Raw genomic sequence first — 42,056 nt, 5'->3', positions numbered from 1 at the left:
TACGCCTACCTCGCCGACGTCATCACCCGCATCGTCGCAGGCCATCCGCAAAGCCAGCTCGACGACCTGCTGCCCTGGGCCTATGCCCCCGCGCCACTCAAGGCCGTGGCCTGAGAACAGCGGTTACGGTACTGCGGGGGGGGGTTGTGTTGCAAACTTTCGCGGGCATGGCTTAAGGGCCGAACCATGGGAGAATAGGCTTGATTATGCGGCGAGGATGTCGAACTGCTCGGCCAGCGACGGATCTGGAGTGAAGCCGTATCTTGCCTGTCGTTTGCGCATTATGTGGACCATTTCGATGCCGGACAGGATGATGTTGGCGGTCGCTGGAGATTTGAAGCCGAGCATCGGTCGCACGCGGCGCTTGATGCGCCGATGGTGCTGCTCGATGTGATTGTTCAAATATCGACTTTTCCGGATTGCGAGCGGCTTCAACCAGCGCCGCGAGCGGTCCTGCAATCGGCTTGTCGCATCGCAGGAAACGACCGCCTCGTGGTTGGTCTGGCTGCCGTCGATGACGACGTGATCGGGCCGGCTGTGGCGTTCCAGCGTCTTGCTGAAGAAGCGCTTGGCCGCAGCCAGGTCACGGGGCTCGCTGAACCAGAACCCGACCGTGTCGCCGACGCTGTCGATGGCGCGATAGAGATACATCCACCGCCCGCGGACCTTGATGTAGGTTTCGTCGACATGCCATTTGCCGACGCTACGCTTGCGCCGGTTGCAGCGCTTCAGCAGCAACGGCGCGAAATGAACGACCCAGCGATGGATCGTGGAATGGTCGACGCCGACGCCACGCTCGGCCATCATTTCCTTTAATCGCGTAGGCTCAAGCCGTATGCCAGGTACCAGCGGACGCACAAACAGAATGATCGATTGGTCAAAATGGCGGCCCTTGAACATCCGAAAACCTCCGGCGAAACACCGGAAAGCCATGCCACATCCCTCGTAACGTTTGCAACAGAGCCTTCCATTCTCGCCAAAGGAATACTGCCGGGTCAATATGGGCTCCATCTAAACCAAAGACAGCTTTGTCTGAGGAGGGTGTTGCCAGGACCGCCAGTGACCTTACGGCGACTGACAGCAGGCTTCGGCGCGTGCTTGATGAAGGAATTTCAATCTTGTCGCCCGGTATCAACTTATTCATGTGATCACTAAGTTCGCCTCATCATGAAGACTTGAAATCTTTTGTAGTGCTAGATCTAGTTGCTCACGGGGAGCCCCGCCCAAACAAAGGCGAATTCCGCTTTGATTACTCTCTGGTATCAAAGATTGTGCAGGCTCAGTCACTAGTATACCGCCCTCACGGGCACGCTCAGCAAGAAAAACCGCTTTTTGGAATGGCATTCGCAGGAACATATGAAAACCATTGCCGATATGGACGTCAGCAGTCGGGGCGAAGATCGATGCTGCTAGTTCATTGCGAGCAAACGTCTCGGATTGAGCCATCATTGCGATGTGAGATGCAACGCCGTCGGTCACCCATTTATGCATGACAAAACTGGAGAGGGGGGAAGCAGCCGATCCCTGTGCGTCAATCACGTGTATAAGACTATCTACTTGTGCTGTTGGAGCGATTAAGGCTCCCAGACGCAAACCGGGCGTCAGCAATTTTGCGAGACTATTAACGTAGTAAGTGCGTTCCGGCACAAGATCAAGGAAGCACAGGCGGTCCGGCGCGGCAAAGGCTCCGTAGACGTCATCTTCAATAACGGTAATCTGTTGTCGTCTGCAGATCTCTGCTATATCATGAATGCGCGAGCGCGACATCGTCTTGCCGGTTGGGTTCTGTGCCGTTGGGTTCGCAAATAGAACGGGGTGTATTCCGCGCAGATTGACACTATGGGCGATCCGCTCGATGTCCTCGGGCAAGATGCCTTGCACATCAGTCTTTGCGCCATGGATTTTGATCTTAAGCAAATTTGCAATTCGAATGAGCCCCGGAAAAGGGAGCTCATCAGCAATCAAGAAAATTCGGGATTGAGCTAAAGTCTTCAGCACCGTTGAAATTGCATGCTGACCACCGCTGCACAGTATCATTCGCTCCGGGTCAACCGAGGCGCAGAAATTCTGAAGCCAGCTAGCAAGTGCCATCCGATGCTCCAATAATCCTTGCGACGGCGCATACATGCCAAAAGTCGTTGCATCGATCGATGATGCCAGCGATTGCAGTGTTCCGCTCAGCAGGCGCTCGGAAATCACGTTGGGTGGCACATTCAGACTGAGATCAATGATTCCATCGACGTTCAGACTCTTCGTCGTAGCAAACATTCCTCGCCCGTGAACCGAGCTCGCAAGCCCTTGGCGCTCAAGCAACCCGTACGCTTTCGTGACGGTGCCTAGACCTACGCCCAACCGATAACTGAGGTCTCTATGCGGTGGCAAACGAGATCCAGGCGGAATCTTACCATTGATCATATCCTCCGTAATTGCAGCTGCGAGGCGCTGGTAGATTGGCCCGCCTGCGGGGGAAAGCCGTGGTTCCCATGGGGACTTCAAAAACATTGCGATACTCCAAAAGGATGCCGTAGCGTGTCGTGTTGGAATTTGGCGGAGCAGCCTCCGGTAGGTTAATATTATCGGTAAGCGTCCAGTTGCGGCCGCGCTATACGCGCCGCCTGCGCAAGGCTCTTCTTCCTGCCCAAATACTCACCCGATCGAGCAGCTCTTCTCAAAGCTCAAGCACTGGTTGAGAAAGGCGGCGAGCCGAACCGTCGAAACCGTTTGTGACGCCATCGGGCAGACCCTCAACCGCGTCACACCTACAGAGTGCTCGCACTATTTCGAAAACTCAGGATATGACCAAAACTAATCTCATCCCGCTCTAGACGCCCCGTCAGGTGCGGCCGACGCCGGCATCAACCGTTGGGCAGACCCGCCGAGGGTAATAGGCGCGCCTGACGCAACGCCGCCAGATCAGCCGATCCGGTGCAGAAGCAGGCGACGGCCAACTGGCGGATGACGACCTCGAAATGCGCGACAACCGCCTCGGTGGACAGCGTAGCCGCGAGCAGCACGCCGGCGGCTTGACCGGCGATGTCCGCGCCCAGGCGGATGGCCTTGGCCACGTCGACGCCGTCGCGGATCCCGCCCGACGCGATCAGCTTCACAGTCGGCAGCGCCCGACGTACCGCCTGCAAGCCGGCGGGGGTCGGAATCCCCCAATCGGCGAACGCCATCGCCACTGCACGGTCGGCGGCATCGAGGGCGCGCTCGCCCTCCACCGCGGCCCAACTGGTCCCGCCGGCGCCGGCGACGTCGATCACAGCCACGCCCGCATCGACGAGCGCACAGGCCACCGAGGCGGACAGGCCAGATCCCACTTCCTTGGCCACGATCGGCACACCCAGGCTACGCGCGGCGCGAGAGATCTGCGCCAGGATACCTCGCCAGTCACGGTCGCCCTCCGGCTGTACTGCTTCCTGCAGCGGATTGAGATGGACGATGAGTCCATCTGCTTCCAGCGCATCCACCGCCCGGCGCGCCAGGTCAAGACCGTCAGCCTCGCGTAGTTGCGCGGCGCCGATATTGGCCAGCAAGGGAATGTCTGGGGCCAGGCGGCGCAGCGCGCGCGTCAGCCCCTGGGAGTTGGGGGATTGCAGGCTCACGCGCTGCGAACCGACGCACATGGCGATCCCCAAGACTTGCGCTGCCTCGCTCAGATGCCGGTTTATGGCCTCGGCGCGTGCCATGCCGCCCGTCATGGAGCTGATCAGCAGCGGCGCGCGCATGGTCTTGCCCAGCAGCGAGGTGCGCAGGTCGATCTGCGTCAGGTCCAACTCGGGCAATGCGCAGTGTTCGAACCGGATGTACTCCCAGCCGTCGGCGACCGTGGTCGGCGCCGTTCGCCGATCCAGCACGATGTCCAGATGGTCGTCCTTGCGCCGGCTCAGAGCGGTGTCGCTCATGCCCGGTCATCCGTCCGATCGGGCGAGGGCGTTGCGTCGGGCAGCTCGGACGGCAGCGCGCGCACGCCGCCCCCTCCCGCGCGTTCAGCCCGGCGCACGCCTCCCCCCGCAGCGTCGCTGCGGTAGCGGCTGGTCGAGGTCTGGTAATACTGTGCGCGTATGGCCGCCATGGCCTCGATTAACGGTCCCCATGGCGCGGGAAATCGTTCTTCCGCCATGGCCCGGTGCAGCATGCGCGTATGGCCGGCCAGCTCGTACTCGAGGAACTCCACCGCAGGCATGGCCGGATAGCGCTGCAGCAGCAGGATCGCCGCGTTGTCAGCCTCGTCGGCCGACCTGTCCTTGTCGCGTCCATGCAGATCGTTCTGCAGGCGCCCTATCAAGGAAATGAGCCGCAGGACCTGACGAAACCCGGGATGCGCGCGCAAGGACGCCATATCCAGGCCCCACAGCAAGGACAGGCAACAGAACACGTTCGCATAGGCGATCGAATCGATGCCGTTGTGTAGGTATTCGGCGTAGGACCAGCGTTCCGCCCCTGCCGCCTGCGCGTGTCCGGCACGCAGCGCCGCGCAGTAGGACCGGGTATGTTCGAGGAGCTGAGCATAGTCGCGGCGATCATAGGCGAGCGTGGCCAGCGAATTGCGCAGCACAGTGCAGCCCTCGAATCCGGGGAGCGCGCACGGCACGCCCTGCCCAAGCGCCTGCTCCACAGCGGCGAGCTGCTCCGGCGCGATCAGGCCACGGTCGTTGCAATCGTCAAGCCAGAACAGCAGCGCCAGTTCCCGGTAGAACGCCACGATCAGCGTTTCGTCCTGCGGATCGCGGCCGGTGCGGGCGGTGGTGTCGCGAAGGCTCGGCTGGATGCTTTGCAGGATGTACTGGCCGCCCCTGACCGCTTCGACGGCATGCTCGTCGGCGAACCCGGCCAGGGAATGCCCCCACTCCAGCACCTGCTGTAGCGCGCGTTCGGTGTGGATCATGGCGCTGCCCCTGCTCCCTCGGCCGGAACGCGCGCTCCCCAACGAAGCGCCAGCCACAACCCGGCGAGTTCGGCCACGCGCACGACCCGGGTGGGGCAATACAGTTCCTTGCCGATCCATAGCGGCGTCTGCGGCAATGCGTGCGCGGCATGGCGGGCGAGCATCCACTTGAGCGCACGCTCCACCGCCTGCGCAATGTGTCGGCGCCTTGTCGGCTGTTCGCCCCCGTCCATCACGTGCAACGCGAACAGCGCATAGGCGGTTTCCTCGAACGTGGACGCGCGACCGGCTCCCCAGCCGCCGTCGTCGCGCTGCCCCTGTAGCAGTGCCGCAAGCGCGCGCTCGTCGCGCCACTGAGGCTTGCCTTGTGCAAGCGCAGCGACCGCATGCGCGGTGGGATACAGCCACGAAACGTGCCATTTCTCATTATCCCATAGACCCTGCGCGTTGCGATTGGCCTCGACGTAGGCGCTGGTGCCGGCGGCGGGCTTTCCAAACAGTCGCAACGCGTGCAGGGCATGGATGTTGGTCGATACCGAGGCATTGCGCTCGCCGGGGAAAGTGGCGAACAGCTCGCCGATTTCGAAATGGCGCAACGAATCGACCGCCGGGTCGCGGCCTGCAAGACGCAGGACGCACAACGCAACAGCGGTGTCATCCGCATCGGCCGCGAAGTGCAAGGCCGGGCCCAGACCGCTCATGCCAAGGCGGGCGTCGAGCTGCGCGACGGTCGCGCCTACCGCCTCTGCGAGCGCGGGATGCGCGAACAGCCCAGCTAGATGCAGGGTGTACAGCGACCAGCATGGCTCGAACACATTGATCGGCCAGACGTTGGGAACGACACCTTCGATGCCGCTGCGCGTCGCCCGCGATGCCGCCTGCAAATAGGCGTCGGCGCGCCCGACCTGCTGCGTGCTCCCCTGCGTCACGGCATGCGCACGCCACGCGGCAGTGGCCGCCGGACTGATGCCGATGCTGCCGTGGTCATCCGGCCATGCGGTGGCCGGCGAGGTCCCCCAAGCTTCCCAGGAGTGCAGCAACGGATGGCCGCTCGGCAACGTCGCCACCGCCGCCAGCTTGACCAAGCGCGCTTGCCGCAACGGCAACAGCGCCGGGTGGCGCGGAAAAGTCACGCCGCCCAGCAAGGATGCGGCCTCGCCGCACAACTGTGGCAGGATCAGTTCCGCGCCGACAGGCGCGTCTTCCGGAACCGTGTGCGCGTAGGGATCGGGCTGGCGCTCGAGGAATTGGGTTGCAGCCTGGACTGCGTCGGCAGCGCCGCGAAGACGACTGGCACGCTGCAATGCCAGCAACCCCGCCCACGTGGGCGCATGGCGGAACAGCGGGAAGTCCGCGCTCCCCCATCCGCCATCGGCCTGTTGCTGGCCGATCAGCCACGCGTATGCGTCCTGCCGGCCGGCGAGGTTGCCGCGGAACTGCAGCGCTCGCGCCGTGTCGTAGACGGACGGGCCGACGCTGCCGCCGTCTCTCATCTCGCTCAGCAGGTGGCGCAGTTCGGAAAGGATCTGTTCAGACAGCGCGTTCACGCGGGATGTTCCTTCTGCTGATGATTGACGAGAACCCAGGATGGGGCAGCCACCGGTCCCTGCATAGCTTTGCACGCAGCGCGCCGCGGCCGTGCTGGCCAACGGCCGCGATCGGCGCCGCGGACTCAGATACAGTGCAGGATGCGTCTCTGCCGGCCGATTGCAGCGGCACAGATGCGACTTCATGCGAACGGGCGCCCTCATGCGCGTGGCGCGTGCTTGAACAGATACGCGTTGGCCCGCTGCAGCATCTGGGCCAACCGTTCTCCACGCGGCCCCAATGGGGCGATGGCCTCCCCGGCGTCGCGCAAGAGATCCAAAGCGAACTGGTGCGCTGCCTGCACCCCCATGATCGACGCGCAGGTCGGCTTCTGCGCTGCCGCGTCCTTGCCGGAGGTCTTGCCCAGCGTCGCGGTATCGGCTGTCGCGTCGAGAATGTCGTCAACCACCTGCAACGCTAGGCCGAAGCAGGCGCTGTAGAGATCGAGCGCACGGTACAGCTCAGCGTGAGCGGCATCCTCGTCGATGGCGCATAGCGCGCCCATGCGTACGGACGCGCGCACTAGCGCTCCGCTCTTCATCCGGTGCATCGCCAAGATCCTGTCCAGCTCGACGTGCTTTCCGACCAGCGATATATCCATGGCCTGGCCGCCTGCGGCACCCTCGGCGGACACCGCCTGCGCCAGTTCGCGCACGAGCGCGATACGGCTGTCGCCCGGCGCATCCAGGCTCGCCAGGGTCAGGAAGGCGTGCGCCTGCAGCGCATCGCCGACCAGAATCGCAGTGGCTTCGCCGAACTTGACGTGCACGGTCGGAAGACCGCGGCGAAGCACGTCGTCGTCCATGGCGGGCAGGTCGTCGTGGACCAGGGTACAGGCGTGCATGATCTCGATAGCGGCGCCAACGTCGTCGAGCATATGCGCCGGCGTGTCGGCCAGTGCGCCGGCAGCCAGACAGAGCAAGGCGCGCGTGCGCTTTCCGCCCTGCAAGGTGGCGTAGCGCATCGCCGCCATCAGCTCGGTTTCCCCGTCGTCTTCGGCGCAGAGAAGACGCGCCAGCGCCTGTTCGACTCGCTCTGCGCCGTCCTGCATCCAGATCTCCGGCAGCAGCCTGCCCGATGCGCCCGCCTGCGCGCCCAATTCGCCGAGCACGGACACGCTAGTTCGGTCCTCGTGTGGCGTGGAACCGGTCCGCATAATGTTCATGTCCTTCTACCTGACAGCGAGCGGGAAGCCGTCGCGGTGTTGCCGGCGTCGCACCGTGCGCGCGCGCCGAGTGCAGCAATCCCGCGCGCCGCCGGCGCCGCTGTCTCGCCCACGGGCCATGCGATGCCAGCTCATGAGAATCCGATTCGGATTGTCATGGACGGATGTGCTGTCGGGTAATACCGCCGGCCTTTTTCGACATCGCTCAGCAACCGCGGCCGCACCCCCGCCCTGTGCATGGTCAGCGCCAAGGCGACGTTGAACTGCACCATTTCCAGCCATACCAGGTGATACCCGATGCAGACGTGTGGGCCGGTACCGAATTGCAGCGTGTCCACCGGGCGGATCGGCTCCGTGCGTTGCAGCCACCGCGCCAGGCGGAACTGATCAGGCGCCTCGTGCAGCAGCGCGGAGGTCGAGAAATGCAGCAGGGGAATGCACAGACGGGTGCCCGCGGGAATGCGCCTTTGGCCGATTTGCAATTCCTGCAACGCGCAACGCGGCAGGAGAGTGGTCGCCGGATGCAAGCGCAGCGTCTCGCGGAACAGCGCCTCGGCGACCGGACACTGCGCCAGGTCCGCGTGCCGGGTCGGCACCGCGCCCACGCGTTCTGCCTCCTCGACCAGGGCGTCCCACAGCTCAGGGTGTCGCGCCAACTCGATCACCGTCCAGGCCATCGTCGAAGCGGTGGTCTCGTGACCGCCGAGCAAAAGCAAGCGGATGTTGGCGATCAGGACGTCATCGGAGACATCGTCGCGGCGATCGACGGCGCTCACCATGTCGTTGATTAACCCGGTGCGCGCGGCGTGCGCGCGCGCATCGCGGACGAACTGCCGCAACTGCGCGTCGATCCAGTCGCGGGCGGCGCGGCCGCGCCGCAAGGGCAGCCCGGGCAGGTCGATCCGGGGCGCGACGATCAACTGCAGCAGCTGCTGGTACTTGCGATGCCATCCCGGCAGGTCCTGCGCGGGGATTCCCATGAGCCTGAAGATGAGCTTGAGCATCAGGTCGGCGGTTTCGCGCAGGATGGGTACGACGCCACGGTCGCGCCACGCCCGCATCCGCGCTCGGATGACGGGTGCGAACAGGTCGCCGATGCCTGACTGAGTCAGCCCCTTGGGCAGGAACGCCGCCTTGATCACATCGCGCGCCTGCCGGTGCGCCCCGCCGTCCTGGGCGACCAACGTTCCGGCAAGCAATTCGGGCGCCATCTCTTCCATCAGCGCCGAGGACACGTCCTTGTGCCGAAGCAGTGCGAACGCATCCGGATGCACGCAGGTCATCAGCTGTCCGGCAGGACCGAAATCCAGCCAGAAGTGGCTGCCCAGCTCCCGTTCTGCGCGCCGCAACAGGCGCGGCAGGTCGCAGACTATGGCGGGAAGATGCCCGACCAGGGGGAAAGCGCCGGGCACGACCGGGATGTCGTGCCTCAGCCGGTGGCGGCGGTTCAGCGGGTTGAGCAGCATGTCCATCAGCAGCGCGCCGCTTCGGCGGTGTCGTCGGCAGCCCGCGGGACGCGGCTGTTGCCGCCATCCGCGTACGTTGGCACATGCGCCAGCATGCCGCCGTCGATGCGCACGACCTGGCCCGTGATAAACGCGGCATCGTCGGAGAGCAGGAATGCCACCAGCGCCGCCACGTCCTCAGGGCGGCCGACGCGCGGCAGGAGCTGGTGCCGGCGCAGATGCCATTGCATGCGCTCGTCCAGCTTGGCCTGCAGACGCTCGGTCATAATCAGACCCGGCGCAACCGCGTTGCAGCGGATCTGCGCATGACCGTACTGGGTGGCGAGCGAGGCCGACAGCATGTTCATCGCCGCCTTCGACGCGGCGTAGGACGTCAGCGCGGTGTCACCGCTGAGCCCCTGGCACGACGACATGTTGACGATCGCGCCACCGCCGCGGGCGATCATCCGTGGGATGGCCTGCCGGCAGCAGAGCAGCGTGCCGCGCAGATTGGTCGCCATCGTCTGATCCCAGACCGCCAGATCCAGGTCGACGATCGCGCGGTCGCGCGGGGTCAGATGCATGGCGCTCGCGTTGTTCACCAAAAGGTCGACCCCACCGAAGTGCCGCTCCGCCGTCTCGAACAGCCCTGCCACGGCCTCAGCATCGGCGATGTCCATGGCGAGGGCTAGCGCCTGGCCGGCCTCGGCCCCGATCTGCTCGGTGCAGGCGATGACCGCTGAGGCATCAATGTCGGCCACCACCACTCTGCCGCCCTCGCGCGCGATGGCGAGGGCGCACGCCTTGCCGATGCCGGCGCCGGCGCCGGTCACCACGGCCACCTTGCCTTCAAACCGTCCCATCGTGTGCTCCTGGATTAAGTTGGTCTTCCGTGGATGCCGCTCGGGCTCGGCCGGAGAAGGCGCAGGGTGGGCGCTGGCGCGATCGTCATCGCTAGCGTCGCTTTCGATGACTCGAATGGCGGCAACCGGGCACTGGCTGGCCGCGAGCCGCACGGCGGCTTGCAGCGCCTGAGGGATCGCCGCCACGCACACCTCGGCCACACCGTCCGGTTCGCGCTGGCGAAAGGTGCCCGGCAGCGTCAGCACGCACTGCCCGGTGGTTCCGCACAGATCCTGGTCGACCACGACGCGCATCTCAGTCCCCCGCATGCAGCCGCACCGGCAGCGCGCGGAACGTCCTAAGGAACGCGGAGGGCTCCCGGGTCGGCTGCTCGGCCAATGCCAGCGTGGGGAAGCGCGCCTGGATCCGCGGCAGGCTCTCGGCCAACTGCACGCGGGCCAGTTGCGCACCGAGGCAGAAGTGGATGCCGTGGCCAAAGCTCAGCATGATCTTCCCGTCGGTCGACATGCCAGGACTGGTGCCGTAGAACCGCGCGGGGTCGAAGCGATCGGGATCGGCGAAGGCGTCCGGGTCGCGATTGCCGGCCGCGATCAGCACGCGCACGTCCGCGTTCTTCGGGATCACCACGCCGCGCAATTCGATATCGCGCTGGGCAATACGCGGAATGGAGCTGAACATTGCGGGGGCGTCGCAGCGCAGGACTTCTTCGACGAATGCCTCCACCCCCACGGCGTCGCCCTGCAGCCAGTGCCGCTGTTCCGGATACGCCAGCATCGCCACGATCGCGTGGTCGATAGTCGCGGCGGTGGTGGCGAAGCCGCCCAGCAGCATGCCCCAAAGCATGCTGATCAACTCCGCATCCGACAGCGTGTCGGCATCGTCGTCGTGTGCGCCGACGAGCATCGACACGATGTCGTGGCGGGGATTGGTGCGCTTGCGCTGTATGAGGTCGCCGAAGTAGCCCTGCACCCTGGCGCTGGCCACGTCCGCCGCGGCGAGTTGGGGATCGCTGGCGTGTGGGCTCAGGCCTTCCAGAATGGCGCCGATGCCGGCGGCGAGCCCGAACACCTCGTCCTGGGGTATGCCGAACAGTTCGGCGAAGACCAGCATGGGCAAGGCCAGCGCGAATTCCCGATGCAGGTCAACCGCCTCCCCGCGCTCCAGTGCGGGCGCCATGCTGTCCAGGCGCACTGCGACGATGCGTGCGATGCTCGGCCGCAGGCTGTTGACCTGTCGCATGGTGAAATCGCGCGAGATCAGGCGGCGCAGACGCGTATGCGTCGGTGGGTCGGTCATCGCCAGCGTGGACGCCAGCAGATTGAGCGACAGGCTGGTCGCCGCACGTGGGAAATAGCGCGCCAATTCGCCCGGCGCCGGTCCCCTAAACGCATCGCCCGTGGCCTTGAGCACCCAGTAAATGTCGGCGTGGCGGCTCAGCAGAAAGAGACCCGAGGCCGCGCGATGCACCGGATCGTGCTCGCGCAACCACCGCATGAACGGATACGGGTCGTGGATGCAGGCTGGCGACGCCAGTTCGGCGAAGGCGTCCCGGTATGCTGCCGTGGTTTCTTGCTCGTTCATCTTGTTTACCTGTTGGCTGGCTGATTTGACTGGCGCACCGTACAGATTGCGGAGAAGATCGCGATTACGGGCGGCATCCGAGCATCACCAGAGCACCGGGAGCTCTTCGAACCCGCCAGTGATGATCTCCTTGCGCAACTTCAGTTCTTCGGGCGCCACGGCCAGGCGCAACGAGGGAAAGCGCTGGAAGACCGAACCGAACACCACCTTGAGTTCCAGCCTGGCCAGCGCCACGCCGATGCAGTAGTGGGGCCCGTGGGAGAACGCCAGGTGCGGATTTTTGTCGCGTCCGATATCGAAGATCTCCGGGTCGTCGAAATGGCGCGGGTCGAACGACGTTGCCGGCAGGCCGACCAGCACCTTGCTCTCTGCGGGAATATGCACGCCCGAGATGGTCACGTCGGTCCTCGGATAGCGCATGATGCCGTCCCAGCCCGCGCCGGGCGGGTACATGCGCAGGATTTCCTCCACCGCCTTGTCCACCAGGGATGGATCGCCGGCCAGGCGTTCGCGCTGTTGCGGATGGCGGAACATGGCCAGCAGGCCGAATTCGATCTGCGCGACCGTGCTCTCGTGTCCCGCCACCAGCATGCCCGCCGCTAGCCCGATCGCCTCTTGTTCGGTCGCCTTGCCATGATCGACCGCCACGAGCAGATCCGTCAGCAGGTTGTCGCCCGGATCCTGGCGCTTGCCCCGCATCTTGCCGCGAATGTAGGCGCGCAGTTCTTCCCAGGCCAGGCGCGACGCAGTGCGCGGCCCGCTTTCATGCTGGTGCGTCATCACCTCGTCGGACAGTGCGGCGAAAAAGGTGTGATCTTCATAGCGCACGCCCATCAGAGCGCTGATGACCATGGCCGGAAGCGGAAAGGAGAGGTGGCGCCGCAGGTCGGCGGGCTGGGGCTGGGCCGCCAGCGTCTCGAACAACTGCGCGGCGATCGCTTCAACCTGCTGCGCGAGTAGCTTCACCCTGCGGTTGCTGAAGGCCGGCGCCACGATGGTCCGCAACCGGGCATGCTCGCCCCCCTCGTGCGAGACTAACCACCCCGGCGAACCGAGAATTACCGAATCCGGGGTGAACGCTGCCGGCGGCATTCCCGCGGGTCGGAACGCCGGATCGGACAGCACCGCCTTGGCCTCCTCATAGCCTGTCACCCACCAGCCTTCGTGCCCGGACGGGAAGCGCACGCGGTGAATTGGACCGCTGGCGCATAGCGTCAGCATCTCGGGCGAGGGCTCGATGTGATCCACGCGCCACATCGGCAGCGTCGGCAATGGTTGTTCGGACATCGTGGACCTCACTCTCTAAGTGATGGAAGGGCGGAAGGTGATCGGCAGGCGCTACGGGCAGCGAATAACGTTAAAGCTCATGGAGACGACGTCCTCTGCGGCGATGTTGACGCCACATGCAATTCAGGCGTGCCAGCGCAGCGCCAGCCAGAAACGCGGCCGCTGACCGAACGATTTGCCCCAGGTGCCATCGAATCTGCGCCGGGACCGAAGGGCTTTTCGTCCCGGAAGAGCGGTGCATGGCTGAAACTGGCGAACCCGCTAGACCGTAGTCTTGTGCCGACCCAGCGCTTTTGGGACACAGGGAGAGCGTCGCCCCTGCTATGCGGACCCTATCTCCCCAACCGCAGCCCCGACTTTCCTACCTGGGACTGCCCTTCGCCTGTTGAACATTTCAGCATTGTCATGCCTCTTTCATAAGCAGAAGCTCTATCTGATATCAACATGAGTATGAGATATATTTTGCAATACATTTTGATATTTCGGGCGACAAGCCCTTGACCTCCCAAATACACTATCTATATTCGAGAATATATTCCCGTTTATATTCCCAATCCGGGATTCGACGTGATATATGCCGAGAATCGCGAGGATTTCACGCAAGGCCATAGGAGGAGAGTCTGTGTATGCTCCAGACGAACCCGACGCCCTCAGCTCAGAGTATGGACAAGGAAACAAGTCGGGCCAGATCTACGGACGTCTCAAATCACTTATCGTTTTTCAGAAGCTTCCGCCGCGGACACCTTTGGAGCAAAATCGCATCGCCCAGCGTTTCGGAGTGAGCACGACCCCGGTCCGTGAAGCGCTGATCCTGCTCGCAAATGACGGGATCATCGTCAAGAACGGTACGAGAAGCTACCTGACCCGAGCCTTGAGCATACGGGACGTGCAGAACGACTACCAAGCGGCCTTGGCGATCGCGAAGTTCTGCATCGAATCTGCCGTGGAGCGGTTCACTCCGACAGGGTTACGGTTGCTAGACAAGAAAGCGATTGGGACACGAACGATGGAAGCGCATGCACAAGAGACAGCGTTCACGCTTGAAACGCTATACGAGCGCATCGCGGGCCTGACTGAGAACCAACTCCTCGTGCGCAGGATGCTCGAGTTTACTGATCGGACCAGATTTATACGGCAACTTGACCTTCAAAACAAAGACCGGTTCATGGAAATCACTTCGGGGATGGAAACGCTAGTTCAGTTTCTCGCCCGAGGCGACGTTCGTGACGCGGTGACTAACCTGGAACGGCAGTATCAGCGCAAATGTGACCTCATTCCATCGCTGGTCAAAAAAGGGAACCTTATCGCACTGGACGCCGTTGATGTCTTTACTGTTGAATGAGCGTGGGCTTTCAGCACTCGACGTGCAACAAGGATGGTTTTCATGCCGATATCGTACGAGTGGGGCAAAAGCATCAATGCCGACGCCATTCGAGACGAGCTCGAATTGGCTCGAGCCATCTTCGAGTACGGTGTCCGGCAAAACATTGCCGGTTTCACGCTCTCCGGCCTGGAAATTCCTCGGGTCCTTCAGACCTGGTCAAACGGGGCAACACTGCCCCCCGTCGAAGAGTTTGCTCTTGAAGTGGCAATCTTCCAGGAACATCTCGGCGATCGCCTCGCAGCGCTTTCCCATAATCGAAGGATCTTGGAAGAAATTTGGCGCTGTAACGAGGTAACTCGTGATTTTCGCGAACTCGAGCTGACCATGCCGGGTGCGGCGAGGGACATTCTCGACCAGATGGCAGCGCTCGTGAACGGCCTTTTTGATCAAGATCTGCCGACAGTCCTCGAAGTGTTCGAGCGTTGTCAAAACCGTCGCTTCGAATTCGTCGACGAGATTTCCTCTCAATAGCGAAGCCCACTCCGGGGAACATGGGTGCGAGAGCGAGGGCAACCGCAAGTATATCCACGCGAACCGACACAACTCTTTGCCCCAGCTCGCGCCCGTAGGCCCATTCCCTATCCGATAGAAGAGCGGGCCGCATCGGGTCAAGACGCGTCGGGCCTATCGGTCCAAGGCCGCGACGGGCCCACACGTTAGCTCGAACTAAAAAGAGTGATCGAAAGGTGCAGTTTTGTTGACGTGATTCACCGTTGGTGAAATTCGGAACGCTTCCTGCCGTAGACCGGCCGGAGACTTGCGGGGATCGTGAACGAGGCGTTGGCGGCGCTGGAGCGGGATTTTGCCGCGCTGTATTCGCCAAATGCCAGCTGTGGCGAAACTGAGCCGGGAATCCGGGGATCAACGCCGAGCTTGACATTGGTTGTTTTGAACCGGCGAACGGGAGTGCTACATGAAAATTCGGAGTATCTACGCGTTGGTCGCGCTAGCGGCCGCGGCCGGGTGCCAGACGTTCGAGAAAATGGATGAGGGCCTTGGCTCGCTGGAGGGGAAGCCGTATCGAGCGGCGTTCAAAATCCTCGGGTTTCCAGATGCCGAGACCAAGATAGATGGCAAGCGCGTGTTCACCTGGCGAAGCCGAGACACCGGCTCGTACACGGTGCCAACATTCAATTCGAGTACAGCCCACGTGAACGGGCAGCCCGTCTACGTCGAGTCGGAGGGCACCGCGACCGAGACTTACGATTACCACTGCAAGATTGACGTGATCGTTGGATCTTCGGGCATTATCGAGCTCGCCAAGTACGACGGGAACATTGGAGGCTGCGAGGGGTATGCGCGCCTGTTTCCCCGTAATCCCAAATGATGCGGTGAAACTCTCCTGGATCGTCCTGCTCCCGCTAGGCGGTCACAGCTTTCGACAAATGGCGATCGCGATTGCCTCCCACGGCGAACCCGCCGTGTTGTTCCTGACGTAAACGGTCAGGCAGCATTGATAGAGCACGCCGAGCGTGCCGCCAGAAGTGGTTAAGATGATCATGTCGAAGGCCGCGATGGCGCTATTCGTCATGACGAAGCTGACGATCTCGGCATTTAGCTATCGTAGACAACGCCCACCGGATCGTAGCGACGCGTCTGCTTGGTATAGCTCGCACAGAAGCAACGAAGCCCGTCGCAATATGGGATATGTCGCAATATGGGATATGATGACAGGGCGATAACTCGTCCCCGCATCCGAGCGCCTGCAGCCAACCGCGGTACACGGCAGCATCGACGCCCGGATGGAAATGAGATGCGGTCGGATAGCCAAATCGCTGGGCGTTCCCGCTCAAGTTTGGCAGCTCATTCAGATCGCATATCACGGTCCAGTGGTTGCATCGCCGGACTGGATGTGTCGCTCAGCTAAAGCGTTGATTTCGGTCACCCTCGGCGATGGACAAACTGCCGCAGGATTTTTCTAGCACCGGTTGTTATCCTGCCGGCATTTGGGATCAATAAAAGCGATCACAATGACAGCACAGCAGGACATTCACAGTTCCGGTATTCCCGTCCTTTGCCTGTCCTGCGAGGGACGGCATCGCGGCCCCTGTGGTGCACTCGACCCAGATCATTTGGTCGGGCTCGCCAAGACCGCATCGCGTCACAAGGTCGAGCCTGGGGTCAAACTGGTGGGCGAGGCCGAGACCGTCGACAGCTATTCGAACGTGCTTTCGGGCGTGGTGAAGCTGACCAAAACCCTTTCGGACGGCCGGCAGCAGATCGTGGGCCTCCAGTTCGCACCGGATTTTCTGGGACGGCCCTTCAAGATGGACAGCCCGATTAACGCGGAAGCGGCTACAGTTGTCTCCCTGTGCTCGTTTCCGAAGGCGGCGGTCGTGCGGATGATGAAGGATGCACCGGAATTCGAGCGTCGCCTATTCAAGCAGGCGTTGGTCGAACTCGACGCAGCCCGCGAATGGATGGTAACTGTGGGACGCAAGACGGCGTCAGAAAAGGTGGCGAGCTTTCTCCTTATGATCGCCCGGAGCATCGATCGCACCGTTGATCCTGCGGCCAAGTCGGCGTGCTTCGATCTGCCGCTGACGCGTGGCGACATCGCTGATTTCCTGGCACTGAGATTCGAGACCGTGAGTCGACAGCTGACACGATTGCGTGCAGACGGCATAATCCGTATCGAGAATAATCGCCATGTGACCGTCGACAGCATGAGCGGGCTTGAACGCCGCTGCGGCGGCTGAGGCGCGCTCTTTCAAAAGAAGTAGCGGAGTCTGCGTCCTACTCAGATCCGCGGCCGCACATGCTCTTTCAGACCGCGATGGGCGGGCCATTGAAGAAGCCGCGAGGCCTGACCCCGACAGCTCCGCATCGTCATCGGACCACAATGGCAGCGCTGGTGTTTTGGCCACCTCCTCGGCGAAGCATTGATCCTCGACTTGCTCGACGCGCAACCGACCCCTGTTGCCTATCCCAAGAGACTTGAGGCGATCAACGTTCGGCAAGGTAAAAGTTGATAGGTCTAACTCGTCGCAAAAATCTCGGTTTTCCGATCCGCCGCCTTTCAAATCATCGGAATCTTGAAACCGGGGGCGAGCCGTGACGCCAGAGTCTCTCACCAGCAGACGGCTCGTGCTGTGATTTTCGTTCAATCACCACCTCCCGATTGCATCAGCGCTGCGCGGTAAAACCACGCCAGCCTTGACCTGGATCATGGCGGGCTTGCGGCGGCTCGGTAATGTGCACCGCGGATTGTCGTCCGCGGGAATTCGAGATCGGGGACTTGCGATGAAGTATGGCACGGAGATCGTCCTTTTAAGCCTGTTTGCTTTTGCTGCCTTTGTGGCCGCCGGCTTCGGCGTGGATGGACCTTTTCGCCAGCACATGTGGGTTTTGTTCTTCGCAGTGGCTGGCTTCACCGCGATCTTGCTGCGCAATTCGGATTTCAAGGCCGCAGCGCCGATCGACCCTGACGCCTACATGGATGGTCCGATCCGCTATGGGGCTATAGCGACAGTGTTCTGGGGTGTCGTCGGCATGCTGGTCGGCGTGATCATCGCACTTCAACTTGCTTTCCCCGATCTCAACATCCCACCATGGTTCAACTTCGGCCGCCTGCGCCCCCTGCACACCTCCGGCGTCGTCTTTGCCTTTGGCGGCAACGCGCTGATTTGCACCTCGCTTTATGTCGTCCAGCGTACCTGCCGGGCGCGGCTGTTCGGCGGCAGTTTCGCCTGGTTCGTGTTCTGGGGATATCAGCTTTTCATCGTCATGGCCGCCACCGGCTATCTGCTGGGCATCACCGAGAGCCGCGAATATGCCGAGCCGGAATGGTATGTCGACATCTGGCTGACGATCGTCTGGGTTGCGTATCTCCTGCTCTTCCTGGGCACCATTCTCAAGCGCAAGGAACCGCATATCTACGTTGCCAACTGGTTCTATCTCTCCTTCATCGTGACCATCGCGATGCTGCATGTGGTCAACAACCTGTCGATGCCCGCTTCATTCCTTGGCTCTAAAAGCTATTCCGCCTTCTCGGGCGTCCAGGATGCGCTGACGCAGTGGTGGTACGGGCATAATGCCGTCGGCTTCTTCCTCACCGCCGGCTTCCTTGGCATGATGTATTACTTCGTGCCCAAGCAGGTGAACCGGCCGGTTTATTCCTACCGCCTTTCGATCATCCACTTCTGGGCTCTGATCTTCCTTTACATCTGGGCGGGCCCGCACCACCTCCACTACACCGCCCTGCCAGATTGGGCGCAGACACTGGGCATGGTGTTCTCGATCATGCTGTGGATGCCCTCCTGGGGCGGCATGATCAACGGCCTGATGACGCTCTCTGGCGCCTGGGACAAGATCCGGACGGACCCGATCGTCCGCATGATGGTTGCGGCCATCGCCTTCTACGGCATGTCGACCTTCGAAGGTCCGATGATGTCGATCAAGACCGTCAACTCGCTGTCCCACTATACGGACTGGACGATCGGCCATGTTCATTCGGGTGCGCTCGGCTGGGTCGGCCTGATCACTTTCGGCGCCATCTACTACATGGTGCCCAAGCTCTGGAACCGCGAACGGCTCTATTCGCTGCGGCTCGTCACCTGGCACTTCTGGCTGGCGACGCTCGGCATCGTGGTCTACGCGGCAGTGATGTGGGTCTCGGGCATCATGCAGGGGCTCATGTGGCGCGAGTACGACGAGCAGGGATTCCTCGTCTACTCCTTCGCCGAGACCGTCGCAGCCATGCATCCCTACTATGTCATGCGCGCCGCGGGCGGCGCCATGTACCTCGCCGGCATGCTGGTCATGGCCTGGAACGTCACCATGACCATTCGTGGCTATCAGCGCAAAGAGCAACCTTTGCCGGGTTCCGTCCCCGCCCTCCAGCCTGCCGAATAAGGAGCTAGACATGGGCTTGATGGATAGACACGCGCTGATCGAGAAGAACGCCACGCTGCTTCTCGTCGGATCCCTGCTGGTCGTGACCGTCGGCGGTATCGTCGAGATCGCGCCGCTCTTCTATCTCGACAATACGATCGAGAAGGTCGAGGGCATGCGGCCCTACTCGCCGCTCGAGCTTGCCGGCCGCAACATCTATGTGCGCGAGGGCTGCTATCTCTGCCATAGCCAGATGATCAGGCCGTTCCGGGACGAGGTGGAACGATACGGCCACTACAGCCTGGCGGCCGAGTCGATGTACGATCACCCGTTCCAGTGGGGATCCAAGCGAACCGGGCCGGATCTCGCCCGCGTCGGCGACCGCTACTCCAACAGCTGGCATGTTCAGCACCTCACCGATCCGCGATCCGTCGTGCCCGAGTCGATCATGCCGAGCTACGCGTTCCTGAAGGACACGCCGATCGAGGTGAAGGACTTCTCGACGCATCTGACAGCCAACAGGCGCGTCGGAGTGCCCTACTCCGACGACATGATCGCCAATGCCAATGCGGATTTGACGGCGCAGGCCGATCCCAACGCGGACACGTCAGGCCTGGAGAAGAGATACCCGAAGGCTAAGGTCGGCGACTTCGACGGCGATCCCCAACAAGTCACCGAGATGGATGCCCTGGTGGCCTACCTGCAGATGCTCGGCAACCTGGTCGACTTCAAGAACTACGACGAAGCCGCCGGCTATCGCTGAGGAGAACAACCGATGGACTACAACTTGATGCGGGAGTTTGCCGACAGCTGGGGTCTGCTTGCCATGGCCGTGTTCTTTGTCGGTTGCATCGCCTTCGCGCTCCGTCCGGGTGGCAAGACGCACGGCGACCACGCCGCAAAGATCCCTCTCAAGGACGATTGATAATGAGCAGCGAGCATGTCGACGAAATCTCCGGCGTGACGACGACCGGCCATGAGTGGGACGGCATCAAGGAGCTCAACAATCCCCTGCCGCGCTGGTGGGTGATAACCTTCTATATCACTATCGCCTGGGCACTCGCCTACACGATTGCTTACCCGGCTTGGCCGATGTTGAGTTCCGCCACCAAAGGCGCCCTGGGCTTTTCCAGCCGCAACGACGTCAAGAACGAAATGGCCGCGGCTGAGGCCGCCAAGGCCAAATACGTCACGGCGATAAAGTCCAAAACCGTTTCGGAAATTGCTGCTGACGACACTTTGCGCGAATTCGCCGTCGCGGCCGGCGGCGCGGCATTCAAGGTCAACTGCGTGCAGTGCCACGGCTCCGGCGCGCAAGGGTCGACTGACTTTCCGAACCTCAATGATGACGATTGGCTCTGGGGCGGCAAGACGGAGCAGATCGAGCAGACGATCACGCATGGCATTCGTTTCCCCCCGGACGCCGATACTCGCCAGTCGGAGATGCCTGCCTTTGCAGATGTGCTCAAGCCGGGGCAGGTCGCTCAGGTCAGCGCTTTCGTGGTCAGCCTTTCGGGGCCGGTGCGAGACAAGAGCCTGATCGAGCCCGGCGCCAAAGTTTTCGCGGACAATTGCGCGGCATGCCATGGCGAGAACGCAAAGGGCAACAGGGATATCGGAGCACCCGATCTGACGGATGCGATCTGGCTCCACGGTTCCGGCGAAGCCGCGATTGCTTCTCAGGTCCGAGCCCCGAAAAGCGGGGTGATGCCTGCCTGGGTCGGTCGTCTCGGCGAGACGACGGTCAAGGAACTGGCTGTCTATGTCCATTCGCTTGGCGGCGGAGAATAGGAGCGGGGCCTATTCTCAGCCCTCAGCCGCTCAGGCGACGAGGCCCGGGGATGTCATTCGCCGCCATTGGAGATCGTCGTGCTCAATCAGTCGCAGGTAGAACGGCTCGATGCCGAAGCGGTCAACTCCGCAAAGACGCGACAGCCACTTTACGCCGCGCGCAAGAAAATCTTCCCAAAGCGGGCCTCCGGCCGTTTCCGCCGGTTCAAATGGCTGGTGATGGCGATCACACTCGGCATCTATTATCTGACCCCCTGGCTGCGCTGGTATCGAGGCCCCTTCGCGCCCGACCAGGCCGTCCTGATCGACCTGGCTAACCGCCGTTTCTACTTCTTCTTCATCGAAATCTGGCCGCAGGAGTTCTACTACGTCGCCGGTCTTCTCATGATGGCGGGCGTAGGCCTTTTCCTGATCACGTCGACGGTCGGACGGGCCTGGTGCGGCTATACCTGCCCGCAAACCGTCTGGGTCGACCTGTTCCTTGTCGTGGAAGGCGCGATCGAAGGCGATCGCATTGCCCGCATGGAGCTGGACGCCGCTCCCTGGAGCGTCTGCAAGCTGTTCCTACGCATAACCAAGCACGCTGTCTGGCTCGTCATCGCCGTGGTCACGGGCGGCGCCTGGATTTTCTACTTCGCCGATGCGCCGAAGCTGCTCGGCGAAGTTGTTGCCGGCACAGCGGCGCCCGTCGCCTATGCCACGATCGCTGTGCTCACCGGCACAACCTATGTGTTCGGCGGGCTGGTGCGGGAGCAGGTCTGCACCTACATGTGCCCATGGCCGCGCATCCAGGCCGCCATGCTCGACGAAAATTCGCTGACGGTGACCTATAACGACTGGCGCGGCGAGCCGCGTTCGCGGCACGCCAAGAAGGCTCTCGCTGCCGGTTTGCCGGCCGGCGATTGCGTCGACTGCAACGCTTGCGTTGCCGTCTGCCCGATGGGGATCGATATCCGTTATGGGCAGCAGCTCGAATGCATCACCTGCGCGCTCTGTATCGATGCCTGCGATGGTGTCATGGACAAGCTCGGTCGCGAGCGCGGATTGATCTCCTATGCAACGCTGGCGGATTATAACGCCAATATGGCGGTGGCGACCGCCGGCGGCGTCAGCCCTGTCAGCCCGGCGCTCGTAAGAACGGCGGGCGGCACCTTCGTCGAAGGTCTCACGCATTTCCATCGGGGCAAGATCTTCCGGTTGCGCACCTACATCTATCTCGGTGCATGGTCGGCGATCGGGCTGGTCCTCGTCTATTCGCTGCTGACGCGCGAGCGACTGGAGCTGAATGTCCTGCACGACCGCAATCCACAGTTCGTGACGCTGTCGGACGGCTCGATCCGCAACGGCTACACCGTCAAGCTGCTCAACATGATACCCGAGCCGCGGACGATCAAGGTCATGCTGCAGGGTCTCGAGGGCGGCGAGATGAGCATCGTCGGCGTCGACCAGCCGCCGAGCCGCTCATTCCCCATTGCAGTCGAACCCGACCGGCTAAAGGTGCTCAAGGTCTTCGTTCGCCAACCGACGGATAGGATCAAGGAGCCGGCGCAGAGCTTCGAATTTCGCATTGAGGATCAGGCGAGTTCCGAAGCCGCCGAATACACCGCCAGCTTCAACGCGCCGGAGAAGAGCAAATGAGCACCGATATACAAAAGCCGCGCGAGTTCACCGGCTGGCACATGCTGATCGTCATCGTCAGTTTCTTCGCTGTGGTGATCGGGGTCAACGTCACGATGGCCACGCTCGCCCGAGAGAGCTGGACCGGCCTCGTTGTGGAGAACACCTATGTGGCGAGTCAGCAGTTCAACGAGGAGACTCGCAAAGGAAGGGCGCAGGCGGCATTGGGCTGGACAGGCAAGCTTATCGTCGCCTCGGGAGAAGTCCGCTACAGCCTTGTCGATGCACACGGCAAAGCGCTACCGCTGCGCGGCGTCAGGATATTGTTCCGGCACCCGGCTTACCAAGCAGAAGACGAAGCTCTGACGCTTGCCGCACCTGCGGGTGTTGCTGCGCGCAATGCACAAGAATTCGCTGTGCGGCACACCCCGAGGGACGGCGTGTGGATCGTCGAGATCGATGCCGACGCGGGCCTTGCCACTCCTTTTCGCGATGTCCGCCGCGTCATGATCGAGAACGGAGCCCTGCAATGAGCTGTTGCGCGCCGGGGGCCGAGATGGCTCTGGAGGTCGCGGACGCGGCATCCGCTGTGCCGTCCAGCGACGAAATTAAACTGGCCAGCCGCGCGCTGGACGGTGGCTGTCGCCAGACGGACCTGTCGGTTCCGTCTGTTCACTGCGCGGACTGCATCCAGGCGATCGAGGCGGCCCTGGCGAAGCTTGAAAACATAGATTCTGCCCGCGTCAATCTCTCAACCAAGCGAGTATCCGTTCGCTGGCGCGGGGAACAGGTCCCGCCGTTTTTCGCAGCGCTTTCAAGGCTGGGCTATCAGGCGCATTTGTTCGACCCGGAAATCCAGGAGAAGGACAGAGCCCTGTCGGAGTTGATCCGGGCCGTCGCCGTCGCCGGCTTTGCGGGCGGAAACATCATGCTGCTGTCGGTGTCGGTCTGGTCCGGCGCCGAGGGCGCGACGCGGGACCTGTTTCATTGGCTTTCGGCGCTGATCGCCATCCCGGCCTTGGCCTTCGCCGGCGGCATCTACTTCCGCTCAGCCGCCAACGCCCTGCGTCATGGCCGCATGAACATGGACGTGCCGATCGTGGTGGGTGTGTCGCTCGCTTACGCGATGAGCCTCTACGAAACCATCAACCATGGCGAACACGCCTATTTCGATGCCTCGGTTTCGCTGCTTTTCTTCCTGCTGATCGGCCGCACGCTTGACCATGTCATGCGGGAGCGGGCGCGAACGGCCGTCAATGGCCTCTCGCGGCTCGCGTCGCGGGGTTCGCTGGTCTTGAGAGATGACGGCAAGCGCGAATACATGCCCGTCGCCGAACTCGTGCCCGGGCTGCGCCTGCTCATCGCGGCCGGAGAACGCATCCCGCTGGACGGAGACATAGTGAGCGGAAACTCCGACCTGGATTGCTCGATCGTCTCCGGAGAGAGCGCACCGAAGGCCGTCGGAGCCGGCGCCCATGTACAGGCCGGCACGCTCAACCTCACCGGTCCGCTGACGATGCTGGCGACCGCGGCCGCAAAGGACTCCTTCCTGGCGGAAATGGTCCGGCTGATGGAGACCGTCGAGGGCGGCCGCTCGCGCTACCGTCGCATTGCCGATCGCGTATCGGCGCTCTACGCGCCCGTCGTCCATCTGGCCGCCTTTATGACATTCCTGGGCTGGATGGCCGCGTCCGGCGATTGGCATCGGGCTCTCACCATCGCCATCGCCGTGCTGATCATCACCTGTCCATGCGCGCTCGGCCTGGCTGTGCCGATCGTCCAGGTCGTAGCGGCCAGACGCCTGTTCGAGGCCGGGGTCATGGTCAAGGACGGATCGGCGATGGAGCGACTCGCCGGCATGGACGCGGCGGTATTCGACAAGACCGGAACGCTGACGCTCGGGCGCCCAAAGCTGCTCAACGCATCCTCGATCGATCCGACCATGCTTGCGATCGCGGCAGACATGGCGGCTCATTCCCGCCATCCGTTCTCCAGGGCCATCGCCAGCCATGCGGGGTATTCCGGCCAGCCCGGTGTCGAACCCGTCAGCGAGCATCCGGGCTTCGGTGTGGAAGCGCTAATGGAGGGGAATACGTGGCGCCTCGGAAGGCGAGGATGGGCAGGCTGGAAGGCGCGCACCGGCGGCGAAGGCAAACTCGGTGGCTATGGCGGCACCGTGCTCTCCAAGAATGGAAACATCGTCGCGCGCTTCGCGTTCGAGGATGCGCTTCGGCAAGACGCCAAGGCAACGATCGAGCAGCTGAAGAAGGCCGGGGTGTCGGTCGATATCTTGTCCGGCGACACCGCGAAAGCCTGCGCCGAGGTTGCCAAATCGTTGGGAACCGACAGCTTCGTGCCGGCGCTGCTGCCCTCGGGAAAAGTCGAGTGGATCAAATCGCTGACCCGTGCCGGACACAAGGTGCTGATGGTGGGCGACGGTCTCAACGACACACCGGCATTGCGGGCAGCATACGTTTCGATGGCTCCGGCAACCGCGGCCGATATTGGCCGCCAGGCTGCGGATTTCGTCTTCCTGCGCGAAAGTCTCCTTGCGGTCCCGCTGGCGATCGACGTCTCGCGCAAGGCCGGGCGGCTCATCCGCCAGAACATCGCCATTGCGATCATGTACAACGCCTTTGCCGTTCCCATCGCCGTTCTGGGATTTGTGACGCCGCTCATCGCGGCGATCGCGATGAGCGCCTCGTCGCTCCTAGTGATCGGAAATGCCTTGCGCCTGCAAGGAGTTGCATCGAACGCTCCGGCCAGAATGGCTCCGCACGGATGCTCCGTCATCGGCGGATCGGCACGAATGTCATGACGACGCTCGTCTACCTCATCCCCGTGGCTCTGTTCCTCGGCGCGCTTGGGCTCTCTGGCTTTCTTTGGGCTTTGAGGAGTGGCCAATACGAGGATCTCGATGGAGCTGCAGAACGGATTCTCATAGAACGGGACGGCAACCCCGAACGCTGATCGATGGCGACGGCGATAGGCCTCGTCGCCCGCTCCGGATCTGTGAACCCGGCTGCGTCAAACCGTGGCTCGCTTCTGCCGACGGGGCCCGCGACAAGCCCACAGAATTCCGCAGCTCGGAACCATCGCGGGTCGGCTTAGGGAGGCTTTGGAGCGCTGTTTGGGGAATGGATCGGCCGCGTAAAGGTTGGCTAGTTAAAGTCGGTAAATCGCTCGAGGTCCGCTTGGTCGACCTCCACTGGCTCCGTCAACCACCCAGTCGACGTTTCGGCGCGGGCGGCGTCGTCAATGAGGCCCTCATAGGTCGAGTAGCCAAGCGACGTCGGTAGAAGATCGCTGGCACCCGATTTTGCACGACAGATCGAGGATTTGCCGTGCTGGCGCACGGCTCGGGGCTTCCTTCCATCGGCGCCGTTGTCGGCTATTTGGCTTGTGCCGTAAACGCCCGTTCACGACACCAAGTGAGGGGCAGAAAGACTCGGATGATAAGAGGTCATATATTTTCCGGGAGATAGATGTCGAACGGCAGAAATATCTGCCCCGACGTCTCAGCGGTGCCCGTCTCGATGGCCCGTGCCAGCATCGTCATCAGCTCCTGGCAAAGCCGGCTAAGCGGCGTGGCGACCGCCATCGTGATGACCTTATCTGCAAGCGCCGCTCGTGACACCGGCGTGATTTCATTCACGATTGCCACCAGATCTCGACCTTTGCCCTCTTCCCGAAGTGCGGAGATGGCGCCCTCCGTGCCCGATCCGGTCAGATAGAGGCCAGCGAGTTCAGGTTCTCTCTGCATGAGATCCAGCGTTTTCTCGTAGGTGATTTGCGGTTCCCCGAGGGTCACGAACGAATCGAGCACCTCGAATGTCGGCGCGTGCTCACGGAAATAGGAGCGGAAGCCACTATCGCGTAGCTCGTGCGCCTGGAAACGATGGCTACCGACAAACACCGCCACCTTGCCGGGCCGTTTTGCGGCGTTGGAAAGCATCCAAGCGGCTGTCCGCCCGACCTTGCGATTGTCGAGGCCGATATAGCCTTGGCGCACGCCGGCGGCGAAATCGGACACCAGTGAGAAAACCGGAATGCCTTTTGCGTTGAGCTCCTCGACCGCAGCCGTAATCTTCGGGTGGTCCGGCGCCACCACGGCGATGCCGTGGCAGCGAGTGCCTAAAACCCTAAGGAGCGCGACCAGGTCGCCTGGCATATATGTCGGCGCGAATTCGATGAGGGGAATACCATGGAAGGACTGGGCCATGCGGACTGAGGCTTCGAGCTCGCGCGCGAGGTCTTGGTAGAATTGGTGGGCGGGTTTTACCAATATGACGCCCAGCCGGTAGTGCGGCAGGTGCCGCCGCAGATGCTGCTTGATGAGACCGGCGGCATGATAGCCGATAGCGTCGGCGGCCTCATGGACCCGCCGCGCGGTTTGTTCTCGCACGGGATGGCGAGCGTTCAGAACCCGATCGATTGTTGAGACGCTGAGCCCGGCTTCGCGGGCAAGATCGGCAATTGTGGGACGCTTGGCCATGGTACAACTCTGATTGGTTTTCAGCCGTTGGCTCTCTATCGCTCAGAGTGCCTCGGCGACGATCACGGGCGGAAAAATGAAGACGTGCGCATGCTCCGTGATCGACAAACAAACTGCATGCGTAGCCCGCGTATCTACATGAGATTCGGTTGCTTGTGTGGCACTCATAATAATTTGCGCTCACCGCATTAGTACTACTGCGTCATAAATTGCGAGCCTGACGCGGACGGTCCATTGGCCTTATGCAGCACGGACATCGTTGCAGACGGTTGGCCAAGGCGACAGTCAGGCGTCGCCTGAGGGTTGGGATCGAGGTCGGGACGTGCCGCTCTGGTCGGATCGGAGGATCTGCGGGTTCGATAACCGCCGGGAAGACGAGGTGTTTGGCGGCCCTGGGCGCGAGTTGGAGTTGAGGGGGGATCGTTCTCCCTCAGAGAGACCAAGAAGCCATAGGCGGCGATACAGAGGCTGGCGTGGTGGTGGAAGCCGCGCCACCCTCGGCCTTCGTAGTGGCCCAGTCCCAGTTCCTGCTTGAGTTCCTGATAGTCTCGCTCGATCCGCCAACGCAGCTTGGCGGCGTCGACCAACTGGGTGATCGTAGCGTCGGCCAGCAAGGTGGAGAGCCAATACTTGCTCGGCTCGACCTCGCCTTCAGTCCACTCGATCGGGAGCCACTCTTCGGCGTGAGCCTCGGGCCGATTGTAGTCCCTGGATGTCGGCCGTAAGCGCACGGCGGCAAAGCGGGAATTGAGCTCGGTGTTGGTTCCTTCACGCCAGGCCATCGTGCGCCAAGGCTCGGCGTCGAGCTCCTCGGCCATGGCCTTGGCCGAGATTGGCTTGTGATTGTCGGTTCGGCCAACTCGAGACGGCGGCCGGCCTCTTCCGCTCCAAGGCTTGGGCGGCAGCGGGCTCTCGCCTGGGCGCCAGACGCTGAGTGTGGGCTGAACGCCGACAACATAGGTCAGACCGAGCTCGGACAGGCCCGCGCGGAAACCGCCGTCGGCGCCATATCCGGCGTCGGCGAGAACCACGCCGGGCGCGACGCCTTCGGCCTTGGCCGTCCTGATCTGCTCGAGCGCGATCCGCGGCTTGGTCCGGAACGTGATCTCTGCCGGAATCTTGGCCTTCTTGCGTTGTTCCGGATCCTCCGCCCAGCTGTGCGGGAGATACAATTCGTAGGCGATCGGAAGCGAGGCTGCGTCATTTGCGATCGATAGGCTAACCGCAATCTGACAGTTGTCCTGCTTGCCCAACTGGCCGCAATACTGGCGCGCTACGCCCACCGAGTGCTTGCCCTTCTTGGGAAAGCCGGTGTCGTCGACGATCCACGCCCGGATCGGTCCACGCTGCTCGATCTGTGGAAGAACCCAGTCGCGAACCCGCGCTAGCAAGGCCACGTCCGACCACGGCGCCTGTCCCACGAAATGCAGCAGAGACTGATGCTTGGCCGACACCCGCGACGGCGCCGTGACGGCCGCCAACGGCTCCACGCTCTTGCGCTCGATCGGCATCAGAAGTCCGAGGCAATAATCCTTCAGCGGCTCAGCTCGGTCGGCGTGGCCGATCACCCCGATCAAAGCATCGACATAGGCGTCGAATGCGGCTTCACTCTCGGCTGTCCAGTCGGGCATGGCGGGGCGCTTCCCTGATCACGAAGCAACACCCTAACAAATCCGAGACCAGCGCGAATCCCCCCGCAGCCGCGACTTTCTGACTCAGTAAGATTAGTGCTTTGATCTTTGATTCGATTAGCTCGCAAAGCGCCGTTTGGGACCTGCGGTTCGACGTCTATTTCCTGTGACGAGGTCGACGACCTTACAGGTCGAGGGGCTCCTGACCCGTTGGCCGGTCTAATGTCTCCACGATCTGGTGACCGCACAAGGCGGCTTCCAACTGCACTTGGTCCAATTCGCCTTCCCAGCGGGCCACGACGAGCGATGCCACTGCGTTGCCGACGAAATTCGTGAGTGCTCGGCATTCGGACATGAAGCGGTCGACGCCAAGAATCAGAGCCATTCCGGCGACGGGAACACTTGGTACCACTGAGAGTGTAGCGGCCAGAGTGATGAAGCCCGCGCCGGTAACACCTGCAGCACCCTTCGAGGAGAGCATCGCAACGAGCAGCAGCAGGACCTGATCGCCGATCGAGAGGTCCGTGTTCGTCGCCTGCGCGATGAAAAGGGCCGCAAGCGTCATGTAGATGTTGGTGCCGTCCAGATTGAAGGAATATCCGGCCGGGATGACCAGCCCGACCACCGAGCGCTTGGCGCCAGCCTTTTCCATCTTCTCAATGAGCGAGGGAAGCGCGGCCTCCGAGGAGGATGTTCCCAGAACAAGCAGCAGCTCTTCCTTGATATAACGGATGAGAGAAAAGATAGAAAAACCGTTATAGTGGCAGACCGCGCCGAGAACCCCGAACACGAAAAGGAAGGCAGTGAAATAGAACGTCCCGACCAGCATCGCCAAGTTCACGACCGAACCGACGCCGTATCTGCCGATGGTGAAGGCCATGGCGCCAAAAGCGCCGATTGGCGCAGCCTTCATTAGAATGCCGACCAGCTTGAAGACCGGCGCGGTGAGCGCCAAAAGAAAGGAAGTGACCGGCTTGCCCGTATCTCCGGCCATCGACAGTGCAATGCCGAACAAAACCGAGAAGAATAGGACTTGCAGGATGTCGCCGTCCGTGAAGGCGCCGACGATCGTTGACGGGATGATGTTCATCAGGAAGCCGGTCACGGACTGCTCGTGAGCCTTTACAGCATATGTATTCACGGTTTGGACATCGAGTGAGGCCGGATCGATGTTGAGGCCGGCGCCGGGCCGAACGACATTGGCGACGATAAGGCCTACGATCAATGCGAACGTGGAGAAGGTGAGGAAATAGACCATGGCCTTGCCGGCAACGCGGCCAACCTTCTGGAGATCGCTCATCCCGGCGATGCCGGTCGCAATTGTCAGGAAGATGACAGGAGCGATGATCATCTTGACGAGCTTGATGAAGGCATCGCCGAGCGGCTTCAGGCTCTCGCCGAGTTCCGGATAGAAATGGCCAACTGCCACGCCCAGGATGATGGCAGCGAGCACTTGCGCGTAAAGGCGGGCATAGAAAGGTTGGCGGGACGGGGGACTGGCACTGCGGTCTTGTGGGGCTGACACTGGTTCTCTCCCTGACCGGATTGGGTGGCTGTTCATGCCTTGTCAGGCTTCTCCCATCGCGGCGCCGGTCGAACGCTGCTGCCGTCTCCCCGCAAGTCCCGTGCCCGATTAAGTCACGTCGCACAAGCGAGCCTTGTGTGGATTTTCCACATTGGCCGCCTCGCCCCCAGCGGAATGAAGATTCGCCAAAGATCGCTCTGAAGAATGCGGTAGCGCACTAAGGGAATTGATGAGATTGGTAAGGGCGCGCGTTCAAGCAGGTCTTTGTTCCCTAGCAATTTTGGCCCTCGGGCCGGCAGTTTTACTCGCCCTCGCTTCTGTCGTTTTTGCGACCAGCCGGATCACTGGCGCATAGCCGTTGCGCTTTGACCCCTCACCAAGCATTGATCGGCCGGGACGGACGGTCCATCCGGTCGACAACATCCCGGCCAATCTGACGGCCGCCGGACCAAGGTGCTAGAGCCGCGGTGTCATTGCCGGTTCTCGGCGAGGTGCTCTCGCACCATGAGCTCATGCCGGATGCTGTGAGGAACCAAACTCAGAAAAAATTTTCCAATGCAAACTGCAAAATTGTTCTAAAGCGTGTCGCGATTTAAGGGATTCAGGATTCCCCTTGATTTGAGTTCGTGATTCATTGCGGTTGAAAGGAGACCGCGATGGGCAAGCCGCTACCGCTTGAGTTGCGTCGGCGTGTTGTTGCGTATGTCGATGAGGGACATGGTCACCGCGATGCTGCACGCCATTTCCGCGTTTCGCCTCGCTTTGTGAACAATCTGATCAATCTGCGCCGGCAGACCGGTTCGCTTGAAGCCCGCCGGCAGGGCCATGTTGGGGGCGGAAAGCTTGAGCCGTATGCCGAGTTTGTCCGCTTGCGGTTGGCCGAGACCGGCGAACTGACGCTGGATGAGCTTTGCGTCGAACTGGAGGAGCGCGGGGTGAGCGTGCACCGCTCCAATGTCGGGCGCCTGCTCCAACGCCTGGGGCTCAGTCATAAAAAAAAACTCTACTGGCCAGCGAGCAGCAGCGGGCCGACGTGCGCCAGGCGCTGACCTGTGGATCGGGCGGCGAAAGTGCTTCTTCAACAAGGCTTTGGCGCGGCTGATCTTCATCGATGAGACGTCGACCAATACCAAACTGACCAAACGCACCGGCTGGGCGCCGAAGGGCGAGCGCTTCAGGACGCATGCGCCATTCGGCAAATGGCAGACGCAGACCTTCATCGCCGGGCTGCGATGCCACGGTCTGGTCGCGCCGTGGATCGTCAACGCGCCGATGAATGCCGCCATCTTCGAACGCTACGTCGAAACGCAGCTCGCTCCCGAACTGTCGCCCGGCGATGTCGTCATTCTCGACAATGTCGGCTTCCACAAGAACGAGCGCGCCGCGCAACTGGTTCGCCAAAGGGGCGCATGGCTCCTGTTCCTGCCGCCATACTCGCCCGACCTCAACCCGTGTATGGATGGCTCCTGCGGGTCAAGGGTGTCGGATCGGGTTTGGTGAACAGGTCGGTTGCGGCCATGTATACGGCGTCTGAATGTGCAACGGGATCGCTGCGCGCCCTGATGAATATCCGCTTGGAGAACAGGTCCCACTCAATCGAGCGCGCTCGAGGCGCTTCGGATTGATCGGGGTGTCCTGGTTCTTCGTCTCCGTTTGTTCGCCATCACCTCACTTTGCCCTGACCATTCCGAGAGCCTGTCAGGCGGCAGTGGCCTGCGGCTTGTAACGCGATCCATCCCTGAGGACGGCGAAGATTGTTCTTGCCATACGATGCGCCAAGGCGATGGCAACGACCTTCGTCTTCTTCCGCATCAGCATACTCGATAGCCAGTCCGGTCCCGGCTCGCGCTTGAGCCGACATCTGAGCATGATCTGCGCCATGGCGCCCAGATACAGCAATCGTCGGATATAACGATTGCCCATCTTCGAGATTCGGCCGACCTTCTGTTTGCCTCCGGTGGAGTGCGGTTTGGGCGTGAGGCCGAGCCAAGCCGCATAGTCTCTCGCGCAGTCGAAATTGTCGACATCCGGCGTCGTCGCCGCGATGATCGTCGCCGTCAGCATGCCGACGCCCGGGATCGTAGCCAGACGCTGGCTTGTCTCGTTTTGCGCGTGGGTCTCTTCGATCTCGTCGGTCAGCCGCTCGATCCGCTTGTTCGTCTCGGCCAACTGATCGAAGAGCAAACTCACGGGCATCCGAGCCACTTCCGGCAGCCGATCCAGTTGTTCCTTCAATCGATCGACGTTCTGTGCGCCCTTCGCTGCAATGATGCCGAACTCCGTCATGTGGGCTCGGATCGCGTTGCCGATCTGCGTGCGTTGGCGAACCAGAAAGTCCCGCGTGCGGTGAAGAACCAGAACTGATGAGCAGGCTTCGCTCTTGATGGCGACAAACCGCATGGAAGGGCGCGTCACGGCTTCACAGATCGCGGCTGCATCCGCAGCATCCGTCTTCCCGCGCTTCACGTAAGGCTTCACATAAGACGGCGGCATCAGGCGGACGTCATGCCCCAACTCCTGCAACCGGCGTCCCCAGTCGTGAGCGCCCGCACAAGCTTCCATGCCGATCAAGCATCGCGGACGCTTCTGGAAAAACGCGAGCAACTGGCTGCGGCGAAGCTGGCGGCGCGCGAAAATCCGACCGTTCTCATCGACGCCATGGACCTGGAAGACGCTCTTTGCGAGGTCAATACCGACTGTGGCAAGCTCGGACATGGATGGCTCCTCTCTTTGGGACAATGACATCCCACTATGGCGCAATGCGACGCCGGGAGCAGGAGCCATCCATCCCATCAATCGAGATGGCCTATTCAAAACTCAAGGCGAGGCTGCGAAAGAAGGCGGCCAGAAGCTTCGATGCACTCTGCGAGGCTCTCGGCGATATCTGCCATCTGTTCGAGCCAACCGAATGCAGAAACTTCTTCAAAGCGGCCGGATATGAGGCCGATTAATCGCGACACGCTTTAGCGTCACGTGTGTAAGTGACGAGAAAAGCTCTGCATCGAGCGAACCAGTATCGGCTTAGTGCAGTAGACTAAACACAGGAGACCCGAAGTCTCGATTGTCGAGACGCATAATGCAAGGTGCCGTTGCAGCGCTCCCGTTTTCGCGTCGAAACCCGAACGGATTGACGTGGCGCAAAGACCCAGGTGAGCCGCATCGGTAGGATGATGGCTTTCAACATCGGAGGGTACGCGTTGCAGACCTCGATCCTGACAAAATATTGCAAGGCCCGCCTGCCTTGGTACACCATCTATCCGACTGTATCGGAGTTCTCCACGGAGGTCGGCGCCAAGGCTTATGAGGAGTGCCTGAGGGACCTCCCAGCCGAGGATCCGGTGTCACTCTATCTCCACATTCCATTCTGCCGATCATTGTGCTGGTATTGCGGCTTCCCTACTACTATTGTCCGGCGGGACGCTCCCATCCTCAAGTATCTCGCGGTGCTGCGTGATGAGATCCGGTTGATCTCGGAGCAAGTGCCGCAGCCGCTGCCCGTGAGTGACGTACATTTCGGCGGTGGAACGCCGAGCCTCATTGGGCCAGCGGAGTTCTTGGCCGTGACGGAACTCCTGGGCCGCAGTTTCGCGCTGAGCAAAACGGCTACGGTCGCCGTCGAAATCGACCCACGAACGTTCACGGCCGAGATGGCCGAAGCCTTAGGAGCAGCCGGGGTGACCCGCGCGAGCCTCGGCGTGCAAACCTTCGATCCCATTGTTCAAAAGGAGATCAACCGGGTTCAGAGTGAGGCGCAAACCGTCGCTGCCGTTGAAAAGCTGCGTCAACATGGAGTAAGTCGGATCAACTTAGACCTCATGTTGGGCCTCCCGCATCAGACGGTACAGTCCTGCGTCGAGACCGCTACGGCGGCGGCCGCCATGCGCCCAAGTCGACTCGCAGTCTTCGGCTACGCGCACATTCCTTCGCTTTTAAAGAATCAGCGCCTGATCAACGAGGCAGCGCTGCCGGACAGCGCTTCTCGCGCCGAACATGCTGTCGCAGTGGCCGACACGCTGGCTGCCGCGGGCTACCGAGAGATCGGGCTGGACCATTTCGCCTTGCCGGACGACGAACTCGCGCTGGCACAAAAATCGGGTCGCCTACGGCGTAACTCGCTGGGGTATTCCTCCGACTCCTGCAAAACCCTGATCGGTTTCGGCGCGTCGGCTATCAGCCGGGTCGGGGAGGGCTACTTCCAGAACGAGGTTATGCGACATCCCTACACCCGACACATCGAAGCCGGGCATCTGGCGACGTCAAAGGGCTACCGCCTTACCGACGAAGACCGCGTCCGAGCCGCAATCATAGAGCGGCTAATGAGCGATTTGGAGGCCGATGTGCCGGCAATCTGCGCCGCCCAGGGATCCGATCCGAGCCACTTTTTCGATTCAGCTGAACGCTTGGCGATGCTCGCTGAGGACGGCATAGTGGATATCGAAGAGGGTTTGATCCGCGTGCGGCAGGAGCATCGGTATGCGATTCGCGCTGTTGCTGCCGCATTCGATACTTTTCTCGACCGCGTTGCCCTGTGAGCCCAGCCAGACAGCGTGACGGCAAAAGAGCGACCCGGCTGTCGCTAAATGGCAATGCTCCGATAAATCACAACAAAGCCTTGGTGCCGGCGCCGTCCTTGAGGAAGTGGCCCGATTCAGAGCCGAGATCAAAGCCAACGCCCCGTTCGGAACAAAGCCATCGCGCTCGCCATCCATCCCGATGCGCGACATCGAAAAGGCCTATGCGTTTGCCGTCAGATCGAGGTCGGCGTCGTCGTGGCCAACTGAACGAACTGCCCTGACATGACCTCGATCGGAGTGTCTAGAAGCAGGCTGGGAACGACCCGACAAAAGGCTTTGAAGGGCTGACACAAGAGCGGAGCGCCTCTTGCCGCAAAAGAAGTTCTGCTCAGTATGGAATGCTACGCAGGGGGTAAGCGCGCCAGTGGGTTGAGGGATCAGTCAGGCGGCACCGAGCTCAAAAAATTTCGCATAAGGACCATGTGCGAAGTGTGCCCGCAACTCATCAAAATTCCCTACCGTTTCGCGCAACGGGCGCGTTTCTTGGCGCTCAAGGATGCCGCTGCGAAGGACCTGAAGCGCTGGAACGCCAAGAAAATCCAAGACAGTTGCTACGCAACCGCCGGGATCGCGAAGAAGTGAACCGCCCCGGGTTGATCGGAGGCTCCATGTGTGGATGCCCCGTTTCATGCAAGTGCCTTCGCGTCTTCGAGCATGTGATCGGGTGCGGTCATGTGTCAGGCCTGTGATGCGGCGTCGGAGGTGCCGCTGGCCGTCATGGAGATACGCGGATCAGGCGCAAATCAACTCGACGAGCTTTTCGCTCTTGGAGCCTCGGTGCATTTCCTGATCCCGATCAGACCGATCATTTGTCCTTGACGTTCACGACCTCCTCACATGCCGCCCATCATGGCCTCGCAGTCGCCGAGTGCATGCTCATGCTGCCGCGCTGCCAAGATCCCGGTAATCCTCTTTCTTTGTCAACATCGCCCATACCGAGCGAGCCATCTTGTTGGCCAACGCCATGGCAACCAGCATCAGCGGTTTGCGATCCAGCATTCGGGCGAGCCATGATCCTGGCCGCGCACCGCGGCGGGAGGCCCACTGGATGACGGACATTGCGCCGATGATCAGCAACCGTCGGATGTCCCGCTGGCCCATTTTAGACGTTCGGCCGAGCCGCTGCTTGCCACCGGTCGAGTGCTGGATAGGCACAAGTCCGAGCCAAGCGGCAAAGTCACGGCCGCGCTTGAAGGTCGACATTGGGGGCGCAAACGCTTCCACCGCCATGGCCGTGATCGGGCCGACTCCCGGCATGGTCTGAAGGCGGCGTGTATCCTCCCCGCACTGGGCTTCGCGGCGGAGGATTTTCTCCAGCTCGGCAACTTCGCAGCTCAACCGATCGACCTGCTCCAAGTAGACGCGACCAACGTCGATAACCAGTTGGGGCATCGTAGATTCGGCGGCATCAATCGCGGCAGCCAAGGTTTTCAGGTGAGCCGGACCTTGCGGTGCGATGACGCCGTGTTCGGCAAGATGACCGCGCAAGGCGTTGATCAGTTGCGTGCGCTGGCGCACCAAGAGGTCGCGCGTTCGGAACACCATCGACCTCGCTTGCTGCTCTTCCGTCTTCACCGCCACAAACCGCATCGTTGGTCGAGATCCCGCTTCAGCTATGGCCTCGGCATCGGCGGTGTCGTTCTTCTGGCGCTTTACATAAGGCTTGACGTAGCTGGGCGGGATGAGCCTCACCTCGTGGCCCAGCTCCCGAATTGCCCGGCCCCATTCGTGTGCGCTCGCGCAGGCCTCCATGGCGATCACACAGGTTGGCTGTCGGGCCAAAAACGGGAGGACCTGAGAGCGACCCATTCTCTTCCGGAATGCGACGCCGCCGTCGGCGTGAGCGCCATGAGCGTGGAAGACGCGCTTCGCCAGATCGATGCCAATGATGGTGACGTTGTTCATGTCGTTCCTCCTGTTGTCCGCAGCCCATTCTGCGATGGCAATTCTGCCACGCCGCTGGCTCGGCGGGAGGGGCATCCACTCCATCAACTCCTGAAAAGGTGGAGCCATGACAAGCAAGACGACGAACAAGTTCTCTCCCGAGGTGCGAGCCCGTGCGGTGCGGCTGGTTCTGGATCACGAAGGCGAGCATGGCTGGCGGTGGGCGGCGGTCTCGTCCATCGCCGCCAAGATAGGCTGCACGGCGCAGACGCTGCATGAGTGGGTGAAGAAGGCCGAGCGCGACAGTGGCGTGCGCGCCGGTGTGCCTACGGATGTGGCAACGAAACTCAAGGCTTTGGAACGCGAGAACCGCGAGCTTCGCCAGGCCAACGAGATCCTTCGCAAGGCTTCCGCTTATTTTGCCCAGGCGGAGCTCGACCGCCGGTTCAAGCCATGATCGCGTTCATCGACGATCACCGCGAGGCGCATGGGGTCGAGCCGATCTGCAAGGTGCTGCCGATCGCCCCGTCGACCTACCACGACCATGTCGCCAAGCGCATCGATCCCTCCCGGCTGTCGGCTCGGGCGAAGCGGGATGAGGCCTTGAAGGATGAGGTCCGACGCGTGTTCGAGGCCAACTTCCGCGTCTACGGCGTTCGCAAGGTCTGGCGGCAGTTGCAGCGCGAGGGCTTCGACGTCGCCCGCTGCACGGTTGCCCGCCTGATGAGGGCCATGGGTCTTGAGGGCATCCTCCGCGGCAAGCCGATCCGCACCACGGTGAGCGACAAGGCGACACCATGCCCTCTCGATCACGTCAATCGCCAGTTCCATGCTCCGGCGCCGAACATGCTGTGGGTCTCCGACTTCACTTATGTCGCGACCTGGACCGGCTTCGTCTACGTGGCTTTCGTCATCGACACCTATGCCCGCCGGATCGTCGGCTGGCGGGTGAGCCGGACGGCGCATGCAGCCTTCGTTCTCGATGCCCTGGAACAGGCTCTCCATGATCGGCGGCCCGTGCAGGGAGGCGGGCTCATCCAGCACAGCGATAGAGGCAGCCAATACGTCTCTATCAGATACACCGAGCGCCTGGCGGAGGCCGGCGTCGAGCCTTCGGTAGGCAGCGTCGGCGACAGCTACGACAATGCTCTCGCCGAAACGATCAACGGTCTTTACAAGGCCGAGGTGATCCATCGACGCGGACCATGGCGTAACTTCGAAGCCGTCGAGTTCGCTACGCTCGAATGGGTCGACTGGTTCAATAATCGCCGGCTGCTGGAGCCCATCGGCAACATCCCGCCGGCCGAAGCCGAGGAACGCTACTACGCCATGCTGGATGAACCAGCCATAGCCGCGTGACTCAAACGAAACGGCCTCCGGAAAACCCGGCGCGGTTCAGTTCTGCAAAATCAGTAAATCGTTTGTTTCGATGAAGCGCATATACGCTTTGGATGGGTGGACACATGCGTTTCAAGGGTCTGGATCTGAATCTGCTCGTGGTGCTTGACGCGCTGCTGACCGAACGCAAGCTCACGGAGGCGGCACACCGCATTAACCTAAGTCAGCCGGCAATGAGTGCGGCGGTCGCCCGGCTGCGCCATTATTTCCACGATGACTTGTTTATCCTGAGCGGCCGCGCACGTATTCTGACACCGCGTGCGCAAGCGCTCGCCCCCGCAGTCCGTGACGCGCTCCTGCACATCCAATACTCGATTCTTTCACAGGATCAGTTTATCCCAGCTCAATCCGACCGGCGCTTCACTATCATTCTTTCCGATTTCGTCACGCTGGTATTTTTTGAAAAGGTCGTTGAGCGTGTTGCACGGGAGGCACCCGCCGTCAGCTTCGAATTGCTGCCTATCGACGACGACCCGGATGAGCTTCTCCGGCGTAGGGACGTCGATTTTCTGATTCTGCCGGATTTGTTCACGTCGAGCGCGCATTCAAGAGTGGTGCTGTTCGACGACAAGATCGTATGCGTGGGCTGCCCCATGAATAAACAGCTACCACGGCAACTTACACTCGAGAGATATTTGTCGATGAGGCACGTTGCGGTCAGGTTCGGGCGCGCGCAGAGGCCCTCCATCGACGAATGGTTTTTCCTTGAGCATGGTCTCAAGAGACGTGTCGAGGTGCCTGTGCAGGGCTTCAGCATGATCCCGCCCATGGTGTCAGGCACAGATCGCGTAGCGACGATGCCGTTCCGCCTGGTCAAGCATTTCGAAAAAACGTTCCCCCTGCAGATCATCGAACTGCCGCTGCCGCTTCCCAGATTCACCTTGGCCGTCCAATGGCCCAACCTTCGCAACAGTGATCCGGCGAGCATCTGGATAAGGGAGGTAATGGTGCAGGAGGCGTCCCGGATGCCTAATCCACGCGAGATCACGGAAAGTCGTAGCGTTCCTGGGCCGACCGAGCGTCTCACACCGACTGCCAAATCATAGCCCATGTCGAAGGAAATCCATGCTGCCGGCAAGTGAGCCAGCGAGGTGGTCCCAACGTCAGGCTTCCCCAAGAAAGGCAATCATTTCGACCACGGTCGTCTTCAGAACGCCAGACCAAAGCCATCCTTAACCAGAGCCACTCCAGCGAGATCCGGACCTTCGTTCCGCGCGCCTAACGCCTTTTTCGTCATGATCACTCCAAGCATGTTCTGGCATTGCACCGCAATGCGGATGTTCGTTACGGCGTAATATAACTAAGAATATATTTGTTATTGCATCCGTGATAGAATTCTTTCAGAGCGACGAGTTTCCTTTCACAGATGAAAGGTTAGCTCGATTAACTATCCTCCCTCAATCCTATCACGTCATCAACGTGCGGTGCCGACACGGTGGCCTCACCTTTGAAGAAGAAGCAAGACCCGCGGCATGCACTGCCCGCTGTCCTCAAACTTGCAGGTGCACCCTGCAACCGGGATTGTTTTTAAAGCGCGAGATCGAGGACGACATGAACCACATCATCCGCAGACCCGAACAAAGTGCCAGGAAGACGCCGTCGTGGGACAAGGGCGCGCAAGGGCCTAAAGCAAAGACCGAGGAACGATGTGATCACTAGTGTTCAGCCGTACGAAAGCGCATTTACCGTGATTTGCGAAATATCGAAGGTACTCGCCGCTTCTTACCAACTCGAAGTGGCTTTAGCCAAAACTCTCGAGCTGCTGCGCTCGTTTGTGCATATGGATGGCATCATCTCTCTGTTCAACGGTGACCGCGTACTGGACGTCGTCGTCGGCACCGAGTGGGACAAGAGCAGCGATGAGTCCTACCGCAGACGGCTGCCGCGCAAGGCAATTGATCAGATTATGATGACCGATAGGCCGCTCATCGTCGAGAACGTGGCGCACCATGTGGCTTTCAGTGCCGCCGACATGAAAATCCTCGGGGCCTCAGACACCGTAGCGGTGTCTTTCATCGGAGTTCCCATTCGCGTGGATGGGAACATCGTGGGCACCCTCACCATCGACCGCGTGCTGGACAATGGATCAAGGTCTCCGCCCGATCGTGATGAAAAGCTACTCACCATGGTCGCCACCCTGGTGGGACAGACCATTAAATTGCATCATTTGTCCCCCGGCGACCGCGCGACACCCATGGCGGAGGGAGAACGGTTGCAAAAGCAGCCGGCGCGGGCTCGTAAGAAGGTTCACATCAAAGGGATAATTGGCGACAGTCCAGCACTAAATGCGCTGCTTAAGCAGATCCCGGTTGTTGCCGAAACAAAGACCACGGTTATGATACGAGGTGAATCTGGGACCGGGAAGGAGTTGGTTGCCAAGGCCATTCACGACTTGTCGCCGCGCGCCGGCCGACCCTACGTCAAACTTAATTGCGCGGCATTGACGGAAACAGTCCTGGAATCGGAATTGTTCGGCCATGAAAAGGGTGCCTTTACCAGCGCGTTCAATTCGCGAAAGGGACGGTTCGAAGTCGCTGACAAGGGGACGCTGTTCCTCGATGAGATCGGCGAGATCTCGGCGTCGTTTCAGGCAAAACTCCTGCGCGTTCTCCAAGAGCAGGAGTTTGAGCGGGTCGGCAGCAACCAGACCGTTAAAGTGGATGTGCGCGTGATTGCCGCCACGAACAAGAACCTGGAGGAGGCGGTTGCAAGGAACGAGTTCCGCCGCGACCTCTACTATCGCATTAACGTGGTTCCCCTGCACGTGCCGCCGTTGCGTGAAAGGCACGGTGATATTCCGCTCCTCGCGGCGGAGTTTCTCAAGAATTTTAATGATGAGAACGGTCGTACGCTGACCTTCGATCCGAGCGCGATTGACGCACTGAATAAGTGTGAATTTCCCGGCAACATCCGTGAGCTTCAAAATTGCGTGCGCCGGGCAGCGATCTTAGCGGTGGGCCCGTCTATCGTCGGAGAGGACATCGGCTGCAGCAACGGGCAGTGCTTAGCTGCGGCGTTTTGTATGGCCTCGCTGAAAACTGGGCCGCTCGTCGCGGTGCCAGAGAAGTCGCGTACGCCGCCGGTCGACGGCACCGGGTCGGCCGCTTTTGGGGTCCCGCCTTCCATAGGCTTGCCGTTAGCGCCTTCGGGCACAGCCCGCTTAAATGGCCCGAGGGTGACCGATGCCGATCAGGTCATTGCTGCTATGGAAAAATGTGGCTGGGTCCAGGCAAAGGCGGCGCGCCTGCTTGGGTTGACGCCTCGCCAAATTGGGTACGTGCTGAGGAAATATGGCATCGAGATCAAGCGTCTGTGAAAGGGCGGCAAGCGAACAGGTGTTGGTGGTCTGGGCGAGCCGAGCCGCTGCGCTGCGCCCATTGAAGGGTCTTCAGGCGGAACCAATTGACGGGTGGCTGCTCAATCTGGCATGGCCTCTTGAATTGAGCTCGCTAGCGATTGGTGCCGGAAGGCCTCCTGCATCATCCGGGCAGCGACGGGCTAGCCGGAGTTCGGGCTTTCGTATCGCGGACTTCATCGAGGCCAGCGGTTCTGAACCGCGCTGAAAGGCCGGACATATGACCGCACCGTACCCGTGTGATGAGCCGTCTGAAGAAAGCACTTGCCTGAAGGGCGTTCCACATATGAGTCACGCCGCCATGGCTGGGTCTTCGAGCATGGCTTAGTAGCGTTCCTCGGCTTCGGCCGGCGGGATGTTGCCGATGGGCTCCAGTAGCCGGCGATTGTTGAACCAGTCGACCCATTCCAGCGTCGCGAACTCGACGGCCTCGAACGAGCGCCATGGTCCGCGTCGATGGATCACCTCGGCCTTGTAGAGACCATTGATCGTTTCGGCGAGAGCATTGTCGTAGCTGTCGCCGACGCTGCCAACCGAGGGCTCGACGCCGGCCTCCGCCAAGCGCTCGGTGTATCGAATGCTGACGTATTTGAACGCCAGTATTCATTTGCACAGTGCGTGGGCCTTGGTCATCCAAATTTGAAGAGGACCCCGAAGCCGCCGCGCGGATAGTTCCACTCGATCTCGCCGCTGGCCTCGCACAAGATCCGGCAGGTACCGCACTCCATGCAGCCATCGGGGGTGATTTCGAC

At 61.4% G+C, this 42,056-nt stretch carries 34 protein-coding genes, 6 pseudogenes and 1 other annotated feature; of the genes and pseudogenes, 20 read left to right on the top strand and 20 right to left on the bottom strand.

The annotated features are described in order from the left end of the window. Positions 1–114, top strand: a 114-nt coding sequence (locus tag CKW40_RS37175) for a transposase domain-containing protein (protein ID WP_143748234.1), incomplete at its 5' end; no start/stop codon positions are given. A gap of 90 nt (positions 115–204) precedes the next feature. Here the strand turns inward: CKW40_RS37175 and CKW40_RS37170 are convergent. The 11 genes and pseudogenes from CKW40_RS37170 to CKW40_RS37125 all read right to left on the bottom strand — a co-directional run bounded on the left by CKW40_RS37170 (position 205) and on the right by CKW40_RS37125 (position 12,817). Beyond that, positions 205–900 carry an IS6 family transposase gene (locus CKW40_RS37170; protein WP_244571443.1) on the bottom strand — a complete coding sequence of 232 codons (696 nt, stop codon included), beginning with the start codon at positions 898–900 and terminating at the stop codon, positions 205–207. A 240-nt stretch (positions 901–1,140) separates the two neighbouring features. Then, positions 1,141–2,502, bottom strand: coding sequence for an aminotransferase-like domain-containing protein (locus tag CKW40_RS37165; protein WP_095204645.1), 1,362 nt, complete (start codon positions 2,500–2,502; stop codon positions 1,141–1,143). Positions 2,503–2,855: 353 nt separating this feature from the next. After that, positions 2,856–3,905 carry a type 2 isopentenyl-diphosphate Delta-isomerase gene (fni, locus tag CKW40_RS37160; RefSeq protein ID WP_095204644.1) on the bottom strand — a complete coding sequence of 350 codons (1,050 nt, stop codon included), beginning with the start codon at positions 3,903–3,905 and terminating at the stop codon, positions 2,856–2,858. Between the two features lie 92 nt (positions 3,906–3,997). Further along, positions 3,998–4,888 (bottom strand): annotated as a pseudogene (locus CKW40_RS37155) (terpene synthase family protein); the annotation flags it as partial. After that, positions 4,885–6,435 carry a hypothetical protein gene (locus CKW40_RS37150; protein WP_095204643.1) on the bottom strand — a complete coding sequence of 517 codons (1,551 nt, stop codon included), beginning with the start codon at positions 6,433–6,435 and terminating at the stop codon, positions 4,885–4,887. The pseudogene CKW40_RS37155 and the gene CKW40_RS37150, both read right to left, overlap by 4 nt. Positions 6,436–6,635: 200 nt before the next feature. Beyond that, positions 6,636–7,631 carry a polyprenyl synthetase family protein gene (locus tag CKW40_RS37145; RefSeq protein ID WP_095204650.1) on the bottom strand — a complete coding sequence of 332 codons (996 nt, stop codon included), beginning with the start codon at positions 7,629–7,631 and terminating at the stop codon, positions 6,636–6,638. A gap of 140 nt (positions 7,632–7,771) precedes the next feature. Further along, positions 7,772–9,112: a cytochrome P450 gene (locus CKW40_RS37140; protein WP_095204642.1), complete on the bottom strand. Its 1,341-nt coding sequence runs from the start codon at positions 9,110–9,112 to the stop codon at positions 7,772–7,774. Next, positions 9,112–9,948, bottom strand: a complete 837-nt coding sequence (locus tag CKW40_RS37135) for an SDR family oxidoreductase (RefSeq protein WP_342202968.1) — start codon at positions 9,946–9,948, stop codon at positions 9,112–9,114. Before CKW40_RS37135 ends, CKW40_RS37140 begins: the two co-directional genes overlap by 1 nt. A 168-nt stretch (positions 9,949–10,116) precedes the next feature. After that, a pseudogene (locus tag CKW40_RS45655) lies at positions 10,117–10,242 on the bottom strand (ferredoxin); the annotation flags it as partial. Position 10,243: 1 nt separating this feature from the next. Next, a complete protein-coding gene (locus CKW40_RS37130; RefSeq protein WP_095204640.1) occupies positions 10,244–11,530 on the bottom strand; it encodes a cytochrome P450 in 1,287 nt (428 codons plus the stop codon). 84 nt (positions 11,531–11,614) lie between these two features. Next, entirely contained in the window at positions 11,615–12,817 is a 1,203-nt protein-coding gene (locus CKW40_RS37125) for a cytochrome P450 (RefSeq protein ID WP_095204639.1), read from the bottom strand. Positions 12,818–13,439: 622 nt separating this feature from the next. Between CKW40_RS37125 and CKW40_RS37120 the strand changes: the two genes are divergently transcribed. From CKW40_RS37120 to CKW40_RS37110, 3 genes are all read left to right on the top strand, one after another. Further along, positions 13,440–14,159 (top strand): GntR family transcriptional regulator, encoded by a 720-nt coding sequence (locus CKW40_RS37120; RefSeq protein ID WP_179298251.1) that lies wholly within the window; start codon positions 13,440–13,442, stop codon positions 14,157–14,159. 42 nt (positions 14,160–14,201) lie between these two features. Further along, on the top strand, positions 14,202–14,672 hold the full coding sequence (locus tag CKW40_RS37115; RefSeq protein ID WP_143748450.1) for a hypothetical protein: 471 nt from the start codon (positions 14,202–14,204) through the stop codon (positions 14,670–14,672). 442 nt (positions 14,673–15,114) lie between these two features. After that, positions 15,115–15,528 carry a hypothetical protein gene (locus CKW40_RS37110; protein ID WP_095204636.1) on the top strand — a complete coding sequence of 138 codons (414 nt, stop codon included), beginning with the start codon at positions 15,115–15,117 and terminating at the stop codon, positions 15,526–15,528. A 42-nt stretch (positions 15,529–15,570) separates the two neighbouring features. Here CKW40_RS37110 and CKW40_RS44150 read toward each other — a convergent pair whose 3' ends face one another. Then, on the bottom strand, positions 15,571–15,732 hold the full coding sequence (locus CKW40_RS44150) for a hypothetical protein (protein WP_179298250.1): 162 nt from the start codon (positions 15,730–15,732) through the stop codon (positions 15,571–15,573). Between the two features lie 439 nt (positions 15,733–16,171). Between CKW40_RS44150 and CKW40_RS37105 the strand changes: the two genes are divergently transcribed. From CKW40_RS37105 to ccoS, 9 genes are all read left to right on the top strand, one after another. Next, on the top strand, positions 16,172–16,900 hold the full coding sequence (locus CKW40_RS37105) for a Crp/Fnr family transcriptional regulator (RefSeq protein WP_095204635.1): 729 nt from the start codon (positions 16,172–16,174) through the stop codon (positions 16,898–16,900). A gap of 544 nt (positions 16,901–17,444) precedes the next feature. Continuing rightward, the gene (gene ccoN / locus CKW40_RS37100; protein ID WP_095204634.1) at positions 17,445–19,055 is read left to right on the top strand and encodes a cytochrome-c oxidase, cbb3-type subunit I; all 1,611 of its coding nucleotides are present in this window, start codon (positions 17,445–17,447) and stop codon (positions 19,053–19,055) included. A gap of 10 nt (positions 19,056–19,065) precedes the next feature. Beyond that, positions 19,066–19,797: a cytochrome-c oxidase, cbb3-type subunit II gene (gene ccoO, locus CKW40_RS37095; RefSeq protein ID WP_095204633.1), complete on the top strand. Its 732-nt coding sequence runs from the start codon at positions 19,066–19,068 to the stop codon at positions 19,795–19,797. Between the two features lie 12 nt (positions 19,798–19,809). Continuing rightward, complete coding sequence (locus CKW40_RS37090; RefSeq protein ID WP_095204632.1) at positions 19,810–19,959, top strand: cbb3-type cytochrome c oxidase subunit 3; 150 nt, start codon at positions 19,810–19,812, stop codon at positions 19,957–19,959. Positions 19,960–19,961: 2 nt separating this feature from the next. Further along, on the top strand, positions 19,962–20,825 hold the full coding sequence (ccoP, locus tag CKW40_RS37085) for a cytochrome-c oxidase, cbb3-type subunit III (RefSeq protein WP_095204631.1): 864 nt from the start codon (positions 19,962–19,964) through the stop codon (positions 20,823–20,825). Positions 20,826–20,903: 78 nt separating this feature from the next. Then, a complete protein-coding gene (gene ccoG, locus CKW40_RS37080; RefSeq protein WP_095204649.1) occupies positions 20,904–22,463 on the top strand; it encodes a cytochrome c oxidase accessory protein CcoG in 1,560 nt (519 codons plus the stop codon). Next, a complete protein-coding gene (locus CKW40_RS37075; RefSeq protein ID WP_095204630.1) occupies positions 22,460–22,975 on the top strand; it encodes a FixH family protein in 516 nt (171 codons plus the stop codon). Before ccoG ends, CKW40_RS37075 begins: the two co-directional genes overlap by 4 nt. Further along, a complete protein-coding gene (locus tag CKW40_RS37070; RefSeq protein WP_095204629.1) occupies positions 22,972–25,260 on the top strand; it encodes a cation-translocating P-type ATPase in 2,289 nt (762 codons plus the stop codon). Before CKW40_RS37075 ends, CKW40_RS37070 begins: the two co-directional genes overlap by 4 nt. Continuing rightward, positions 25,257–25,412, top strand: coding sequence for a cbb3-type cytochrome oxidase assembly protein CcoS (gene ccoS, locus CKW40_RS37065; RefSeq protein ID WP_095204628.1), 156 nt, complete (start codon positions 25,257–25,259; stop codon positions 25,410–25,412). Before CKW40_RS37070 ends, ccoS begins: the two co-directional genes overlap by 4 nt. A 493-nt stretch (positions 25,413–25,905) precedes the next feature. Here the strand turns inward: ccoS and CKW40_RS37060 are convergent, their stop codons facing one another. The 3 genes from CKW40_RS37060 to CKW40_RS37050 form a co-directional block, all read right to left on the bottom strand. Continuing rightward, positions 25,906–26,937: a LacI family DNA-binding transcriptional regulator gene (locus CKW40_RS37060; protein ID WP_095204627.1), complete on the bottom strand. Its 1,032-nt coding sequence runs from the start codon at positions 26,935–26,937 to the stop codon at positions 25,906–25,908. 194 nt (positions 26,938–27,131) lie between these two features. Continuing rightward, positions 27,132–28,568: an IS701 family transposase gene (locus CKW40_RS37055; RefSeq protein WP_244571442.1), complete on the bottom strand. Its 1,437-nt coding sequence runs from the start codon at positions 28,566–28,568 to the stop codon at positions 27,132–27,134. Positions 28,569–28,752: 184 nt separating this feature from the next. After that, positions 28,753–30,129, bottom strand: a complete 1,377-nt coding sequence (locus tag CKW40_RS37050) for a dicarboxylate/amino acid:cation symporter (protein WP_095204626.1) — start codon at positions 30,127–30,129, stop codon at positions 28,753–28,755. A gap of 620 nt (positions 30,130–30,749) precedes the next feature. On the opposite strand from CKW40_RS37050, the gene CKW40_RS37045 reads away from it, so the two are divergent. Both CKW40_RS37045 and CKW40_RS37040 read left to right on the top strand, forming a co-directional pair. Next, positions 30,750–31,142, top strand: coding sequence for a winged helix-turn-helix domain-containing protein (locus CKW40_RS37045; RefSeq protein ID WP_095204625.1), 393 nt, complete (start codon positions 30,750–30,752; stop codon positions 31,140–31,142). A gap of 40 nt (positions 31,143–31,182) precedes the next feature. Next, a complete protein-coding gene (locus CKW40_RS37040; protein ID WP_179298249.1) occupies positions 31,183–31,593 on the top strand; it encodes a transposase in 411 nt (136 codons plus the stop codon). 198 nt (positions 31,594–31,791) lie between these two features. Here the strand turns inward: CKW40_RS37040 and CKW40_RS37035 are convergent, their stop codons facing one another. Then, entirely contained in the window at positions 31,792–32,808 is a 1,017-nt protein-coding gene (locus CKW40_RS37035; RefSeq protein WP_095204623.1) for an IS110 family RNA-guided transposase, read from the bottom strand. A gap of 65 nt (positions 32,809–32,873) precedes the next feature. On the opposite strand from CKW40_RS37035, the pseudogene CKW40_RS44930 reads away from it, so the two are divergent. Both CKW40_RS44930 and hemN read left to right on the top strand, forming a co-directional pair. Then, positions 32,874–33,044, top strand: a pseudogene (locus CKW40_RS44930) (IS630 family transposase); the annotation flags it as partial. Between the two features lie 219 nt (positions 33,045–33,263). Continuing rightward, positions 33,264–34,625 (top strand): oxygen-independent coproporphyrinogen III oxidase, encoded by a 1,362-nt coding sequence (hemN, locus tag CKW40_RS37030; RefSeq protein WP_439331032.1) that lies wholly within the window; start codon positions 33,264–33,266, stop codon positions 34,623–34,625. A gap of 423 nt (positions 34,626–35,048) precedes the next feature. Here the strand turns inward: hemN and CKW40_RS37025 are convergent. Then, a pseudogene (locus CKW40_RS37025) lies at positions 35,049–35,246 on the bottom strand (sulfotransferase); the annotation flags it as partial. 297 nt (positions 35,247–35,543) lie between these two features. Next, the gene (locus CKW40_RS37020; RefSeq protein ID WP_095204646.1) at positions 35,544–36,572 is read right to left on the bottom strand and encodes an IS110 family RNA-guided transposase; all 1,029 of its coding nucleotides are present in this window, start codon (positions 36,570–36,572) and stop codon (positions 35,544–35,546) included. Positions 36,573–36,678: 106 nt separating this feature from the next. Between CKW40_RS37020 and CKW40_RS37015 the strand changes: the two genes are divergently transcribed. The 3 genes from CKW40_RS37015 to nifA all read left to right on the top strand — a co-directional run bounded on the left by CKW40_RS37015 (position 36,679) and on the right by nifA (position 41,265). Further along, positions 36,679–37,910, top strand: a protein-coding gene (locus CKW40_RS37015; RefSeq protein WP_095204622.1) for an IS3 family transposase whose coding sequence is annotated in 2 segments (ribosomal slippage) — positions 36,679–36,970 and positions 36,970–37,910 — 1,233 coding nt in all. Because the reading frame shifts where the segments join, the coding sequence is not laid out codon by codon here. Next, positions 36,963–37,079 (top strand) — a sequence feature (AL1L pseudoknot). It overlaps the preceding gene by 117 nt. Before the next feature lie 104 nt (positions 37,911–38,014). Next, positions 38,015–38,995: a LysR family transcriptional regulator gene (locus CKW40_RS37010; protein ID WP_095204621.1), complete on the top strand. Its 981-nt coding sequence runs from the start codon at positions 38,015–38,017 to the stop codon at positions 38,993–38,995. A 602-nt stretch (positions 38,996–39,597) separates the two neighbouring features. After that, positions 39,598–41,265 carry a nif-specific transcriptional activator NifA gene (gene nifA / locus CKW40_RS37005; RefSeq protein WP_095204620.1) on the top strand — a complete coding sequence of 556 codons (1,668 nt, stop codon included), beginning with the start codon at positions 39,598–39,600 and terminating at the stop codon, positions 41,263–41,265. 363 nt (positions 41,266–41,628) lie between these two features. Here nifA and CKW40_RS36995 read toward each other — a convergent pair. Together CKW40_RS36995 and CKW40_RS36990 are read right to left on the bottom strand one after the other, a co-directional pair. Continuing rightward, positions 41,629–41,895: pseudogene (locus CKW40_RS36995) on the bottom strand (integrase core domain-containing protein); the annotation flags it as partial. Between the two features lie 38 nt (positions 41,896–41,933). Beyond that, a pseudogene (locus CKW40_RS36990) lies at positions 41,934–42,056 on the bottom strand (ferredoxin family protein); the annotation flags it as partial.

This window comes from Mesorhizobium carmichaelinearum (assembly GCF_900199455.1).
Lineage (GTDB): Bacteria > Pseudomonadota > Alphaproteobacteria > Rhizobiales > Rhizobiaceae > Mesorhizobium > Mesorhizobium carmichaelinearum.
Note: the sequence above shows the minus strand (reverse complement) of the source record. Positions and strands in the feature narration are given on the sequence as shown.

Bases quoted from the DNA above. Each gene is read 5' to 3' on its own strand.
- CKW40_RS37130 (WP_095204640.1), bottom strand. From the start codon at position 11,530: ATGAACGAGCAAGAAACCACGGCAGCATACCGGGACGCCTTCGCCGAA.
- CKW40_RS37075 (WP_095204630.1), top strand. From the start codon at position 22,460: ATGAGCACCGATATACAAAAGCCGCGCGAGTTCACCGGCTGGCACATG.
- CKW40_RS37020 (WP_095204646.1), bottom strand. From the start codon at position 36,572: ATGAACAACGTCACCATCATTGGCATCGATCTGGCGAAGCGCGTCTTC.
- fni (WP_095204644.1), bottom strand. From the start codon at position 3,905: ATGAGCGACACCGCTCTGAGCCGGCGCAAGGACGACCATCTGGACATC.
- CKW40_RS37010 (WP_095204621.1), top strand. From the start codon at position 38,015: ATGCGTTTCAAGGGTCTGGATCTGAATCTGCTCGTGGTGCTTGACGCG.
- CKW40_RS37090 (WP_095204632.1), top strand. From the start codon at position 19,810: ATGGACTACAACTTGATGCGGGAGTTTGCCGACAGCTGGGGTCTGCTT.
- CKW40_RS37035 (WP_095204623.1), bottom strand. From the start codon at position 32,808: ATGTCCGAGCTTGCCACAGTCGGTATTGACCTCGCAAAGAGCGTCTTC.
- CKW40_RS37070 (WP_095204629.1), top strand. From the start codon at position 22,972: ATGAGCTGTTGCGCGCCGGGGGCCGAGATGGCTCTGGAGGTCGCGGAC.
- hemN (WP_439331032.1), top strand. From the start codon at position 33,264: ATGGCTTTCAACATCGGAGGGTACGCGTTGCAGACCTCGATCCTGACA.
- ccoO (WP_095204633.1), top strand. From the start codon at position 19,066: ATGGGCTTGATGGATAGACACGCGCTGATCGAGAAGAACGCCACGCTG.
- CKW40_RS37165 (WP_095204645.1), bottom strand. From the start codon at position 2,502: ATGTTTTTGAAGTCCCCATGGGAACCACGGCTTTCCCCCGCAGGCGGG.
- CKW40_RS37170 (WP_244571443.1), bottom strand. From the start codon at position 900: ATGTTCAAGGGCCGCCATTTTGACCAATCGATCATTCTGTTTGTGCGT.
- CKW40_RS37060 (WP_095204627.1), bottom strand. From the start codon at position 26,937: ATGGCCAAGCGTCCCACAATTGCCGATCTTGCCCGCGAAGCCGGGCTC.
- ccoS (WP_095204628.1), top strand. From the start codon at position 25,257: ATGACGACGCTCGTCTACCTCATCCCCGTGGCTCTGTTCCTCGGCGCG.
- CKW40_RS37050 (WP_095204626.1), bottom strand. From the start codon at position 30,129: ATGAACAGCCACCCAATCCGGTCAGGGAGAGAACCAGTGTCAGCCCCA.
- CKW40_RS37045 (WP_095204625.1), top strand. From the start codon at position 30,750: ATGGGCAAGCCGCTACCGCTTGAGTTGCGTCGGCGTGTTGTTGCGTAT.
- CKW40_RS37125 (WP_095204639.1), bottom strand. From the start codon at position 12,817: ATGTCCGAACAACCATTGCCGACGCTGCCGATGTGGCGCGTGGATCAC.
- CKW40_RS37115 (WP_143748450.1), top strand. From the start codon at position 14,202: ATGCCGATATCGTACGAGTGGGGCAAAAGCATCAATGCCGACGCCATT.
- CKW40_RS44150 (WP_179298250.1), bottom strand. From the start codon at position 15,732: ATGACGAATAGCGCCATCGCGGCCTTCGACATGATCATCTTAACCACT.
- CKW40_RS37105 (WP_095204635.1), top strand. From the start codon at position 16,172: ATGACAGCACAGCAGGACATTCACAGTTCCGGTATTCCCGTCCTTTGC.
- CKW40_RS37110 (WP_095204636.1), top strand. From the start codon at position 15,115: ATGAAAATTCGGAGTATCTACGCGTTGGTCGCGCTAGCGGCCGCGGCC.
- CKW40_RS37055 (WP_244571442.1), bottom strand. From the start codon at position 28,568: ATGCCCGACTGGACAGCCGAGAGTGAAGCCGCATTCGACGCCTATGTC.
- CKW40_RS37135 (WP_342202968.1), bottom strand. From the start codon at position 9,948: ATGGGACGGTTTGAAGGCAAGGTGGCCGTGGTGACCGGCGCCGGCGCC.
- CKW40_RS37140 (WP_095204642.1), bottom strand. From the start codon at position 9,112: ATGGACATGCTGCTCAACCCGCTGAACCGCCGCCACCGGCTGAGGCAC.
- CKW40_RS37145 (WP_095204650.1), bottom strand. From the start codon at position 7,631: ATGCGGACCGGTTCCACGCCACACGAGGACCGAACTAGCGTGTCCGTG.
- ccoP (WP_095204631.1), top strand. From the start codon at position 19,962: ATGAGCAGCGAGCATGTCGACGAAATCTCCGGCGTGACGACGACCGGC.
- ccoN (WP_095204634.1), top strand. From the start codon at position 17,445: ATGAAGTATGGCACGGAGATCGTCCTTTTAAGCCTGTTTGCTTTTGCT.